The following is a 44924-nucleotide window of genomic DNA, read 5'->3' on the forward strand; positions in this document are numbered from 1 at the left end:
CGTCGCCTCGGCGGCCTCGAGCAGCGCGGGGCGCTGCGGCCCCGCCGCGGGGTGGGCGAGCGCCTCGGCGATCCACCATTGCAGCTCGTGTAGGGCCCGGGCGTTCGGCAGGGTGGCGTACAGGTCAGCGCGGGCTGCGCGCGCATCCGGTGCATCATCGACCGCCGACTGCGACAGCCGCTGGCCGGCGCCGAAGCAGTCGTAAACCGAGCACCCGCGGTAGCCGCGCGGACGCAGCTCGGCGTGGATCGTGCACGAGCGGTCAGCAGCGAGGTTGCGGCACGGCTCGCCCGCGGGCTTGTCGTGCGCGAAGTCGGCCGACCGGGTGAAGGCGAGCGCGACGCAGCACAGCGCCAGGCACTCGCCGCACGAGGGCACGAGCAGCTCGCGGCGGTCGCCGCGGGGCAGCGCCGAACGGGGGTTCGCCTCGGTCATCCGGCGATTCTGCCGGGTCTGCGCTGTCGCGCCAACCAGGTCGGGCTAGATCGGCGACTCGCCCCGCTCGAGCTGCTCGAGGTAGCCCGCGAGCTTGCGCGCCCGGGTCTCGGCGCGCACCACGCCGTCGAGACGAAAGACGATGCCGAACCGCGCGGTCGAACTGATCGCGGCGAAAGTCACCGCGGCCGCTGGCGAGGCGTCGAGCGCCGCCTGCAGGTCTGCGGGGACGACCATGCCCTTCTGGCTGTAGGCGGCATCCCATCGACCGTCGGCCTTCGCGCGCTCGACCTGCGCGATGCCCGGCGGTCGCATGCGCCCGGCTTCGGTCAGGCGTTCGATGATGCCGACGTTGCGCTGCGACCACACCGAGCGGGGGCGCCGCGGCGTGAAGACCTGCAGCGAGTAGTCGTCGTCGAACCCGTAGATCTGGCCGTCGATCCAGCCGAAGCACAGCGCCGACTCGAGGGCCTCGTCGTACGTGATGCCGGGTGCGGTCGAGCGCTTCTTGCGCATCTTCAGGCGCACACCAGGGTGCTCGGGATGTGCCTCGAGCCACTCCTCCCACAGCTCGACACGCTCGAAGAGCATGACGGGCTTCTCGGAGTTCGCGACCATGACGCCAGCGTAGGCGGGGCCGCCGACGGGTGCGCTACTGCGGCTTCGTCGCGACGCCGTCGAGCCAGAGTGTGTCGCTCGCGTCGCTGTGTGTGCCGCCTGAGTTCACGTGCTTCGCGTCGATCGTCGGCCCCTTCTTGATGACGTGCACCATCGCCATCGCGTGTCCGCGCCCCAGGCCGTATTCGTCGGCGAGCCACTGCACGATCACGCCGGCCTTGACCCCCGGATCGTCGTAGCCCCGGGCGATCGCCTCGTCGACGAGCGCGCGCGGGGTCTTGCCGGTCTTCGCCTCGACCGCGTCGAGATATGCCTGAAACGACATGATCGCCCTTCCTCCCCGGGGTTATGGAACCTCCTCAGCGTAGGCGCGACCGGCGACTCACGAGAGCGCGACGATCACCTTGCCGCGCGCGTGCCCGCCCTCACTGCGCGCGACCGCCTCGGCGATGCGGTCGATCGGGTACACCTCGTCGACGACGACACGCAGGGCGCCCGTGCCGAGCCAGTCGGCCAGCCGCTGCAGATCGTCGGTGTCGCGCTTCGCGAGGAACGACGCGAAGGTGCGGCGCGAGAACCTCGAGCGCACCGCGAGCGCCGCCGGCGCTGCCAGCGGGCCGAGCCACTGGCCGCGAGGAGCACCGCACGAGACGAGCGCGCCGGTTGGGGTCAGGATGCGCGCCAGATCGCGCACCCGGCGATTGCCGGCGAGCTCGAACACGAGGTCGAATCGCGGCAGCCCCTCGGTCACCTCGGTGGTCGTGTAATCGATGACGTCGTCGGCCCCGAGCCGCGCGACAAGCTCGACGTTGCGCGTGCTCGTCACGGCCGTCACGTGCGCACCGAGCAGTTTGGCGATCTGCACCGCGAAGGTGCCCACCCCGCCCGAAGCGCCGATGATGAGCACGCGCGGGCGCATCGGCTCGACCTCGCCCGGGCCCCACGCGAGCGGAGCGACCAGGCCGCCGCGCCGCAGCCCCTGCAGCGCCGTGATCGCCGCGATGCCGACCCCGCCCGCCTCTGGCATCGGCAGACCGTCGGGCACGTGCACGAGGCCCGCCTCGCCCACGACCATGAGCTCGCTCCAGGCGCCGAGACCGAAGCCGAGCACCGCGTCGCCCACCGCGAACCGCGAGACGCCGGCACCCACCGACTCGACGACACCCGCGACGTCCGACCCCATGGCCTGGCCGCTGGGCTTGGGCGCTCGCAGGCCCCGCATGATCCGAACCACGTAGGGCGTGCCGCGCAGCTCGTGCCAGTCGAGCGGGTTGACCGAGCTCGCGGCCACACGCACGAGCACCTGCCCGTCGGCGGCGACGGGAGGCGGAGCATCCACCGATCGCAGCACCTCGGGCCCACCGTAGGTGGTGGCGACGATCGACTTCATGGGGGCTCCTCGGGGTGCGACGGGGTGCTTACAGTGTATGCTTACGCCGTAAGTTATCGATGGACGCCCCGCCTGTCAAGGAGACCGCATGACCCCGCCTCGGGATGCCCTGAGCCACGACCGCGTACTGCGGGCCGCGCTCGCCCTCGCCGACGCGCACGGGCTCGAGGCGCTGACCATGCGACGCCTCGGCACAGAGCTGGGGGTGGAGGCGATGTCGCTGTACCGCCACGTCGCGAGCAAAGAGGCCCTGCTCGACGCGATGGTCGACGCGATCGTGCTCGGCTGGATCGACCCGCACGACGCGCAGATCGCCGACTGGCGGGCCCGCCTTGCGGCCGTCATGCACCGCGCGCACGACGCGCTCATGGCACGCCCCTGGGCCGTCGAGCTCGTGGCGAACCGCCCCCGGGTGGGCGGCGGCCGCCTGCGCTACGCCGAGACCATCACGTCGGCGCTGCTCGACGGCGGCTTCAGCCTGCAGCTCGCCCACCACGGCCTGCACATCGTCGACGGCACGATCATGGGGTTCACCGCCCAGCAGGCCCGACGCCCGTCGGCCGCCGCCCTCGGTGACCGGGTGCACGAGCTCTACGACGGTCTGCTCGCGAACCAGTACCCCGGCATCACACGCACGATCCGCGAACGCCACGATCATGACGAGGAGTACTCGCTCATGGTCGACCTCGTGATCGACGGCCTCAACCGGCTTCGCGACGGCCTTCTTCCGCCCCGCACGGGCGCGGGGGCCACCTACGTGATCGCTCCCGCCTGACCCGGCAGGGCGATCAGCGCGGGATGCGCTCGAGCGCGAAGTACGCAGACGCGCGCGGCGTCCAGAGCCACGACAGCACGATCACCGAGATCGTGAGGCTCACGAGGCCCGCGATGAGCGCCACGCCGCCCGAGGTGAGGGCCACGACCTGCCCCACGATCGAGATGCCGCGCACGACGGTGACGATCCAGCGCGCGAGGCCGCTGCCGCGCAGCAGCGCGCCCGCGACAGCGACCACGACGATGCCCGCGACGATGATCGAGATCGCCGTCACGAACCCACCGGGCACGGGGTTCGCGACGAGCGCGGCACCCGTCACGAGCACGAGCAGCATCGAGCCACCCACGATGTCGACGATGCCGCCGACGTAGGCGAAGACGCCGATGACGGTGACGCCGGTGGGGCGGCGCTGATCGACGGTGGATGACGAGGCCTGGGTCATGGGCTCAGCGTAACGAAACGGTGAACTCTGCGACACGCCCGGGATTCGCGCTTGCGCCGGGCGCTGCGCTGCGGGTAGGTTCATCGGGCGCCAGAAGACGAAAGGAGGCCGAGCGTGTTTATTCGATTCACCGAGGGGATGATCCCCACCACCGCCGGCTTCGTCGGCGTCCTCACCGCCTGATCGGGCTGCAGCGTCTCAGCCGCCCGCGCTCTGCCGGTGGCGATGCTCTCGAAGCCCGATTCGAGCCCGCTCGAATCCGCCACGGCTCTGCCTGCTGCGCCTGATCGAGGTCGCACCGTGCAGGGCTCTCGGACGACGTGCGCCGCGTGCGCGCATCGCCCTCCCCCGCCCCGCCACGAGCGGAGCATCCGGATACCGGAATCGCACGACCGTGCGCCCGGACGCAGTGAGGACCCCTTCTGATGAACACGACCATCTCGACGACCCGACCGGGTCGCCCGTACCAGCACCCCCCGAGTCCGACGCTCGAGACCCGCGCCCCGGCGCGGAATGTCGGACTCGTCGATCGCCTCGCGCTGCGCCTCGGTGTGGCGCTCGTGGCGTGGAGCCGTCGCCCGCGACTGCTCGACGACCGCGACGAGCGGGCCCGCCGCGTGCGGGCGGCCCAGGCGACCGAGCGGCGCGAGCGGTCGATGCAGCGCGCTGCGCTGCTGACCCTGCCGCCGCGCTGATGCCCGCGCAGAGCCGGGCGTCTGGGGCCTACCGGCCCCAGGCGCTCGGCGGCGCGCTGACCACCGGCACCGGAGCGTACGACCAGTGCTGGCCGTTGTTGTACATACCCGTCGCCCACCCCGAGAACCAGATGGCGCGCTCGACCTGCTCGGTCGGCGCCAAAGCTCGCAGCGTCGCGACGATCTCGCCGTAGCGGGGCAGCGTGTTGAGCGCTTCCGCGGCGTTGGCCGCGGCATCCACGAGGTCGACGTAGCGGCCGGTGCCGCCGCCGCCGCCCGAGCCCCAGCCGTTGTTCAAAGGATTGTTGCGGTTCCACCAGCTGTCGACGAAGTTCTCTTGGCGCATCCAGCGCGTCACGACCGTGACATTGCCCTCGGTGAGCGGAAACCCGCCCATGAGCAGCACAAGCTTCGCCCAGTCGTGGTTGGTGCCCCCCGCGATGAAAGTCTCGTACCCCGGCGTCGCGCTGAAGTCGTGCCGCTCGACGACCGGCACGATCTCGGGCGATGCGACAGCGACGAGCTCTTGGGCGTTCTCGTCGACGTAAGCGGCGAAGAGCTCAGCCCGCGTCGGCGTCGAGAAACCGAGCGATGCCATGATGACGAGCCCCGCGATGATCGAGGTGAAGACGGTGCGCGGGGTCGACCAGCCGTGCCGGCGATAGGCCGGCCGAGTGCTGCGGTGGCGGTGCTTCGGCATGCGTCTGGGTTCCCCTGGGTCAGACCTCGAGCACCGCGTGGCGCGTCGAGGCCGTCTTCCAGGCTACCAGGCGCCGCGATCAGCGACCCGGAACGGACCCCGGTGGTGGTGGCGGCGGGGTGTCGGGCGCCGCGTTGGCGGCGGCATGCCGGCGCAGTAGGCCCATGAGGCTGAGCGCGTTGATGACGCGTTGAGCGGCCTCGACATCGACCTTCGCGCGCTGGGCGATCTTCTCGACGACAGCGAACCCGGCTGCGCTCGCCTTCACGATGCGCTGCTGCTCGTCTGTCATCGGCAGCAGGCCGAAATCGGGCCAGCGGTACAGGCGGTAGCGATCGCCCGAGCGCAGCCACGACGCCCGCTCGCCACCGAACGCGCGGGTGCCGATGAGCCAGAGCACGGGCTCGAGCGAGGCCCCGGCGAAGGCGGGGGGATGGTCGACGAAGTCGTCTCCCGCAAACGCAGGCTCAGCATCCCGAATCGCACGTGTGCCGATGAGCACCGTGGCGGGGTCATCGGGAAACTGCTCGAGCGGCGTCGACCACTGGAACACGTAGCCGCGCATGTCGATGAGCATCGGCTCGAAGCCCTCGGGCTGCAGGCTGACGACCATCGGAGTTGGCATACGGCGCACGGCGTGGATCGCCATGGCGGCGCCTGTCCACCCCGGTGGGGCGGGCGGCGGCACAGTCGCCGTCGTGTGCTTCACATCGGTCACGGGCACTCACCCCCGGGTTCGTCGAGGGTAATGACGCTAGGCCCGGCGCGTTCCGGCCGGGTTATGCCCGTGTTCCGCTCGTGTTACGCGAGCCCCCGTAAACGGGGGGCGAGGTCGCGCTCGAACAACTCGAGGAACCGGCGCTGATCGTGCCCCGGCGCGTGGAAGACGAGGTGGTTCATGCCGTACTCGACGTACTTCGCGATCTCGGCCACGACGGCGTCGGGGTCGTTGCCGACGATCCAGCGCTTGGCGATCTGCTCGATCGGCAGGGCGTCGGCGGCCTGCTCCATCTCGATGGGGTCGGTGATGTCGTGCTTCTGCTCTTTGCTGAGCGAGAGCGGCGACCAGAAGCGCGTGTTCTCGAGCGCGGTGTCGAGATCGGTGTCGTACGAGAGCTTGATCTCGATCATGCGGTCGATCTGCTCGAACTCGCGGCCCACCTTCTCAGCGCCCTCTTTGACCGCCGGGATGAGCTCGTCGGTGTAGAGCTCGACGCCCTTACCCGAGGTGCAGATGAAGCCGTCGCCGGCGCGACCCGCGTAGCGCGCCACGAAGGGGCCGCCGGCGGCGATGTAGACGGGGATCGGCTGCTCGGGCCGGTCGTAGATCGACGCGTCGTGCGTCGAGTAGTACTCGCCGCGAAAGTTCACACGATCCTCGGTCCAGAGCTGGCGCATGAGATCGACGCTCTCTCGCAGCCGCGCGAAGCGCTCTTTGAACTCGGGCCATTCCTGCTCGCCCGCGCCCGCGAAGCCCGTGGCGATCTCGTTGAGCGCTTCACCCGTGCCGACGCCGAGGAAGATGCGGCCCGGGTACATGACACCCATCGACGCGAAGGCCTGGGCGAGCACCGCCGGGTTGTAGCGGAACGTCGGGGTCATCACCGAGGTGCCGATACGGATGCTCGAGGTGCGCTCGCCGACCGCGGCCATCCACGTCAGCGAGAAGGGGGCGTGGCCGCCGGTGTGGCGCCAGGGCTGAAAGTGGTCGCTCACGGCGACCGACTGCATGCCGTGGGCCTCGGCGGCGACGGCGATCTCGACGAGCTCGCGGGGGTCGAACTGCTCGGCAGAGGCCTTGTAACCCAGAGTGAGAGGAAGCGTCATAGGAGCATCCTCTCACCCGCTCACTCGGCGATCGCCGCGCGCAGCGCGTCGACCGACGAGACCGCGATGGTGCGCCACTCGGCGAGCTCGTCGTCGCCCGCTTCCTCCCACAGCTCGTAGAGCTCGGAACCGTCGGGCTGAACAACACGCTCGGCGGCCGCGAGGATCAGCTCGTAGGCGGCGTCGTCGAACTGCGTTGCGAGCAGGCGGATGTCGACCTCATCGAGCTCGGCGGCGGGATCGATGCGGCCGAGCGCCGCGAGTGCCACCTCGACGAGCGCGAGCGCAATCGAGCCCTCCGGAGCTTCGAGATAGTCACCGGCGACCGCGTCGCGCAGCTCGTCGAGCGTGAAGCTGCCGTCGACGAGCGCATCGACGGCGTCGAGCGCATCGTCGTTCTCGAACGGTCCTGATCCCCATGCACCCATGCCGGTCAGCCTAGCCACTGGCGGCCGCCGGGCCGCTGGTGTTCACTGTGAGGTGCTCGCACGTCGCGATCGCGCTTCGCCTTCGAAGGGACCCCCGTGCTCGACGTCATCGCAGAGATGCTCCCCCTCGCGGTCGCCCTCGCCCTCAGCCCCCTCGCGATCGCCTCGGTCGTGCTCATGCTGCTCTCGAGCCGCCCGCGTGCCGCCAGCATCGCGTTCCTGCTCGGATTCCTGATCGCTGTCGTCGTGATCTCCGGTGTCGGCTACCTGCTCGCCGCGGTACTGCCGCACGACGGGGAGACCTCGATCTCGGCACCGATCCTGCTGCTGGCATTGGGCATCGTCGCGATCGTGCTCGCCGTGCGTCAGTGGCGTGCCCGCCCCCGGCCGGGCGACGAACTCGAACTGCCGGGCTGGATCGCGAAGGTCGAGGGCATCACGGCGCCGTCGGCCTTCGTGATGGGCGCGTTCTTCGGCGGCCTCAAGCCCAAGAACCTGCTGCTGAGCATCGGCGTGGGGGTCACGCTCGAGGCCACCGCGCTCTCGACCGGCGAGGCGGCCACCGTCGTGCTCGTCGTCGCCGTGATCGCCGCGCTGCCGATCGTGGTTCCTGTCGTGCTGGCACTCGTCGCACTCGATCGACTGAGTGGCGCGCTCGACCGCCTGCGCTCGTGGCTCATGCAGCACAACGCGGCCATGGTGGGCACGATCTTGCTGTTGGTCGGCGTGCTGCTCGCGACCAAGGGCCTGGGTGGCCTCGGCGGCTAGCGCGGCACGCGGCCGGGCATCCAGGCGTCAGTCGCTGTTCTGGCTCAGCAGGTACTCGGCGACCGCGCGCGGCACGTAGGGGGCGACGTCGCCCCCGAGCGACGACACCTGGCGCACGAGCGAGCTCGAGACGTGCGCGTGGGCCGGGTCGGGCAGCAAGAAGACGGTCTCGACGCCCGCGAGGTTGCGGTTGACGATGGCCATCGGGGTCTCGTAGGCGACGTCGACCTGGCTGCGCACACCCTTGACGAGCACCTTCGCGCCCACGTCGGTGCAGTAGTCGACGAGCAGGCCGACGCTCCAGCTCGTGACGATGATGCTCGGCGGCAGCGCCCGGTCGGCCACGGCCTGCTCGATGAGGGTCACGCGCTGCGCGATCGGCAGCATCGCCTGCTTTGCGGGGTTGTGCACCACCACCACGTGCACCTCGTCGAAGATCGCCGCGGCCCGCTCGATGACGTCGAGGTGGCCCAGGGTCACGGGGTCGAACGACCCGGGAACGACGGCAACGGTGCTCATGCGCTCAGCCTAGCGAGCGCGGGTCACTGCGGAGCGTCGACCGACCCGGCGGGCTCGGCGTACTTGGCCGTGACGAGGATCGGCAGGTGATCGGACTGCCCCTGCGGCAGGGTCGTGACCTTCGTGATGGTCAACCCGATCGAGGTGGCGAAGTCGAAGTGGCCGCGAAAGAACTTGTAGCGCGTGTACGTGCGCGCATCGCTCAATGTGACCTCGTGCCCCGTCTCTTGCACGCTCGTCGAGAGGTGGTCTTTGAACACCGGGTAGTTGAAGTCGCCCACCATGAGCGTCGGCAGGGTCGGCCCGAAGCTGTCGAGCGCCACGTGCGCCGCGCGGATCTGCGTGCGCCGCAGCGAGTTGAGCGCCGTGAGCGGCGCGGCGTGAAAGCACCCGATGACCACTTCGCGGTCGTGCTCGCGATCGATCAGGTGGCTGCCCAGCAGGCGCTCGTGCGCGGGCTTGGCGATGATGTCGTGCAGCGAGCGCTTGAGTGCGAAGGCCTTGGTGCTGAGCGCCTCGAAGCGGTCGCGGTTGTAGAAGATCGCCAGGCCCAGGCGATTGAGCCGCGTCGCATCGGCGAGGTGCAGGGGCCCGAGCTCGCGCGGCAGGTCGTCGGTGTCGACCTCCTGCAGGCACAACAGGTTGGGCGTGTAGGTCTCGACGAGCTGCTCGAGCTCGCCGCGGGCGGCATGCTTGCGCAGGTTGTACGAGATGACTCTCATGCCCCCATCCTCCCCCGATGGGCGGCCGACGACGAATCGGGCGCGCTAGTTCTTGGCCAAGAAGTCGCGCTCTGACTCATCGAGTCGGCGATCGAGGGCCGCCTTGAGCGCGGGATGCTCGCGCAGCGCCGCATCCCCCTCGAGCACCCCGGCCGCCGCCTCGCGCGCCTCGAGGATGAGGTCGCCGTCGGTGGCGACGCGCAGCAGCCGCAGGCTCGAGCGCCCGCCGCTCTGGTTCGCGCCGAGCACGTCGCCCTCGCGCCGCAGCTCGAGGTCGACCTGCGCGAGCTCGAAGCCGTCGAGCGTGGCGGCGACCGCCTCGACCCGCTCGCGCGCAAGGCTGCCCTGCTGCGCGGCGGTCACGAACAAGCACAGCCCGGGCACGCCGCCGCGCCCCACGCGGCCGCGCAGCTGGTGCAACTGGCTCACGCCGAAGCGGTCGGCGTCGGCCACGACCATGGTCGAGGCGTTGGGCACATCGACGCCGACCTCGATGACCGTCGTTGCGACCAGCACGTCGATCTCGCCGCGCGCGAAGGCCTGCATCGTCGCGTCTTTCTCGTCGGTCGACATGCGGCCGTGCAGCGGCTCGACCCGGCGCCCCGCGAGCGCGGGGTGCGATCGCAGCAGGGGCGTCAGCTCGGCAACGGTCGCGGGCGGGCGGGCCACCGCATCCGCGTCGGCGGAGCCGTCAGCCGTCTCGCGGCGTTCGACAGAATCGGTGAGCGCGTCGAGGTCGTCTTCGGGCGTCGCGGCGTCGATCGCGGGCACGACCACGAAGCCCTGCCGCCCCTGCTCGAGCTCTTCGCCGAGGCGCGCCCAGACGCGGTTCCACCAGCCGGGCTTGTCGGCGAGGGGCACGACATGGCTGACGATGGGGATGCGGCCGCTCGGCAGCATCGCGATCGTCGACACGTCGAGGTCGCCGAACACCGTCATCGCGACCGTGCGGGGAATCGGCGTGGCGGTGAGCACGAGCACGTGCGGTGGCCGGGCGCCCTTGCGGCGCAGGCTCTCGCGCTGCTCGACCCCGAAGCGGTGCTGCTCGTCGACGACGACGAGGCCGAGGTCGGCGAACTGCACCTTCTCACCCAGAAGCGCGTGGGTGCCGATCACGATGCGGGATGCTCCGCTCGCGATCGCCAGCAGCGCCGTGCGCCGCTCGGCCTGGCTCAGCTGCCCGGTCAGCAGCACGGGGCGCAGGCGGGCCGCGCGGTCAGGGCCGAGCGTCTGCACGATCGAGCGCAGGTGCTGGGCGGCGAGCACCTCGGTGGGGGCGAGCAGGGCGCTCTGCCCGCCGCTCTCGGCCACCGCGAGCATCGCCCGCACCGCGACGAGGGTCTTGCCCGAGCCGACCTCACCCTGCACGAGGCGGTTCATCGGGGTAACGGCGGCGAGGTCGCGCGCGATCTCGTCGCCGACGAGCACCTGGTCGTCGGTGAGTGTGAACGGCAGTTCGGTGTCGAAACCCGCGAGCTCGGCGCCCGGCAGGCGCGGGGTCGCGGGCTGCTCGCGCAGCGCGGCCCTCCGTTGCAGCAGCGCGGCCTGCAGCAGGAAGGCCTCGTGAAAGCGCAGGGTGTCGCGCGCACGGCGCCACTGCGCGTCGTTCTCGGGCCGGTGGATCAACTGGTACGCCTGCCCCAGGTCGAGCAGCTCGCGGTCGACCCGCACGGCGTGCGGCACGGGGTCGTCGACCGGCGGCAGGGTGTCGAGCACGACACCGAGCGCCTTCGCGATCTGCCAGCTGGCGACGGTCGACGTCGCCGGGTAGATCGGGATGGGCTGCATCGCCCACTTCTTCGCCTCGGGCCCGCTGTCGCGCTCGTCGCCCACCTCGAAGAGCTCGTAGTCGGGGTGGGCGAGCTGGCGGATCCCCCGATACTCGCCGACCTTGCCCGCGAAGATGCCGCGCGCACCGGGCGTCAGCTCGTTCTTGCGCCACGCCTGGTTGAAGAAGGTGAGCACGAGGATGCCCTTGCCGTCGGTGATGCGCACCTCGAGGATCGTGCCCTTGCGCTCGCGCATCGTCCGCTCGACGACCTCGATGACCTCGGCCACGATCGTCACGCTCTCGCCGACGACAAGCTCGCTCAGCGCCGTGAGCTCACCCCGGCGGGCGTAGCGCCGGGGATAGTGGGTCAGCAGATCGCCGACGGTAAGCATCCCGAACGCCTTCTTCAGCGAGTTCGCGCTGCGGTCGCCCAGCGCGCTGCTGAGCTTGGCGTCGAGCGGGCTGCTGGTCACGCGCTCAACGGTACCCGCGCCGCCCGACCGCCCTCGCGCACTACCGTGGGAACGTGACACGCATCATCGCCGGGTTCGCGGGCTCGTTGACACTCAAGGTGCCGAGCGCCGGCACCCGCCCCACGAGCGACCGCGTGCGCGAGGCGATCTTCAGCGCACTCGAGGCCCGCGACGCGATCGCCGGGGCGCGCGTGCTCGACCTCTATGCCGGCTCGGGCGCCCTCGCGCTCGAGGCCATCAGCCGCGGCGCCGCCTCGGCCGTGCTCGTCGAGAAGTCGTACGCGGCGGTGCAGGTGTGCAAAGCCAACGCCGCGCTCGTGCAAGGTCGGGCGGGGCGCGGCGCGAGGCCGAGCATCCAGATCATCGGCAAGCCCGCCACCTCGTACCTCTCGTCGGCGCTCGACACCTTCGACCTCGTCTTCATCGACCCGCCGTACGAGGTGGGCGGGCTCGAGCTCGACCACGTGCTCGATGGCCTCGTGCCCCGATTGGCTGTGGATGCTGTCGTCGCGCTCGAGCGCTCGTCACGCACGCCGGTTCCCGCCTGGCCTGCGGGGCTCAGGCTCGACAAAGTGTCGCGGTACGGCGAGACCGCGGTGTACTGGCTGAACCCGGAACCCACTGATTAAGGGTCTGACTGGTCAGCGCTCGCAGACATCGCGGCGGTGGCCGAGCGTCACGACGACGATCAGCAGCACGCCGTCATCGACGGTGTAGATGATGCGATAGTCGCCGACGCGCACGCGCCAGGCTGGTCGCCCACGCAAAGGCTTCGCGGCGGGCGGCCTCGGGTCGTCGCCCAGCAGCGAGATTGCCCCGCGGATGCGCTCGCGGTCGCGGTGGTCGATCTGCTTGAGGGCGCGGATCGCCGCCGGTCGCAGCTCGATGCGATAGCTCACGCCCAGCCCAGGTCTGCCTTCACCTGAGCCCAGGGGATGTTCGGCCCTTCCTCTGCCATCGCCTCGTCGAACGCCGCGGCGTCGTCGGCCTCTTCGAGCGCGTCGAGCATGCGCTCGTACTGCTCAGGGCTGATCACGACAGCCGCGCGCCGCCCGCGGCGCTCGATGAAGACCGCTTCGGTTTGCGAGCGATCAATGACCTCGGAGAACTGCTTACGGGCGTCGGCGACGCTGAGAGGGTTCACGTGCTTATTGTACATCTGCACAATCCTGATGTACTTGTGACTGTACGCTCAATGAGTCACTACCGAGTCATCTCGGGCAAGAGCCAAATCGCAGTCATCACCCCATCTTCGATCGATAGAGCGGTGCCGGTCGTGATCACGAATGCACGTGATGCGGTTACGTCGCCAACACACAACCAGCCGGAACTCTCGTCGTATGTGGTGGGCCAGGTCTCCGAATCGAGGTAGCGGTAGCCGACGCCGCTCGAATAGTCGAAGCCCATGGGTTCGAAGCGGACCTCCGCTGGCGTGAGCTCGGGGATAGCAAGGGAGCCGAGACCCCATGACTGGTGCGGGCTGAAGCCGTCCACACTCATGGCCAAGTACGTCGCGATGTCGATCGCGATTTCAAGAGTGCCCATGCTCACCACCGCCACTCCCTCTCGATGCTCCCACCCCGGTGATTCCACGAAGTGAAACGAGTACTCCTGCCGGTTGTAGAACAGACGGCCCCTCGTCGGAGTTGCGTCCCGGACCGTCAAACTGAACTGTGCGGTTGACTCACCCACGCTGCCCGCTCCACTCCTCAAACGGATCCCACCCGCCGCGCTCGTCGAACACGCGACCGTCGACGAGCAACTCCGGCCCGTGGCGGTCGGCCGCCACGACCCGGCCGATGATGCGGAAGCCGCCGGGAAGAGCATCCACGGGCGGCGCGACATCGGGCGGGAAGGTCGCCAGCAGCGAGTGGTCTTCTCCCCCGGTGAGCGCGAGCGACGCGGGCGCAGCCGGGTCGAGCCCGTGCGCGAGCGCCACCTCGCGCACCAGCGCGCTCGAGAGGTCGAGGCTGACCCCGCTCGCGCGGGCGATGCGGCGCGCGTCGAGCGCGAGGCCGTCGCTGAGGTCGAGCATGGCGGAGGCTCCGCCGAGCGCGGCGGCGACGCCGTCCGCGATCGGCGGGTGCGGCGTGAGCTGGGCGGTGAGGGGCACGGGATGCTCGGCGCGCAGTCGAGCCGCGGCCGCAGCATCCGGAGCCCCCGCAGCATCGACCCCGTGCTCGAAGAGAATCCGCAGCCCCTCGGCCGCGAGCCCCAACGAGCCGGAGACCGCGACCCAGTCGCCCGGCCGCGCGCCCGAGCGCGTCACGGGCTCGCGGTCGTCGAGGTCGCCGAACGCCGTGACGGCGATCGTCAGCACTGACGACACGCTCAGGTCGCCGCCCACAACGCCGCAACCGGGCGCGAGCGCCTCGCACGCATCGCGCAGCCCCTCGGCGAGCGCCTCGAGCTCGGCGACCGGAGTCTCGGCGGGCGCTGCGAGCGCCACCACCAGCGCGGTCGGCCGCGCGCCCATCGCCGCGACGTCGCTGAGATTCGTCGCCGCGGCCTTGAACCCGAGGTCGTGCATGGTCGACCACGCGGTGCGGAAGTCGGGGCCGTGGATCATCATGTCGGTCGTGATGACCATGCGCGCGTCGGGCGCCGCAAGCACGGCGGCGTCGTCGCCGGGGCCGAGGATCGTCGACTCGCTCTGCGGCAGCAGCGGGATGATGCGCGCGAGCGCCGCGAGCTCGCCGACCGCACCGAGCGTGTCGCTGCCGTTCTGCTGATTGATCACGGCACAACGCTAGTCGTTCTCCTTACCGGTGGTACAGTGTACGAATGACTGATGCTCCGCGTCCCGACGAGGCTCCCGAACCACCGCCCACCTCGCCGTACGGTCCGGCCGACGGCGTCGACCAGCTCTTCGGCACCCCCTCTGATGCTCCCGCGCCCGACGCCGCCGTCGCCCCGGCTGCCGCTCCGGCGCCGCACGGCGACTCGCCAGCGGTCACGCGCGCCCGGCGCACGCTCAGGCTCCTCGCGATCGTGCTGCCGCTCGCGGGCCTGGCCCTCAGCATCGTGGCGCTCGTGATCTACACCGTCACCGGGGGCTTCGGCATCGACCCCCTGAGCGAGTTCGCCGGCCTGCTGCTGACGTTCATCGGCCCGACGCTGCTCGTGCTCGGCCTGCACATGATCGTCTGGCGCGCCATGGTGCGGCCGCTCTCGCGCATGACTCCCGGCAGCCGAATCGGCATGATCATCGGCATCGGCGGGGTGCTGTCGTTCCTCAGCGTGATCCTCGTCTTCATCCTGGTCTTCATCGGGTTCATGATTCTCTCGCTGCTGTTCTCGGCGACCGACCAGGCGATGTAGGCGGCGGGCTCGAAGCCGACGCCCACCCGCGCCGCGATAGCGTGGAGACGATGTCGACACGCACCGTTCCCGCTCGCGCCCGCCGGGCATCCGCCGCCCTGCTCGTGACGGGCGTGCTCGCGCTCGCCGGGTGCGCTGGCACCGTGCCGCTCGACCCCGGGCCCGAGTCGAACAATCCCGAGTGCGCCGCGATCTCGGTGCGCGTGCCCGACACGATCGGCGAGCTCGAGCGCCGCACGACCAACGCGCAGGCGACCGCCGCGTGGGGCGAGCCGGCCGCCGTCATCTACCGCTGCGGCCTGCCCGAGCAGGGCCCGAGCGACCTGCCCTGCTTCGACGTCGACGGCGTCGACTGGCTGCTCGACGAGACCGACGTCCCACGCTACGTCTTCACGACCTATGGCCGCACGCCGGTGACCGAGGTCATCGTCGACGTCACTTACATCGCCGGAGCCGACGCCGTGCGCGCCATCAGCCCCGCCGTCTCGATCGTGGATGCTGATGCCCGGTGCCTCGCCGCGACCGACGTGTTCGGCGGCGGGTCGGTGAGCCCGACGGCCGAGCCCACCCCGAACCCCTAGCCCGCGCACATTGGCCCAGATCTGGGCCATATGGGCGCTAGGCCCACCCGAAAGCGCCCGTTTGCCCCAGATCTGGGCCGAAGGCGCGCGGGCTCTAGGCGCGCGGGCCCGAGAGCCCGACGAGCTTGCCGGCGATGCCGCCCGCGGCCCGCAGCGCGGCCCCACCGCCGAAGCCCGCCTGGGGGAACACCACGCGGCGGTCGCGCGCCTCGGCGAGCGCGTCGAGCAGCACGGTCGCGGCCGACTGCTGCGGGGCCCACAGGTAGAGCGAGAGCGCGCCGGGGATCGAGTTGACCTCGTTCACGAAGAGCTCACCGCTCGCCTCGTCGAGCAGCAGGTCGACGCGCACGATGCTCGTGAGGCGCGTGACCTCGGCGACGCGCTCCGCGAGCTCTCGGGCCTTCGCGTGAACCGCGTCGGGCACATTGGCCGGGAACTCGCGCGGGGCGCTCGTGAGCCCCGCATCCGAGCCCGCGCCACCGGCAAGGTACTTCTCGGCGTACGAGTAGAGGGCGCTGCCGGCCTCACCGCGCAGCGGCTTCTCGAGTTGCGTGATCTCGAGGCTCGGGTACGTGCGGAAGGCGATGTTGAGGTCGACGAGCTCGGGGCGGTACGGCTCGAGCACCGCGCCCGTGCGCAGGTGAACGCTCGTGGCAGCGAGCGCGCGCGCAGCATCCACGTCGTCGGCGATCTCGATGCCGATCGACGAGCCGCCGAAGCGCGGCTTGACGATGTACGGGCCCGCAAAACTCGGCTCGACGATCGTCGAGACGGCCTCGCGCGGCAGGCTCGGGATGCCCGCGGCGGTCATGAGGCCGCCGAACGCGAGCTTGTCCATGCCGACCGCCCCCGCGAAGAGCGTCGAGCCCGTGGCGGGAATGCCCAGCAGCGAGAAGACCGCGGCCGCGCCGCCGCCCTCGCCGACGCCGCCGTGCAGGCACAGCAGGGCGGCCTCGATCTCGAGGCGCTCGGCGCCGAACTTCTTGCGGCGGTACAGCCCGGGCTCGCCCGAGACACGGGCTTCGAGCACGACCGAGTCGCGCGGGGCGCCCTCGAGGTAGTCCTTCGCCTCGGTCGCGTCGGGCACGCGGAACCACTCCCCCGTCGGCGACCAGTAGATCGGCACGACGCTGTGGCCCGCGGCGGTCAACACGCGCTCGGCCTGCAGGCCCGTGAGGATCGAGATCTCGTGCTCGGGGCTCGGGCCGCCGAAGACGACGGCCCAGGGGGCAGTACCAGCCATGATCACCTAACGTGCTCGTTCGCCGCGAGAGTCATACCCCTGCCCGGGCGGCCGATCAGGGGTAGTGGTCGGGCAGATCGTTCTCGTAGAGAATAACGCCCCGGTCGCCCGCCGCCTCGACCGCGCGCGCCACGGCGGCCTCGCGGCGGTCGACCGCGATCGCCCCGGGCGCCTCGCTCGTCGCCGTGCTGGCATAGCCCGCGAGCAGCGCGGCGCGGTTCGTGCGGGCCACCGCGAAGAGTAGCCCGTTGGCCGCGCCGATCGCCGCGCCGAACGCGCGGTTGCGCTCGACCTGCACCGGCCCGAGCTCGACCATGCCGGGCGTGACGACCACGAGCGGCCCGCTTCGTTCAGCGGCGAGGGATGCCGCGCCCTCGAGGGCGCGCAGCGAGCCCACGGGGTTCGCGTTGTAGGTGTCGTCGATCACAAGCGCGCCGGTCGGAGCCTGCTGCACCTCGGCGCGGTGCTGCGAGCCGGGCAGGTCTCCGAGCCTGGCCGCGATCGCCGCGACGGGCACCCCGGCCGCCAGGGCAATACCCGCGGCGACCGCCACGTTCACGGCATGACCCGTGCCGCTGATACTCACGGGCACGGGCTCGGCACCCGTGCCGAGGCGGATCGACCACGGCTCCGCATCCGGCGCCGCATCGCTCGGCGGCACGAGCGCGACGTCGGCGTCCGTCTCGACGCGGCACGTCGTCGTGATGACCGTCTTGCCGGCGGCGCGGCAGCGGTCGGCGAGCTCGGCGAGCCGCGGGTCGTCGATGGGCAGCACGACGACGGGAGCGAGGTCGGTGATGCTCGACTTCTCGCGCAGAATCGCGTCGGTCGTGCGCATGCGCTGCAGGTGCCCTTCGCCGACGACCGTGATCGCCGCGATCGACGGCGGGAACTGCCGGCAGAGCTCGGCGATCTGCCCGGGCGCGGCCATGCCCATCTCGGCCACGAACATCTCGGTGCCCGGCACGAGCTTGTCGTTGACGGCCCGTGAGAGCCCCAGGCGGTTGTTGAAGGATGCGGGGCTCGCGACAGTCGCGAACGCCGCGCTGAGCAGGTGGGCCACGTAGTTCTTGGTGCTCGTCTTGCCGTACGACCCGGTGATGGCGACGACGCGCGCGCCCGTCTGCTTCAGCCGTTGCTGCGCCTGCGTCACGAAGCGCTGCGAGGCGGCCTTCTCGATCGGAGCCATGATGGCGAGCCCCAGATCGGTCAGCAGGGCGCTGAACAGCAGCGTCAGCGCGGGGCCGGCCGGGCCGATGAGCAGAAGTGCGGCGAGACCCACGCCCACGTGCAGCGCGATCCAGACGACGAGAAGACGCTTCAGCCGACCGGTGAACGCAAGCTTCTTCGACCGCCCCCGGGCAGGCAGGCTCACGGGGAACACCGCGAGCAGCACGAGGGCCAGCACCGAGAACGACGTGGCGATGACCGCCATCGCCCCCGGGTCGTCGCCGACGAGCGCGGCCGGGACGACGATCGCCGCCACGATGCTCGCGGCCGCCGCGATGAACACCACGAGCGACGCGGTCTGGCGCTGCACCCACAACCGGGCCATCTGCCACACAGAACCAGGAACGTAGTGCTCGCGCTGCGCGACGCGCAGCCACCGCGCGGCGATCGGGATGGCCGCGAGGTCGCTCACGAGCGCGACGATCGCGTAGCCGAGCCAGGCATCAGATGGCGTCACGACGACTCCTCGGTCTCGGCCAGCATCGCCAGCAGCTCGGCGCGCACGGCCAGTTCGAGGTCGCCCTCGAGCAGGTGGCGGCCCCCCGCGACAACACGGAACGGGGCGCCCGCGCGCTCGGCCGCGACGCGACCGGCATCGGTGGGGGCCGCCGTGTCGTGCTCACCCCACACGAAGCTCATGGGCAGGGTGCTCGCCGCGAGAGCGGCGAGCTCGTCGTCGTAGGTCTCGTTGACGAGGCGCACGAGCACGCCGCGCATGACGCCCTGGGCGGCGCGGTAGTCGGAGGATCCGCGGCGGTCGCGCAGGGCATCCATGCGGGCGTCGCTCAGCAGGCCGCGACGGTTCGCCCAGCGGGCGAGACGGTAGCCGAGCGGCGGCGGCGCGGCGGCCGTGAGGCGCACAAGCGGCACCCCCGTGAGCACGAGGCCGCGGACGAGCTCGGGGCGCGAGGCCGCGAGGCGCACGGCGACGCGACCGCCGAAGGAGTGCGCGACGATCACCACGGGCGCGAAGGCCGCGATCGCCTCGGCGACGAGCTCGGCGTACTGCTCGCTGCCCCAGGCATCATCGGGCGCGGGCGCCGGGCCGTGGCCGGGCAGGTGGATGCTCACCGCATCGAGCCCGCTCAGCACCGTCGCGAAGTCGGTGCCGTCGCGGCCCCAGCCGTGCAGTGCGACAACCCGCGGTGGGGTGGCGCCGTGCTTCTCGGCCAGCACGCGGCCGCCGGCGAGGGAGGTGATCACGCCTGCAAGCCTACCGAGCCGGATGCGCCCGCCCTGCGGGGCCGGGTCACTCGGCCGGCGGCTCGACTGCGCCGATCACTCGGCCTGCGGCTCGACCGCGCCGATCACTCGGCCTGCGGCTCGTCGGAGTCGGTGGCGAGGTGGGGCGCGAGCTCGCGCGGGTCGAGCGTGCCCTCGAGCACCTGCGCCACCTGGGCCACGATCGGCATCGAGACACCGCGCGTCGCGGCGAGCTCGAGAATGGGCCCGACCGATGCGAGCCCCTCGGCCGTCTGGTTCATCTGCGCGATGACCTGCTCGAAGCCGTAGCCCTGGCCGAGCAGCCGGCCGGCGGTGTTGTTGCGCGACAGGGGCGACTCGCACGTGGCGATGAGGTCGCCCAGGCCCGCGAGCCCGATCATCGTCTCGGGCCGTGCGCCGAAGGCCACGGCGAAGGCGCTCAGCTCGACGAGGCCGCGCGTGATGATCGAGGCCTTGGTGTTCTCGCCGTAGCCGACGCCGTCGGCGATGCCGACCGCGACGGCGATGAGGTTCTTGAGCACGCCGCCGAACTCGGTTCCGATGACGTCGGTGTTGACGAACGAGCGAAAATAGTCGTTCGACGCGACCGTCGCGACGGCGACGGCGGTCTCGTGGCTCGCGCTCGCGACGACCGCGGCGGTGGGCTCGCGCTTGGCGATCTCGAGGGCGAGGTTGGGCCCGCTGACCGCGGCGATACGGTCGCGGTCGACGCCGAGCTCTTGCTCGATGACCTCGCTCATGCGCAGGCCGGTGCCGCGCTCGACGCCCTTCATGAGGCTCACGACGGGAACGTCGGGGGGCAGGATGTCGCGGATCGACGCGAGATTGCTGCGCAGGCTTTGGCTCGGCACCGAGAGGTACACCTGCTCGGCGCCGGCGAGCACGTGCTCGAGCGAGTCGTGCCCGCGCAGGTTGGGCGGCAGGTTGATGCCGGGCAGGTAGCCCGAGTTGCGGTGCGTCTCGGTGATCTCGTGGGCGACCTCGCGTCGGCGGGCCCAGATGAGCACGTCGGCACCGCCGTCGGCGAGCACCTTGGCGAACGTCGTGCCCCACGATCCGGCGCCCAGCACGGCGACCCGGGCGGCACCGTGCTCGACGGCGCTCGAGGGCAGGCGCACGGCCTCGGTCAGCGGTGGATGCTCGCTCACAGCCGCCCGGTCTCGCTCTGGCCGTGCTTCACCGGGTCCCAGCGCTCGGCGGGCGGCGCCTCGCCGCGCAGATCGCCGAGCAGCGCCGCGATCGCCGCCATGACGCGCTCGGTGCCCTCAGCGAGCGTCGCCTGATCGAGCGGCCGGCCGACGAGGTCGCTGAGGTCGACGGGGTCGCCGATCTTGCAGGTGACGGTCTTGCGCGGGAAGAAGCTGATCTTCTTCGAGTAGCGGGCCATGATCTGCTGGGTACCCCAGTGCGCCGCGGGAATGATGGGCACGCCCGCCTGCAGAGCCATGCGCACGGCGCCGCTCTTGCCGCGCATGGGCCACAGGTCGGGGTCGCGCGTGAGGCTGCCTTCGGGGTAGATGATGACGGCGAGTTCGTTATCGACGAGCTGCTGCGCGGCCTTGAGCGGAGCATCCGACCGCCCGCGCCCCTCGCGCTCGACCGGAATCTGCCCCGACCAGCGCAGCACCGCGCCGAGCACCGGCACGCGGAACACGCTCGCCTTGGCGAGGAACCGCGGCACCCGCCCGAGCTTCCACATGAAGCGGCCCATGATGACGGGGTCGATCTCGCTGTAGTGGTTGGGAGCGAGGATGAACGCGCCAGTCTTCGGCAGCTTCTCACCGTCGATCACGGGGTAGCGCGCCATGAGCGTCAGCAGCGGCAGGCAAAACGCGGCGATCGTGTGCCACAGCAGGGTCTTCTCGCGCCGCCGCGTGCGCGCGGGAGCGGGCGCCGCAGCTGCGGCGGGGGTGACGGCGTCGTCGGCAGGGGTGGCGTCTGGCACGCCCTCCAGGGTAGTGCGTGCCCCGCTCGGCGGCGGATCAGACCAGTTCGAAGTCGGCGCCGAGCGCCGTGAGCTTGTCGATGAACAGCTCGTACCCGCGGCTGATGATGCCGACGTTGCTGATGGTCGACGTGCCCGTCGCCGCGAGCCCGGCGATGAGGTGGCTGAAACCACCGCGCAGGTCGGGCACGCGAACGGAAGCGCCGTGCAGCGGGGTCGGCCCCGTGATGACGGCGGCCTGCTCGAGCGGGCGGCGCGGCACGCGGCGCGTGATCGAGGCGAGCCCCGACTGGTGCACGACGATGTTCGCGCCCATCTCGTTGAGGGCCTCGGTGAATCCGAAGCGGTTCTCGTACACCGTCTCGTGCACGACCGATTCACCCTCGGCCTGCGTGAGCGCGACGATCAGCGGTTGCTGCCAGTCGGTCATGAACCCGGGGTGCACGTCGGTCTCGATCATGACGGGCTTGAGCGGCGTGCCGGGGTGCCAGAACCGGATGCCGTCGTCGAGCACCTCGAACTCGCCGCCGACCTTGCGGTAGACGTTGAGGAACGTCATGAGCTCTTGCTGCTTCGCCCCGCCGACGGTGATGTCGCCCTTCGTGGCGAGCGCCGCCGCGGCCCAGCTCGCGGCCTCATTGCGGTCGCCGATCGCCGTGTGGGTGTAGCCGCGCAGAGACTCGACGCCTTCGATGACGATGACGCGATTGGGTTCGACCGAGATGATCGCGCCCATCTTCTGCAGAATCGCGATGAGGTCCATGATCTCGGGCTCGATCGCGGCATTCTTGAGCTCGGTCGTGCCCTCGGCGCGCACGGCCGTGAGCAGCACCTGCTCGGTCGCCCCGACGCTCGGGAACGGCAGCTCGATGAGCGCACCCTTGAGCTTCTTCGGCGCGGTGAGGTGGATGCCCTGGTGCGACTTCTCGACGATCGCCCCGAAGGCGCGCAGCGCGTTGAGGTGGAAGTCGATGGGGCGGTCGCCGATGCGGCAGCCGCCCAGGTCGGGAATGAAGGCCTCGCCGAGCTGATGCAGCAGCGGACCGCAGAACAGAATCGGAATGCGGCTCGACCCGGCGTGCGCGTCGATCTCGGCGAAGTGCGCACCGACGACGTTGCTCGTGTCGAGCGTCAGCTCGCCCGGCGCCGTCGAGGTGATCTCGACGCCGTGCGCCTTGAGCAGCCCGCTCACGACGTGCACGTCGCTGATCTCGGGCACGCCACGCAGCACGCTCGGAGTGTCGGCGAGCAGCGCCGCGACCATCGCCTTGGTGACGAGGTTCTTCGCCCCGCGCACCTCGATGCGCCCGTGCAGCGGCTTGCCGCCGTGGATGACGATGGTGTCAGAGGTGAGGCCGACGCGAGCGGCGGCCTTCTGCGAGTCTTTCGTGAGCGAGTTCATACGACCTCAGGTGGTGGTGTCGGTCTGCCCTCAGCGGGCGGGAAGGGTGGTGGGCCGCCAGCTCTCGCGACGGGCCTCGAAATCGGTGATGGCCTGCTCGTCGCGCAGGGTCAGACCGATGTCATCGAGCCCCTCGAGCAGGCGCCAGCGCGTGTAGTCGTCAATCTCGAACGGCACGGTGATATTCCCCGCTGTAACGGTGCGCTCGACGAGGTCGACCGTGGCCTCCATGCCCGGGCTCGCCTCGAGCTCAGCCCAGAGGCGCTCGACGGTGGGCTCGTCGACCACTCCCACGAGCAAGCCTTGCTTGCCGGCGTTGCCGCGGAAGATGTCGGCGAACTTGGGGCTGATGACGGCCGCGAAGCCGAAGTCGCGCAGCGCCCAGACGGCGTGCTCGCGGCTCGAGCCGGTGCCGAAGTCGGGACCGGCGATGAGGATGCGCGGGTGGGCGTACTCGGGACGGTTGAGGATGAAGTCGGGGTCTTGCCGCCACGCCGAGAACAGCGCGTCGTCGTAGCCCGTCTTCGTCACGCGCTTGAGGAACACCGCCGGGATGATCTGGTCGGTGTCGACGTTGCTGCGGCGAAACGGCACCGCGACGCCCGTGATCGTGCTGACCTTCTCCATGGCTAGACCTGTGCCCCTTCGATCGTCGCGAACCGGCGATCGACCGGGATTCCATCGGCGATGAGGTCGCTCACGCTCGAGAGCGTGCCGCGAATCGCGGTCGAGGCGGCGACGAGCGGGCTCACCAGGTGCGTGCGCCCGCCCTTGCCCTGGCGGCCCTCGAAGTTGCGATTGCTCGTCGAGGCGCAGCGCTGGCCGGGCTCGAGCTGGTCGGGGTTCATGCCCAAGCACATCGAGCATCCCGCGAAGCGCCATTCGGCACCGAAGGCCTCGACGATCTTGTCGATCCCCTCGGCCTCGGCCTCGAGGCGCACGCGCGCCGAACCGGGAACCACGATGACGTCGACGCCCTCGGCCTTCTTCTGCCCCTTGATGATCGAGGCGAAGGCGCGCAGGTCGTCGAGCCGGCTGTTCGTGCACGAGCCCATGAAGACGACATCGACGGGGATCTGCTTCATGGGCGTGCCGGGCGTCAGATCCATGTATTCGAGCGCGCGCTCGGCGGCGGCTCGCTCGTTCGCGTCGATGATCGTCGAGGGGTCGGGCACCGACTGGCTGAGCGAGACGCCCTGGCCGGGGTTGGTGCCCCACGTCACGAAGGGCTCGAGCTCGTTCGCGTCGAGGAACACCTCGGCGTCGAAGACGGCATCGTCGTCGGTCGCCAGCGTGTTCCAGTAGGCCACTGCGGCATCCCAGTCGGCGCCCTGAGGCGCGTGCGGCCGGCCCTGCAGATAGGCGTAGGTCGTCTCGTCGGGGGCGACCATACCGGCCCGCGCTCCCGCCTCGATCGACATGTTGCAGATCGTCATACGGCCGTCCATCGACAGCGACCGGATGGCCGAGCCACGGTACTCGAGCACGTAGCCCTGACCGCCGCCCGTGCCGATCTTCGCGATGACGGCGAGGATGATGTCTTTCGCCGTGACGCCCGGCTTGAGCTCGCCCTCGACCGTGATGGCCATGGTCTTGAACGGCTGCAACGGCAGGGTCTGTGTCGCGAGCACGTGCTCGACCTCGCTCGTGCCGATACCGAAGGCCATGGCGCCGAACGCGCCGTGCGTGCTCGTGTGCGAGTCGCCGCAGACGACCGTGATGCCCGGCATCGTCAGACCCAGCTGCGGGCCGACGACGTGCACGATGCCCTGCTCGATGTCGCCGAGCGAGTGCAGGCGGATTCCGAACTCTTTCGCGTTCGCGCGCAGCGTCTCGATCTGCTTGCGGCTCGTCGGCTCGGCGATCGGTTTGTCGATCGCGAGCGTCGGCGTGTTGTGGTCTTCGGTCGCGATCGTGAGGTCGGGGCGGCGCACGGGGCGGCCCGCCATCCGCAGCCCGTCGAAGGCCTGCGGGCTCGTGACCTCGTGCACGAGGTGCAGGTCGATGTAGAGCAGATCGGGCTCGCCGTTCTCGCCCTTGGCCACGAGGTGGGCATCCCACACCTTCTCGGCCAGCGTGCGGGGGCGGTGGTGCTCAGCGGTTTCGTCAGTCATGGGAGATCACCCTTCTTGCGTTCAAAGCGATGCGGCCGCGTCAGAACTCCGCGACGAGGATGCGACCTGGGGTGATCAGGACTCGTCGCGGCGACGAAGAAGGAGCCGCTCGCACTGCATGGTCATCAGGCTATCACCGCGGCGTCGGCGACTCCGGGGCCGCGGAGGTCGCGCCCTCGGGGGCGTCGGCCGAGGCATCCGTAGCGGCATCGTCGTCATCATCGGCCGGCGTCGCGAGAGCGGTCGGCAGGTAGCGGTGCTCGATGCGTAGCTTGATGAGGCTCGCGGCGACCGCGAGGGCCATCGCGCCGACGATGACCCCGAGCGAGGTCCAGGTGTCGATGTCGGGAACCCACTCGATCGGCATACCGCCGTTGATGAAGGGCAGCTCGTTCTCGTGCATCGCGTGGAAGACGAGCTTGACGCCGATGAAGGCGAGGATGAAGGCGATGCCGTACTTCAGGTACTCGAGCTTGTCGACGAGGTGGCCGAGCAAGAAGTACAGCTGGCGCAGGCCCATGAGGGCGAAGACGTTCGCCGTGAAGACGATGAACGGGCTCTGCGTGATGCCGAAGATCGCCGGGATCGAGTCGAGGGCGAAGATCAGGTCGGTCGTGCCGATGGCGATGAGCACGATCAGCAGCGGGGTCCAGACCTTCTTGCCGTCGACGACGGTGCGCATCTTCATGCCGTGGTAGTCGTCGGTGATCGCGATGCGCTTGCGCAAGAACCGGATGAGGGCGTTCTCGCGCGCCTCGTCGTCTTCGCGACCCGAGAAGGCCTGCTGCGCCGCCGTGATGAGCAGGAAGAGGCCGAAGATGTAGAAGATCCAGCTGAAGTTCTCGATGAGCGTCGCGCCCAGGAGGATGAAGATGCCGCGGAACAGCAGCGCCAGGATGATGCCGATCATGAGCACCTCTTGCTGCATCTTCTTGGGCACCGCGAACTGGGCCATGATGATGACGAACACGAAGAGGTTGTCGATCGAGAGGCTGTACTCGGTCAGCCAGCCCGCGATGAACTCGCCGCCCGCGTCAGGGCCGGCGACGACGAACATGAGGCCGGCGAAGATGAGCGCGAGCGCCACGTAGAAGCCCACCCAGAGCGCCGACTCTTTCGGGCTCGGCACGTGCGGGCGGCGCACGACGAGAAGCAGGTCGACGATCAGGATCAGGCTCACAACGATGAGCGAAGTGATCTCGAACCAGGCGGGGATGACGAAGTCGCTCACAGCGGCCTTTCGATGGAGGGTTCAGCGGGCCAGCTTACCGCCCGCCGGCCGCCGCCCTCTCGGGATCAATCCTTCTCGAGCGTGAGCGTCCAGGTCGCGTCACCCTGCTCGCCCTCGAGCTCGATGGTCGTGGCATCGCGCGTGTAGGCGCCGGTGAGGCTCGCGGCGCCCGTCTCGAATGCGATCGCGATGGCGATCTGGCCGTTCTCGACCGTCCAACGGTCGGTGTCGTCGTCGTACACACCGTCGTTGAAGGTCAGGCCCACGCCGCCGCCCTGCTGGAACTCGATGCCCCACTCATCGCCATCGGAGTCGGTGCCCGACCAGGTGGTGCCCACGAGCTCTTCGCCGGTCGAGGGGTTCAGCACCTCGCTGACCTGCGCGCACGCGGTCGTGCCGACGAGCAGGGTGACGGCGAGGGCGGCGGTGGCGAGGATGCGCAGGCGGGTCATGCGCCCAGCGTAGCGTCGCGGTCATGCGCCGTATCGCGCGTTAACCAACGAAACCGCCCGGAAGAATCCGGGCGGTTTCGGTTGTGACCCCAGCGGGATTCGAACCCGCGTTACCGCCGTGAGAGGGCGGCGTACTAGGCCGCTATACGATGGGGCCGCGTTCGCAACCCCACGAGTATGCCACAGCGGGCACACCCCGGCAAAACCGGCTCCGCACGCGCGTGCGGGGGCGGCGGAGCGCGCCCGGTCGGCTCAGGCGAGCACCCGCAGACCGCCCGCATCCATGCCGATATTGACGGGCAGGGGTGCGATGCGCTCGCCGTCGGCGTACGCGACGACGCCCTCGGCCTCGACCCGCACAGCGGCGGCGCGGTGCACGACGACCCGCGGATCGGTGATGTGCGTGCCAGCGAATACCCGGGGGTAGATGCGCAAGAAGGCCAGCCGACCGAGCGGCCGCACGAGCACGACGTCGAAGAGCCCGTCGTCGAGACGGGCGTCGGGCGCGACCTTCATACCGCCGCCGAACGAGAGGTTGTTGGCGACCGCGACGAGCAGCGCGCGCTCGCGGTGCACGACGCCGTCGAGCGTGAGCGTGTACTCGATCGGCCGCAGCTTGGCGAGCTCGACGAGCAGGGCGATCGTGTACCGGCTGCGCCCTCGAGGCCGGGTCATGCGATTGGCGCGCTCGTTGACGAGCGCGTCGAAGCCGGCAGACAGGATGCACGCGAAGCGCGACCGACCGCCCTCGAAGGCGATCGAGCCGGCGTCGATGATGCGGGGCGGATTCTGCAGCGCGGTCGCGAGCGCCGTGATCGCCGCCTCGGTGTCGCCGACGGGGATGCCCAGCCCGCGGGCCATGTCATTGCCAGTGCCGCTCGGCACGATGCCGAGCGGCACCCGCGACCCGTCGAGCGCCTGCACGCCGAGGTTGATCATGCCGTCGCCCCCGACCACCACGAGGGCGTCGGGCTTCTCGGCGACGGCGGCACGGGTGGCGTCGAGCAGCTGGGCGAAGTCGGGCTCGATGAGGCTCGTCACCTCATGACCGAGGCCGCGCAGGGTCGTGACGACGGCGGGGCCGACCTCGCGCCCGCGGCCGAACGAGGCGTTGGGGTTGATGGCCACGACGATGCGCTTCGACGACGATGTCATGCGCTGATTATCGCGCCCCGCGCCGGTGCGAGCGCACGCCTCAGCTGCCGCGGTTCTGCTGCAGCTCGTAGACGGCGAGCAGTTCGGCCATGGCCTTCTCGCGCTCGTCGCCGCCGGCGTCGAACATGTCGCTCACGTGGGTGCGCAGGTGGTTCTCGACGAGCAGCTTGTTGAGGCTGCGCAGGCTCTTCTGCACGGCGAGCGATTGCGTGATGATGTCGACGCAGTACTCGTCGTTCTCGATCATCTTCTCGATGCCCCGAAGCTGCCCCTGCAGGATGCGCGACCGGTGCAGGGCCCGCTTCTTGATGTCGTCGATCATGCGCCTAAAATACCCCCCGGGGGTATTTTCGTCAAGACCGGCTCGCACGCGTGCTGAGTACAGTGTGCCCATGATCATCACGAAGCGCGAGCACGCCTGCCTCGTCGTCGAGCACTCCGGCGCGACGCTCGTCATCGATCCCGGAAGCTTCACCGCCCCGTTCGCGACCGAGAACCTCGCCGCGATCGTGGTCACCCACGAGCACGGGGACCACGTGACGCGCGAGCACCTCGACCGGCTGCTGTCTGACGCCGCGGGGCCGGTCGAGCTCTTCGCGCCCGCGGGGGTCGCGGCCGCGCACCCCGACTACGCGTGGCAGATCGTCGACGGCGGCGACGTGCGCGCCGCCGGACCCTTCGCGCTCGCCTTCTCGGGCGGGCACCACGCCACGATCCACCGCTCCATCCCGATCGTCGACAATGTGGGCGTCTTCGTCAACGAGACCCTGTACTACCCGGGCGACTCGTTCACGGTTCCTCCGGGGGCCGTGGATGTGCTCGCCGTTCCGGCGAGCGCCCCGTGGCTGAAGATCGGCGAGGTCATGGACTACCTCGACGCCGTGCGGCCCCGCCGTGCGTTCCCGACGCACGAGCGAATCAACTCGGATGCCGGCAACGCGATGGCGAACGCGCGCATCACCGCGGTCGTCGAGGCCCACGGCGGCAGCGTGACGGTGCTGCAGCCGGGCGAGGCGCTCGAGCTCGACTAGCTGCCGGCTGCGGCCGAGCGGCGGCGGGGGGCGGCGCCCGGGCGCCGCGCTCCCGCGGCGACGACCGCGAGCACCGCGGCGAGGGATGCCGCGGCGAGGGCGAGGGCGATCGACAGCGTGAGGGCATCCGGGGCCACGATCGACTGCCCGCGCAGGGCCTGCATCGTCACGAGGCCGACGACGGCGAGGTACGCGCCCGCGCCCGTGAGCACGAGCCCGCGGCGCACGAGGGCGTCGCGCAGCATCGGCACCCTGCGCGCGCCGAGCTCGAGCAGCAGCGCGAGCAGCGGCAGGGCCTGCAGCGCGTGCATGCCGATGAAGTGGGGGATGCGCAGGTCGCCCGCGACCGTGCTCCAGCCGAGCAGGGGCAGGCCCGGGCCGCCGTCGGCCGTGCCGACCGCGTGGGCGCCCGCGATGCCCTGAAAGTCGTTGAGCTGCTCGGCGGTGGGGCCCGTCATGAGGAATGCGAGGCCCATGCCGAGCAGCGAGATCGCGACGCCCGTGCGGATGGCGGCCTGGCGCGCGGCGTCGGCGCCGGGGTTGCGCCAGAGCGCCACCGCCGCGACGAAGGTCGCGACCCACAGCGTCGTGATCGCCGCGGCCATGATCGACCACAGCGTCGTGGCGAGCGGAGTCGAGACGTTGAAGTGGCTCGTGATGCCCGCCGCGGCCGCGCCGACGATGACGACGAGCTCGATCGCGAGGGTCACCGCGATGACCGTGCCCGCCCACCACGCGGCACGGCGCCAGCGGGTGAAATGGCCGATGAGCCACGCCCACGTGACGGCGTAGAGCACGCCCGAGATCGCGAACTTCAGCGGCTTCTCCCACAGGTTCACGCCGAGCAGTTCGCGGTCGTCGACGAGGTAGCCGACGAACGTCGCCACCGTCAGGGCGGCGAGCAGGATGCCGAGCACGAGCAGCGGACGATGCCAGCGGCTCGGCGGCAGGTCGAGGCGCCAGTCTGCGGCGGTCGGGGCGGGGGCGGTGGTGGTCATCAGCAGTCCTCGTCGGTGGTCGTGGTGGAGCCGGGGGCGGGAACGCCCTCGGGAAGGGGAAAGCGGAGGAAGGACTCGGCCTCTTGGGCGATGCGGCGCAGGCCTGCGAAGAGCGCGTCGCCGAGCACGGTGCCGACGACGACGACGTTGGTCATCTCGGTATCGTCGGGCGCAGCGGCGACCGCGGCGAGATCGGCGCCGGCGACCAGGTCGGCGGCTTCGGCGTAGGGCACGAGCACGGCGTGCAGGCGCTGCTGCCCGAGCGCGGCGTAGGTGTCGAGCACGCGCGCGGCGAGCGCGAGTCCCGGGTTGTTCGGGTAGACGTGCCAGCCACGGGCGGCGCAGAGGTCGGCGACCAGCCGGTCGCCCTCGCTGGGCGCGGGCGACTCGTCGGCGAGCGGGGCCGGCACGGTGACGGCGCGCTGGGCGATGCCGAACACCGAGCTGAGCGGCAGCGTGCCGGCGTCGACCGCGCCCACGACGTCGCGCGCTCGCGCCACACTGAGCCCCCCGACCTCGAGCAGCGCGCGCACGAGGCGAACCCGAGCGACGTGGCTCTCGTCGTACTGGGACTGGTTGGGGCTCGTGCGCTCCCCCGCGTGCAGCAGCTGCTCGCGCAGGTAGAACTTGAGCGTGGGCACCGTGGCACCGGTCGTCGAGCTCAGTTCGGACATCCTCATGCTCAGATAGTAGCACTATCGATAGTGCCACTGTCTATACTTGGGTCGATGTCGGCGCTGCCCGGCACACTCAGGGAATGCCCCGCACCCGCCCCCGCTGCCCCCAGTGCGCGTCGACGGCGGTCGTGCCCATCGTCTACGGAATGCCGCTTGAGGAGGACTTCGTGCAGGCGCAGGCTGGGCGCATCGTGCTCGGGGGATGCATCGTCGGATTGCGCCAGCCCGATCCGACGCACTACTGCACCACCTGCCAGGGCGATTTCCACCGCGCGCGGGGCGCGTACTACGCCGAGGGCTCCTCCGAGGCCCAGTACCCGCTCGACGGCGTCGGCGGCTGACCGCGCCTCATCGACCACGCCGTGACCGGCGCACGGACCGCCTCGCCCGCCGTGCTGCGCAGCCTGCACCGAGCCCGGCGCCCTGCCATCATCGGGTCATGCGCCGCCGCATCGTCATCGCGCCCGACTCGTTCAAGGGCACGCTCTCCGCACGGGATGCCGCGCGCGCGCTCGCGGCCGGCTGGCACGACGTACGCGCCGACGACGCGCTGCTGCTCGTACCGCAGGCCGACGGCGGGGAGGGCACGCTCGACGCGATCGCGCAGGCGGTGCCCGCCGCGCAGTGGCGTCACGCGAGGGTCGCCGGGCCGACGGGCGAGCCGCACGACGCCCGCTGGCTGCTGCTGCCCGACCAGCACGCGGTGATCGAGCTCGCCGAGTGCTGCGGCATCACCCTGCTGCCCCGAGGCGACGACGGCCAGCCGGCCCTCGCCCCGCTCACGGCCTCGAGCCGCGGCGTCGGCGAAGCCATCGTCGCGGCGCTCGAGGCGGGCGCGCAGCGCATCACCCTCGCGCTCGGCGGCTCGGCGTCGACCGACGGCGGGCTCGGTGCGCTCAGCGCCCTCGGGCTGCGGCTGCTCGACGCCGAGAGCCAGGCGCTGGCCGACGGCGGCGGTGCGCTTGAGCGGCTCGCCGCGATCAACCCCGTGCTGCTGCGCGCCGCGCCGCCCGGCGGCATGACGCTGCTCACCGACACGACCGCCGAGCTCATCGGCCCGCGTGGCGCGGCGGCGGTGTTCGGGCCGCAGAAGGGCGCGAGCGCCGAGCAGGTCGCACGGCTCGAATCCGGTCTCGCGCGCGCGGCCGCGATCGCCGGCGGCGACGAGCACCTGCGGCCGGGGTCGGGGGCCGCGGGTGGCACGGCCTGGGGGTTCGCGCGGTACTGGGGCGCGAGCATCCGGTCGGGGGCCGACGCGATCGCCGGGCTGACCGGCCTCGATGCAGCCCTCGAGGGCGCCGACCTGGTCGTCACGGGCGAGGGTCGGTTCGACGCGACGAGCCGCGCGGGCAAGGTGGTGGGAGGAATCGTCGAGCGCGCATCCATCTCGGGGGTGCCCGTCGCGATCGTGGCGGGTCAGGCCGACGACGAGATCGCTCGGGATGCCGAGGCCGCGGGCCTCGGGCGCGTGCTCACGCTCGCCCGGCTGGCCGGGTCGACCGAGGCCGCCGTGCACGAGCCGGAGCGCTGGCTGCGCGCCGCCGGAGCGGCGCTCGCGCGCGAGCAGAAGCGGTGAAGAGCTGGGGTGCCTGGACTCGAACCAAGAACAACTGAACCAGAATCAGCCGTGTTGCCAATTACACCACACCCCATCAGCGCGGCCGGGGCCGGGCTGGGCGACCCGCGAGCGGGCCGAGTAGCGAGTTTACCCTACGGCCGGGGTGACGACGTACGACACCTGGCAGAAGCCGGCCCCGAAGCACGTGGCCTCGGCCGTCACCCCCATGCCCGTGCTGAGGCTGCGGTTCGACCGCACCACGGCGGGCTCGCCCGACTCGCGCGCCTCTGTGACGGCGGCGGCCAGCCGGGCCGGCTCCGGCGGGGTGTAGCCGAGATCGGCCGAGCGGTCGGCGAGCAGCAGGTAGGTCTCGCGAAAGTCGAAGGCCCCGCGCTCTTCGACCCGCACCGACTGCAGCCGGCCACCGCTCGTGCTCACCGTGAACTGCGGCGTCGTGAAGAGCGCGCCGTTGGGCTGCTCGTCCGTCGCGATGAGCACCAGCCGGTAGTCGAGCCCCGTCTCGTGCGGCCCCACGGTGGTGGCCCCGTCGGCCGGGAGTCCGAGGCCGACGGCGTCGACGGGAGGCGAGCTGAGGTCGATGCGCGGCGTTCGCGCGGCCTCGATGTAGGCGAGGCCGTCGTCGGTGAACACCGACCAGTTGAGGTCGGTGACCTCGTCGGTCTCGGCCGGGCCCGGGTCGGCCGTCAGGCGCGGAACCGCGACGACGCCGAAGATCGCCATGCCCGTCATGATCACCACGAGGATCACGGCGGGAATCCAGCGCACCCATTCGGGCCGGTGCGGATTCAGGTCGCTCACGGTGCCCTCCCCTCCCCGGTGCTGCAACTAGCCTAGGGGGGTGCCCGAGGCGAGCCCGACCCCCCGCGAGCGATCGCGTGTTCGCCGGGCGGTCGCGCTCGCCGTGATCGGCCTGGTCGGCCTCGTCGTCGCGGTGATGATCGCTCGCTGGTGGCGCGAGACCGACGCGGGCGGCGTGTTCCTCGCGCAGTATCCCGGCTCGGTCGCTCCCCCGGCCGGCACGCCCACGGGCTTCCCCGCCTGGCTCAGCTGGACCCACGCGCTCAACGCCTTCTTCCTGCTCTTCATCGTCAGCTCGGCCCTGCACCTGCGCGCGGGCACGCGCCCGCCCGCCTTCGTGACCCGCCGAAACCGATGGCCGCGCACCGCGGGCGCGCCGAAGCGCCTCGGCCTGCACACCTGGTGGCACCTCGTGGTCGTGACGCTGTGGGTCGCGACGGGCCTCGTCTACGTGACGCTGCTGCTCGTGAGCGGGCACTGGGCCCGCATCGTGCCGACCGAGTGGTCGGTCATCCCGAATGCGATCTCGGCCGGCGTGCAGTACCTCTCGCTCGACTGGCCCGCGCACACGAGCTGGGCGTACTACAACGCCCTGCAGGTGCTGTTCTACGGGGCCACGGTCTTCCTCGCCGCGCCCGTCGCGCTCGTCACCGGGCTGCGGCTGTCTCCCGTGTGGCCCGATCGATGGATGCGCAACCACGGCCCCCTCTCTGACGCCTGGGCGCGGCGCACCCACTCGCTCGTGCTCTGGTTCTACCTGGCCTTCACGGTCGTGCACGTCGGGCTCGTGCTGCTGACGGGGGCGCGGCGCAACCTCAACGCGATGTACCTCGGTATCGACGACGGCGAGAGCTGGCTCGGTGCAATCGTGTTCGCCGTCTCGGTCGTGGTCATGGCCGCGGCCTGGGTGCTGCTGCGGCCGCCCGCGCAGATCACGATCGCCGAGCGCGTCGCCGACGTGCGGCGCATGCCGGTCGCGCCGCGCTGACGGCGCCGCGCTGACGGCACCGCGCTGACGGCGCCAGATTCACCCCACAACGGCGGAACCACGGTGCTCGACCGCCCTTTTGCCCCAGATCTGGGGAGAAAGGGCGCTAGAGGGTCGCGCGCAGCGCGCGCAGACGCGCGAGCGTCGAGTCGCGGCCGAGCAGTTGCATCGACTCGAAGAGCGGCGGGCTGACCCGACGACCCGACACGGCCACGCGCAAGGCGCCGAACGCCACGCGGGGCTTGAGGCCGAGCCCGTCGACGAGGGCGACGCGCAGGGCCTCTTCGATCGCGGCGGGCTCGAACTCGGCGAGCGGCTCGAGCGCGGCGAGGCCCGCGTCGAGCACAGCGGCCGCGTCGTCGCCGAGCGAGGCACGAGCATCCGCCTCGATCTCGAGGTCGTCGTCGGCCGTGAACAGGAACGCGACCATGCCGGGCACGTCGCCGAGCAGCGTCACGCGCTCGTGCACGAGGGGCGCCGCGGCCGCGAGCAGCGCGCGCTCGGCCGGGCGGGGCACGTCGTTGAACAGGCCGGCACCCGAGCAATACGGGATGCTGCGCTCGACGAACTCGTCGAGCGAGAGCCGCCGCACGTGGTCGCCGTTGATCGACTCGGCCTTCTTTACGTCGAAGCGCGCGGGGTTCGGGTTGACGTTCGCGACGTCGAAGGCCGCCGTCATCTCGTCCATCGTGAAGACGTCGCGGTCGGGCGCGAGCGACCAGCCGAGCAGCGAGAGGTAGTTGAGCAGGCCCTCGGGGATGAACCCGCGGTCGCGGTGATGAAAGAGGTTCGACTCGGGGTCGCGCTTGCTGAGCTTCTTGTTGCCCTCGCCCATGACATAGGGCAGGTGGCCGAACTGCGGAATCGCCGTGGCCACGCCGATCTCGATGAGTGCGTGGTAGAGCGCGATCTGCCGCGGAGTCGACGACAGCAGATCCTCGCCGCGCAGCACGTGCGTGATGCCCATGAGGGCATCGTCGACGGGGTTGACGAAGGTGTACAGCGGCTGACCGTTGGGCCGCACGACGACGAAATCGACGAAGCTGCCGGCCGGGAAGGTGATCTCGCCGCGCACGAGGTCGGTGAAGCTCAGGTCGCTGTCGGGCACGCGCAGGCGCAGGGCGGGCTCGCGGCCCTCGGCGCGGTACGCGGCCTTCTGCGCGTCGCTGAGGTCGCGCTCCCAGTTGTCGTAGCCCTGCTTGGGGTCGCGGCCGAGCTCGAGGTTCTTCGCCTCGATCTCGTCCGCCGTCAGGAAGCTCTCGTAGAGGTGCCCGCCGGCCCGCAGCCGCTCGATGACGCCCGCGTAGATCTCGCCGCGCTGCGACTGCCGGTAGGGCTCGTGCGGCCCGCCCGTCTCGACCCCTTCATCCCACGTGATGCCGAGCCAGCGCAGCGCGTCGAGCAGCTGGTGGTAGCTCTCTTCGCTGTCGCGCGCCTGGTCGGTGTCTTCGATGCGGAAGACCATCGTGCCGCCCGTGTGCTTCGCGTAGGCCCAGTTGAACAGGGCTGTGCGGATGAGGCCGACGTGCGGCGTGCCGGTAGGCGAGGGGCAGAAGCGAACGCGCACATCGGCGCCGGTCGCGGTCGAGAAGGCGGGGCTGGTCACACGCTCGAGTCTACGGCGGCCCGGCGCGGCGTGATCGCGAGGGCCACGACCACGATCGCGACGAGCGCCATGGTCACGAACGAGAGACCGTTGTAGCCGAGCATCGCCAGCACTACCCCGGCGAGCGCGCCTCCCACGGCTCCGCTGCCGCTCATGACGAGGTCGCTGCGGCCCTGCACGATCGTGCGGCGATCGGGGGCGGCCGACTCGGTGAGCAGGGCCGACCCGGCAACCGTGCTCGCGCTCCACCCGAGGCCCAAGAAGATGAGCCCCGCCACGACCCACCCCTCGCTCTCGGAGCCGAGACCCGTCATGAGCAGGCTCGCGGCGAGCATCCCCTGCCCCATCAGCACCGTCGCGCGACGACCGACCCGGTCGGCGAGGATGCCGAAGACGGGCGACAGGGCGTACATGCCGGCGATGTGCAGGCTGATGGTGAAGCCCACGATCACGAGGCTCGCGCCGTGCGCGGTCAGGTGCACGGGCGTCATCGCCATGACCGCGACCATCGTCGCGTGGCTCAGGGCGATCGAGAGCATGGCGAGGCGGATGCCCGGCCGATCGTCGACCGCATCGGCCACGACCGGCGCCGCCACGCCCGAGCGCTGCTCGTGCTCGCGCGCGGCGCGCGCCTGCTCGTCGCGCCAGGCCTCGGCGATGCGCAGCGGGTCGGGACGCAGACCCACGAGGTACAGCACGGCCGCGAGCGACTGCGCGATCACCGTGAAGAGGAACGGACCGCTGAGATCGGGCAGCCCCAGGTACGCCCCGAGCGTCTCGCCGGGGCCGATGAGGTTCGGGCCCGAGACGGCGCCGACGGTGGTCGCCCAGACCACGAGCGAGAGGTCGCGACCGCGCGTCGCGGGTGCGGCGAGGTCGACGGCGGCGAAGCGCGACTGCAGGTTCACGGCCGTGCCGCTGCCGATGAGCAGGATGCCGAGCAGCAGTAGCGGGAAGTTCTGGATGCCGGCCGCCGTCATCGAGACGATGGCTCCGACGGCGGCCGTGAGCGCTCCCGTGGCGAGCGCGGGAGCGCGCCCAGCGCGTCGGGCGAGCCGCGCGAGGGGGATGGCCGCGAGCGCGGCCCCGAGCGTCACCGCCGTGGCGGCCATGCCGCTGAAGGCGGGCGAGCCCGAGATCTCGGCGGCGAGAATAGCGCCGATCGACAGTGTGGCGCCCATGCCGAGGCCGGCGAGCACCTGGCCCGCCATGAGCACACCGCGCGTGCGGCGCTGTGCGGCCGCGACGGCCTCGGCCGTGAGCGCGGGAACGAGGGTGGAGGGCGAACTCATGGCTCCATCATCCACCCGCTGGTGCTCAGGCGCGCTCGACGCGGTCGTCGCGGTTCTTCGCGGGGTTGCGCAGCACGCCCAGCCCCTCGATACGGATCTCGACCAGCTGGCCGTCGTGAAAACCGCCGAGGCCGTCGGGCGTGCCCGTCATGATGATGTCGCCGGGCAACAGGGTCCAGGCGTCGCTCACGAACTCGATGATCTCGGGCACGCCGTGGATCATGTCGCGCGTGTTGCCGCTGCGGCGCGGCTCACCGTCGACGAAGGTCGTGATCTCGAGCTCGGTGGGGTCGAGCTCGGTCTCGATGTACGGACCGATCGGCGCGAAGGTGTCGTAGCCCTTCGCGCGGGCCCATTGGCCGTCGGCGAACATGACGTCGCGCGCCGAGACGTCGTTGCCGATCGTGTAGCCGAACACCACGTCGCGCCAATCTTCTTTCTTCACGCGCTTGGCGACCTTGCCGATCACGATGACGAGCTCGCCCTCGTGGGTGATGCGGCCCTCGACGGGCGGGATGATGATGGGCTCGTCGGGCCCGATGACGGCGGTGTTGGGCTTCAAGAAGATGAGCGGGTTCTCGGGCACCTCGTACTGCATGGTCGCCACGTGCGCCGCATAGTTCATGCCGATGCAGACGACCTTCGAGCGCGGGATGACCGGCGCGAGCAGGCGCGCATCGGCGAGCTTCACGCGCTCGCCCGTCGTCTCGTAGCCGTGGAACATCGGGTCGCCCGAGAGCACCACGAGCTCATCGTCGTCGATGATGCCGAACTGGGGGTCGGCCCCCGTGCTGAAGCGTGCGATCTTCACCCGTTCAGCCTAACTGCACTGACTCGGGTCGGAACCGTCTCAGCGCGGGGTGACGACATAGGTCGCGGTCACGACGCCCTCGCCGTCGGTCGCGACCGACAGGTCGACCCGGTAGGCCGTGGCGGTGTAGGCCCCGTACCCGCTCGCGGCGTCGCTCGACACCCCCGACGCGGCGAAACCCGCGCCCTCGAGCGCCGCGGCGGCGTCGGCGAAGCCGAGGCCCCCGTCGAGCTGCGTGCGCACGACCCAGCCCGAGCCCTCTGGCCCCGCCCCGCCGCCGAGCACCGAGCCCGTGAGCGGCACGTCGGCGGGAAAGCTCGCCGGCACCTGGCCGTCGCCCGTGATCTCGACCCCGCCGAGCACCTCGTCGACGAGCCCGCGAATCTGCTCGTCGATGCCGCCCACGAGCTGATCGACACCCTGCTGCACGAGCCCCTCGACGATGTTGTCGAGCGGCGTGCCCGTGCTGCACGCGGTCGTGCCGCCCACCAGGGCCAGCGCGAGCGCGGCCGCGGCGAGGCGACGAGAACGAGGTGCGGTCATGGATGCTCCAGCCGGGTCGGGCCAGGTGCGGGTCAGGCGCCTAGGCGTTCTGCTTCTTGAGGCGCGAGGTGGCCCGCGCGCGCAGCGTCTGGTCGAGCTCGACCTTGCGGATGCGCACGATCTCGGGCGTCACCTCGACGCACTCGTCCTCGCGGGCGAACTCGAGGCACTCCTCGAGGGTGAGCTGCCGAGGCGGCGTGAGGCGCTCGAGCTCTTCCGCCGTGGAGGAGCGGATGTTGTTGAGCTTCTTCTCTTTCGTGATGTTGACGTCCATGTCGTCGGCGCGCGAGTTCTCGCCCACGACCATGCCCTCGTAGACCTCGTCGGTCGGCTTCACGAAGAACGACATGCGCTCTTGCAGCGCCATCATGGCGTTGCTCGTGACGACGCCCGAGCGGTCGGCCACGATCGAGCCGTTGTTGCGCGAGACGATCGACCCGGCCCACGGCTCGTAGCCGTGCGCGATGGCATTGGCGATGCCGGTGCCGCGCGTCGTGGTGAGGAACTCGGTGCGGAAGCCGATGAGACCGCGGCTCGGCACGATGAACTCCATGCGCACCCAGCCGGTGCCGTGGTTCGTCATGCCCTCCATGCGACCGCGGCGCGCCGCGAGAAGCTGGGTGATGGCGCCGAGGTATTCCTCCGGCGCGTCGATCGTGAGGTGCTCGAACGGCTCGTTCAGCTTGCCGTCAATCGTCTTCGTGACCACCTGCGGCTTGCCGACCGTGAGCTCGAAGCCCTCGCGGCGCATGTTCTCGACGAGGATGGCGAGCGCGAGCTCGCCGCGGCCCTGCACCTCCCACGCGTCGGGGCGCCCGATGTCGACGACGCGGATCGAGACGTTACCGATGAGCTCACGGTCGAGGCGGTCTTTCACCATGCGCGCCGTGAGCTTGTGGCCCTTGACCTTGCCGACGAGCGGCGAGGTGTTCGTGCCGATCGTCATCGAGATGGCCGGCTCGTCGACCGTGATGGCCGGCAGCGGGCGGATGTCGTCGAGGTCGGCGATCGTCTCGCCGATCGTGATGTCTTCGATGCCCGCGATCGCGACGATGTCGCCCGCCATGGCCGACTCGGCCGGGTAGCGCTCGAGGGCGCGCGTCTTGAGCAGCTCAGTGATGCGCATCGAGCTGTGCGTGCCGTCGTGGCGCACCCAGGCGACCTGCTGGCCCTTCTTGAGCGTGCCGTTGAAGATGCGCAGCAGGGCGATGCGGCCGAGGAACGGGCTCGCGTCGAGGTTGGTGACGTGCGCCTGCAGCGGGTGCTCGTCGTCGTAGCTCGGGGCGGGGATGTGCTGCAGGATCGCCTCGAACAGCGGCTCGAGGTCGTCGTTGTCGGGCAGGCTGCCGTCGGCGGGCCGGGTGCGGCTCGCCGCGCCCGCGCGGCCCGAGGCGTAGATGACCGGCAGGTCGAGGATCGCGTCGACATCGAGGTCGGGCACCTCGTCTTGCAGGTCGCTCGCGAGGCCCAGCAGCAGATCGTGGGTCTCCTCCTCGACGGCCTCGATGCGGGCATCCGGACGGTCGGTCTTGTTCACGAGCAGGATGACCGGCAGCTTGGCCGCGAGCGCCTTGCGCAGCACGAACCGGGTCTGGGGCAGCGGGCCCTCGCTCGCGTCGACGAGCAGCACGACGCCGTCGACCATGCTCAGGCCGCGCTCGACCTCGCCGCCGAAGTCGGCGTGGCCGGGGGTGTCGATCACGTTGATCGTGATCTCTTGCCCCGCAGCGTGCTTACCCTTGTACGTCACCGCCGTGTTCTTGGCGAGGATCGTGATGCCCTTCTCACGCTCGAGGTCGTTCGAGTCCATCGCCCGGTCTTCGAGGTGGGCGTGGGCGGCGAACGAGTCGGTCTGACGCAGCATGGCGTCGACGAGGGTGGTCTTGCCGTGGTCGACGTGGGCGACGATCGCCACGTTGCGCAGGTCGGTGCGGGTGGCGAGTGCCATGGTGAATCAGTCCTTGCTGGCTGCGCGCTGCTCTCGACGCTCCCGCTGCGCCACAGGATCGGGCAGGGGAACAGCGGCGATGAGGCGCTGAGTGTAGGGGTCTTGGGGGTTGCGCAGAATCTGATCGCGCGAACCCTGCTCGACCAGTCTACCCCGGTGCATCACCGCGATCCGGTGCGCGAGGATATCGACGACCGCGAGGTCGTGGCTGATGAAGAGGCAGGCGAACTGCAGGCGCTGCTGCAGCTCTTGCAGCAGGTCGAGGAACCGGGCCTGAACCGAGACGTCGAGCGCGCTCGTCGGCTCGTCCGCCACGAGCAGCTGCGGCGTGAGGGCGAGGGCGCGGGCGATGCCCACGCGCTGACGCTGACCGCCGCTGAGCTCGTGCGGGTAGCGGTTGCGGTAGCTCGACGGCAGCTCGACCTGGCTCAGCAGCTCCTCCACGCGCTTGTCGAGGTCTTTGCCGCTCGCCTCGCCGGCGAGCAGCAGCGGTTCGCCGATGCTCTCGCCGATCGGCATGCGCGGGTTGAGGCTCGACCCCGGGTCTTGAAAGACGATGCCGGCCTTGCGGCGCAGCGGGCGAAGCTCCTTCAGCGAAGCGTTCGAGATGTCGATGCCCGCCGAGACGAGGCGACCGTACTTGATCGGCAGCAGGCCGACCGCGGCGCGGCCAAGTGTCGTCTTGCCCGATCCGGACTCGCCGACGAGGCCCACGATCTCACCCGGGAACACGTCGAGCGTGATGTCATCGGCGGCGAGGAAGGCCGGCACGCGACCGCGCTTGGGGTACTCGATCGAGACATCCTGAAACGACAGCACGGGCTCGACGCCCGCGCGGTCGGCCGAGCGCGAGCCCGCGTCGGTCATGTCGATGCCGAGGTGCGGCACGGCCGCGAGCAGCGACTGCGTGTAGGGGTGCTTCGGCGATTGGAAGATCTCGAGGGTCGTGCCCTGCTCGACGGCGACGCCGTCTTTCATGACCATGATCTTGTCTGCCAGGTCGGCGACGACGCCCATGTCGTGGGTGATGAGCACGATCGCGCTGTCGAGGCGCGTGCGCAGGCTGCGAAGCAGCTCGAGGATCTCGGCCTGCACGGTGACGTCGAGGGCCGTGGTCGGCTCGTCGGCGATGAGCAGCACGGGGTCGCACGAGATCGCCTGCGCGATCATGGCGCGCTGGCGCTGGCCGCCCGAGAGCTGGTGCGGGAACTTGTTGAAGGCCGTGGCCGGGTCGGGCATCTCGACCTTGGTGAGCAGCTCGATCGCCCGCTCTTTGGCTTGAGCCGGCGTCATGTCGAAGTGCGTACGCAGCGTCTCGACGATCTGGAACCCGACCGTGTAGACGGGGTTGAGGGCCGTCATGGGCTCCTGGAAGATCACGGCGATCTGCTGGCCGCGCACCGCGCGCAGCTCGCGCTTGTCGAGCTGCGAGATCTCGCGGCCGAGCAGCCTGATCGATCCGCTCACGCGCGCCGTCGGCGGCAGCAGTCCGAGCAGGGCCATCGAGCTCGACGACTTGCCCGAGCCCGACTCGCCCACGATCGCGAGCACCTCGCCGCGCTTGACGGTGTAGTCGAGATCGACGGCGGCCGGGTAGAACTCGCCGTCGACCCAGAAGTCGACGCCAAGGCCCGAGACCTCGAGAACGGTCTCGACGGCGGTGCTGGTGGTGCTGCTCACGGGTGGTCCTTCCGTGCGGTCATGATGCGAGGGTCTGAGAAGCTGAGCGCATGCGATTCCAGCCCGCGAGCTTCCGCCCCGCCTTCGGTCGAGTTCTGACGATCACCATGGCGCTCATCGCGATCGGAGCGCTCATCGGCTTCGTGGTCGCGGGCGATGTCGCCGGGCTGCTGCGCTACGGCTGGTGGCTGGTGCTGCTGGCGGCGCTCACCTGGGCCCTGTACTGGATGCCCGCGGTCGAGGTGCTCGAGCACGAGGTCACCATCCGCAACCCGCTGAGCACCTGGCACGTGCCCTGGCCCGCCATCCAGCGCATCGACACCAAGTGGGCGCTGACCCTGTACACCCCGCGCGCCAAGATCGAGGCCTGGGCGGCCCCCGCGTCGGGTCGCTACACGGTCTTCACGCTCGGCCCGGAGGACACGCGCGTGAGCGAGAGCGCGCGACTGGCCGGCTCGATCCGCCCCGGCGACACGCTCTCGAGCGAGAGCGGCGCCGCCGCGAACCAGATCCGCCGTCACTGGGAGCAGCTGCGCGACGACGGCCTGCTCGACGGCCCGCTCGAGCCGGGCACCCTGCGCCGCACGCCGCACGTGCGCACGATCGTGCTGCTGAGCGCGCTGCTCGTGCTGAGCGTGCTGGGCCTGCTGCTCTAGCGCTCGAGCTTTCACCGCGGTCGTCACGGCGTGGGCCCACCGCGGTCGGTGTCACGGGCATCAGGCGCATCGGCGTCAAAGCCGCGCATGCCGACACCGCCCGAAACACCCTGCATGCCTGCTCCGCGACCCGTCACGACGACCGTCGCGCGGTCAAGGCCCCCGCTCTGTCCCTTGGCGAGAGCGCGGGCGTTCGGCAAGCGCTTCTGGCGCGGGTCGAACGCGTCGCGCAGACCGTCGCCGATGAAGTTGATGCACAGCGCGATCACGATGATGAACACGCCGGGCCACCAGAACAACCACGGACGCGTGGCGAAGGCCGACTGGTTCTCGCTGATGATCTTGCCGAGCGAGGTGTCGGGCGATTGCACGCCGTAGCCGAGGAAGCTCAGAGCGGTCTCGAGCAGGATCGCCGCCGCCATGAGCAGCGTCGTGTTGACGATGATCACGCCGATCGCGTTGGGCAGAATGTGCTTGAAGATGATGCGCCGGTCGCTCGCGCCCGCCACACGGGCAGCGTCGACGAACTCTCGCTCACGCAGGCTCAGCACTTCGCCGCGCACCAGGCGAGCGAGGCCGGTCCAGGTGAACAAGCCGATGATGACCGCGAGGAAGAAGGCTCCGAGCTTTCCGAATGCGAGACCGAGCACTGCTCCGATGACGATGAGGGGAATCGTGATGATGATGTCGGTGAAGCGCATGAGCACCGAGTCGACCCAGCCCCGGTAGTAGCCGGCGACGGCGCCGATGACGGTTCCGATGGTCGTGGCGATGAGGCCCACGATGACCATGATCACGACCGACTGCTGGGTGCCGCGCATGACGACGGCGAAGATGTCGCGCCCGATCTCGTCTTGACCGAAGGGGTGATCGCCGAATCGGATTCCCTCGCCGCCCATCCACTCGGGAACCAGGCTGAGGGTGGGGCGACCGCCGTTCTGCGCGGTCGGAATCTCGGTCCAGGTCCACTGCCACCAGCCGGGCGTCTTAACTTGCAGCCCGAAGAGCGAGAAGTCGAAGCCGACCGCGGTGAAGGCCAGCACGATCACGAAGGCGAGCGTGATCATCGAGATCACGGCGCCCTTGTGGCGGAAGAACCGTCGACGGACGATCTGACCCTGGCTGAGGCCTTCAACCTCTTTGTTCTCGATGTTGTTCTCGGCGTCGGTGACGCCGCTGGAGGGGACGGGTGCAGAGAGATTGCTCATCAGTTGACTCGGATTCGTGGGTCGAGTGCGGCGTACACGAGGTCGGCGATCAGGTTGAACAGGATCGCGAGCCCGCCGACGACGAGGAAGAAGGCCATGACGGGGTTCGGATCGGTGCCGTCGAGGCCGTTCTGGAACAGAGCTCCCATGCCCGTCCAGCCGAAGACGCGCTCGGTGATGACCGCGCCGCCGACGATGCCGCCGATGTCGAAGGCAACGATCGTCGCGATCGGGATGAGGGCATTGCGGAACGCGTGCCGCACGACGACCGTGCGCTCGGCGAGGCCCTTCGCGCGAGCCGTGCGGATGTAGTCCTGGTTCATGACCTCGAGCAGGCTCGCTCGCGAGTACCGGGTGTACGTGGCGAACGAGATGAGGATGAGCGCGATGGTCGGCAGCAGCAGGTGCGTGTAGATGTCGACGCCCTGCACCCAGAGCGAGCCCTCGAGGTTGGGGGTCGACGAGCCGATCGTGGCGATCGGGCGGCCACGGATGCGACCCGACGACGCGTAGTCGTCCCACACCATCATGAAGCGGTCGAGCGCGATCGCCCCGGCCGTGAGGAAGCCGGTGAAGCCGGCGACGCGCATGACGGGGCCGCGGTCGACCCCGCCCATGAACCAGCCGATGCCGACGCTCACGCCGACGGCGAGCACCGCGAGCACCGCGAGCATCCACCATTCGGTGATGGAGTACGAGATGCCGAACTGGAAGGGGAAGTAGAGGGCGAGGCCGAGAGCCGCCACCGTGAGGGAGGCGTAGAGGGCTCGACGGTTCTTGAGGCCCGTGATGAGCGCCGTGAGGCCGACCGCCGAGCCGAGCCCGATGATGGCGACGCCCGCGATGCTGAGCCCCGGGTAGGTGAACCAGTTGATGAGGTTCATGATCACGAGCATGCTCGCCGTGGCACCCGCCGCGATCGCGAAGGTCAGCACCTTGCGGCGCAGCGTGCCCGGAATGATCGATGCCCACAGCAGGCCCGCGAGGACCGTCGCGATGACGATGAGCCACGCCGGCAGCTGCGGGTCGTCCTCGAGGAAGTCGTTGAAACCGATGGCCACGAACTGCTTGAGCAGCACGGCGACCCAGAAGATCGGCAGCGAGAAGAAGAGGAACGAGATGAAGGTGACGGTGTAGTCGTATCCCGAGTACTGGCGCAGGGCGGTCGTGATGCCGACCGTCAGACCGAGGATGATGGCGACGACAGTGGCGATCGTCACGAGCTGCAGTGTCGAACCGAGGGCCTGCTCGAGCAGGGCGTTCACGCTGCGACCCTGCACAGTGACGCCGAAGTCGCCTTGGAACAGGCCGCCGAGCCACAGGAAGTACCGCAGCGGCGGGATGACGTCGAGGCGCAGCAGCTTGATGCGCGACTCGATCAGCTGCTCTTTGTTGGGGGCGTTGCTCGCCCGCAGGTCTTCGAGCGGATCGCCCGAAAGCGCGACCAGGTTGTACATGAGGAACGTGGCCGCGAGAAGTACGAAGACGGAGGCGATGAGCCGCCGGATGACGAATGCTGCCATGGGAATGGCACCCTACCTATCTGTGAACGGGGGGCTCTCAGCGGGGGGGGGGGGGGGGGGGGGGGGGGGGGGGGGGGGCCGCGGGCGGGGGGGGGGGGGGGGGGGGGGAGGGGGGGAGAGGGGGG

49 protein-coding genes, 2 tRNA genes and 1 pseudogene are annotated in these 44924 nt (G+C 70.4%); 11 read left to right on the forward strand and 41 right to left on the reverse strand.

Features of this window, described 5'->3' with window-relative positions; genetic code table 11:
* The 4 genes and pseudogenes from ACK4HH_RS08175 to ACK4HH_RS08190 form a co-directional block, all read right to left on the reverse strand.
* A pseudogene (locus ACK4HH_RS08175) lies at positions 1–435 on the reverse strand (pentapeptide repeat-containing protein); the annotation flags it as partial.
* Between the two features lie 45 nt (positions 436–480).
* Positions 481–1053 carry a YdeI/OmpD-associated family protein gene (locus ACK4HH_RS08180; RefSeq protein ID WP_409650583.1) on the reverse strand — a complete coding sequence of 191 codons (573 nt, stop codon included), beginning with the start codon at positions 1051–1053 and terminating at the stop codon, positions 481–483.
* Positions 1054–1087: 34 nt separating this feature from the next.
* Positions 1088–1378, reverse strand: coding sequence for a DUF4287 domain-containing protein (locus ACK4HH_RS08185; RefSeq protein ID WP_409650585.1), 291 nt, complete (start codon positions 1376–1378; stop codon positions 1088–1090).
* Positions 1379–1435: 57 nt separating this feature from the next.
* Entirely contained in the window at positions 1436–2443 is a 1008-nt protein-coding gene (locus ACK4HH_RS08190) for an NAD(P)-dependent alcohol dehydrogenase (RefSeq protein WP_409650587.1), read from the reverse strand.
* An 88-nt stretch (positions 2444–2531) separates the two neighbouring features.
* Between ACK4HH_RS08190 and ACK4HH_RS08195 the strand changes: the two genes are divergently transcribed.
* Positions 2532–3218 (forward strand): TetR/AcrR family transcriptional regulator, encoded by a 687-nt coding sequence (locus ACK4HH_RS08195; RefSeq protein ID WP_409650589.1) that lies wholly within the window; start codon positions 2532–2534, stop codon positions 3216–3218.
* Between the two features lie 13 nt (positions 3219–3231).
* Here ACK4HH_RS08195 and ACK4HH_RS08200 read toward each other — a convergent pair whose 3' ends face one another.
* The gene (locus ACK4HH_RS08200; protein ID WP_409650592.1) at positions 3232–3660 is read right to left on the reverse strand and encodes a hypothetical protein; all 429 of its coding nucleotides are present in this window, start codon (positions 3658–3660) and stop codon (positions 3232–3234) included.
* A gap of 425 nt (positions 3661–4085) precedes the next feature.
* On the opposite strand from ACK4HH_RS08200, the gene ACK4HH_RS08205 reads away from it, so the two are divergent.
* Positions 4086–4355 (forward strand): hypothetical protein, encoded by a 270-nt coding sequence (locus tag ACK4HH_RS08205; protein WP_409650594.1) that lies wholly within the window; start codon positions 4086–4088, stop codon positions 4353–4355.
* Positions 4356–4383: 28 nt separating this feature from the next.
* Here ACK4HH_RS08205 and ACK4HH_RS08210 read toward each other — a convergent pair whose 3' ends face one another.
* The 4 genes from ACK4HH_RS08210 to ACK4HH_RS08225 form a co-directional block, all read right to left on the reverse strand.
* Complete coding sequence (locus ACK4HH_RS08210; protein WP_409650596.1) at positions 4384–5055, reverse strand: hypothetical protein; 672 nt, start codon at positions 5053–5055, stop codon at positions 4384–4386.
* Positions 5056–5134: 79 nt separating this feature from the next.
* On the reverse strand, positions 5135–5773 hold the full coding sequence (locus ACK4HH_RS08215; RefSeq protein WP_409650598.1) for a hypothetical protein: 639 nt from the start codon (positions 5771–5773) through the stop codon (positions 5135–5137).
* 83 nt (positions 5774–5856) lie between these two features.
* Positions 5857–6882 carry a glucose-6-phosphate dehydrogenase (coenzyme-F420) gene (fgd, locus tag ACK4HH_RS08220; protein ID WP_409650600.1) on the reverse strand — a complete coding sequence of 342 codons (1026 nt, stop codon included), beginning with the start codon at positions 6880–6882 and terminating at the stop codon, positions 5857–5859.
* Between the two features lie 20 nt (positions 6883–6902).
* The gene (locus ACK4HH_RS08225) at positions 6903–7310 is read right to left on the reverse strand and encodes a DUF4259 domain-containing protein (protein WP_409650602.1); all 408 of its coding nucleotides are present in this window, start codon (positions 7308–7310) and stop codon (positions 6903–6905) included.
* 96 nt (positions 7311–7406) lie between these two features.
* On the opposite strand from ACK4HH_RS08225, the gene ACK4HH_RS08230 reads away from it, so the two are divergent.
* On the forward strand, positions 7407–8078 hold the full coding sequence (locus tag ACK4HH_RS08230; RefSeq protein WP_409650604.1) for a GAP family protein: 672 nt from the start codon (positions 7407–7409) through the stop codon (positions 8076–8078).
* Between the two features lie 27 nt (positions 8079–8105).
* Here the strand turns inward: ACK4HH_RS08230 and coaD are convergent, their stop codons facing one another.
* From coaD to ACK4HH_RS08245, 3 genes are read right to left on the reverse strand one after another with little or no spacing between them, the layout of a single operon-like run.
* Complete coding sequence (gene coaD / locus ACK4HH_RS08235; protein ID WP_409650606.1) at positions 8106–8597, reverse strand: pantetheine-phosphate adenylyltransferase; 492 nt, start codon at positions 8595–8597, stop codon at positions 8106–8108.
* 23 nt (positions 8598–8620) lie between these two features.
* Complete coding sequence (locus ACK4HH_RS08240; protein ID WP_409650608.1) at positions 8621–9319, reverse strand: endonuclease/exonuclease/phosphatase family protein; 699 nt, start codon at positions 9317–9319, stop codon at positions 8621–8623.
* A 45-nt stretch (positions 9320–9364) separates the two neighbouring features.
* Entirely contained in the window at positions 9365–11563 is a 2199-nt protein-coding gene (locus ACK4HH_RS08245; protein ID WP_409650610.1) for an ATP-dependent DNA helicase RecG, read from the reverse strand.
* A gap of 53 nt (positions 11564–11616) precedes the next feature.
* Between ACK4HH_RS08245 and ACK4HH_RS08250 the strand changes: the two genes are divergently transcribed.
* On the forward strand, positions 11617–12192 hold the full coding sequence (locus ACK4HH_RS08250) for an RsmD family RNA methyltransferase (RefSeq protein ID WP_409650612.1): 576 nt from the start codon (positions 11617–11619) through the stop codon (positions 12190–12192).
* A 12-nt stretch (positions 12193–12204) separates the two neighbouring features.
* Here the strand turns inward: ACK4HH_RS08250 and ACK4HH_RS08255 are convergent, their stop codons facing one another.
* From ACK4HH_RS08255 to thiL, 4 genes are all read right to left on the reverse strand, one after another.
* Positions 12205–12462: a type II toxin-antitoxin system RelE family toxin gene (locus ACK4HH_RS08255; protein WP_409650614.1), complete on the reverse strand. Its 258-nt coding sequence runs from the start codon at positions 12460–12462 to the stop codon at positions 12205–12207.
* A complete protein-coding gene (locus ACK4HH_RS08260; RefSeq protein WP_409650616.1) occupies positions 12459–12707 on the reverse strand; it encodes a type II toxin-antitoxin system Phd/YefM family antitoxin in 249 nt (82 codons plus the stop codon). Before ACK4HH_RS08260 ends, ACK4HH_RS08255 begins: the two co-directional genes overlap by 4 nt.
* A 59-nt stretch (positions 12708–12766) precedes the next feature.
* On the reverse strand, positions 12767–13123 hold the full coding sequence (locus ACK4HH_RS08265; protein WP_409650618.1) for a hypothetical protein: 357 nt from the start codon (positions 13121–13123) through the stop codon (positions 12767–12769).
* Between the two features lie 124 nt (positions 13124–13247).
* Positions 13248–14303 carry a thiamine-phosphate kinase gene (gene thiL, locus ACK4HH_RS08270; RefSeq protein WP_409650620.1) on the reverse strand — a complete coding sequence of 352 codons (1056 nt, stop codon included), beginning with the start codon at positions 14301–14303 and terminating at the stop codon, positions 13248–13250.
* Positions 14304–14347: 44 nt separating this feature from the next.
* Between thiL and ACK4HH_RS08275 the strand changes: the two genes are divergently transcribed.
* Entirely contained in the window at positions 14348–14884 is a 537-nt protein-coding gene (locus ACK4HH_RS08275) for a hypothetical protein (RefSeq protein WP_409650622.1), read from the forward strand.
* A gap of 50 nt (positions 14885–14934) precedes the next feature.
* Positions 14935–15465 carry a DUF3515 family protein gene (locus ACK4HH_RS08280; RefSeq protein WP_409650624.1) on the forward strand — a complete coding sequence of 177 codons (531 nt, stop codon included), beginning with the start codon at positions 14935–14937 and terminating at the stop codon, positions 15463–15465.
* Between the two features lie 94 nt (positions 15466–15559).
* Here the strand turns inward: ACK4HH_RS08280 and ACK4HH_RS08285 are convergent, their stop codons facing one another.
* From ACK4HH_RS08285 to ACK4HH_RS08345, 13 genes are all read right to left on the reverse strand, one after another.
* A complete protein-coding gene (locus tag ACK4HH_RS08285) occupies positions 15560–16708 on the reverse strand; it encodes a hypothetical protein (RefSeq protein ID WP_409650626.1) in 1149 nt (382 codons plus the stop codon).
* Positions 16709–16763: 55 nt separating this feature from the next.
* The gene (locus tag ACK4HH_RS08290; protein ID WP_409650628.1) at positions 16764–18395 is read right to left on the reverse strand and encodes a Mur ligase family protein; all 1632 of its coding nucleotides are present in this window, start codon (positions 18393–18395) and stop codon (positions 16764–16766) included.
* Positions 18392–19141, reverse strand: coding sequence for an alpha/beta fold hydrolase (locus ACK4HH_RS08295; RefSeq protein ID WP_409650630.1), 750 nt, complete (start codon positions 19139–19141; stop codon positions 18392–18394). The genes ACK4HH_RS08290 and ACK4HH_RS08295 overlap by 4 nt, the downstream gene beginning before the upstream one ends.
* Positions 19142–19245: 104 nt before the next feature.
* Positions 19246–20292, reverse strand: a complete 1047-nt coding sequence (locus tag ACK4HH_RS08300; protein ID WP_409650750.1) for an NAD(P)H-dependent glycerol-3-phosphate dehydrogenase — start codon at positions 20290–20292, stop codon at positions 19246–19248.
* Between the two features lie 14 nt (positions 20293–20306).
* Positions 20307–21107: a lysophospholipid acyltransferase family protein gene (locus tag ACK4HH_RS08305; RefSeq protein WP_409650632.1), complete on the reverse strand. Its 801-nt coding sequence runs from the start codon at positions 21105–21107 to the stop codon at positions 20307–20309.
* Positions 21108–21144: 37 nt separating this feature from the next.
* Complete coding sequence (murA, locus tag ACK4HH_RS08310; RefSeq protein ID WP_409650634.1) at positions 21145–22509, reverse strand: UDP-N-acetylglucosamine 1-carboxyvinyltransferase; 1365 nt, start codon at positions 22507–22509, stop codon at positions 21145–21147.
* Positions 22510–22539: 30 nt separating this feature from the next.
* Positions 22540–23136 carry a 3-isopropylmalate dehydratase small subunit gene (gene leuD / locus ACK4HH_RS08315; protein WP_409650636.1) on the reverse strand — a complete coding sequence of 199 codons (597 nt, stop codon included), beginning with the start codon at positions 23134–23136 and terminating at the stop codon, positions 22540–22542.
* Between the two features lie 2 nt (positions 23137–23138).
* Entirely contained in the window at positions 23139–24623 is a 1485-nt protein-coding gene (leuC, locus tag ACK4HH_RS08320) for a 3-isopropylmalate dehydratase large subunit (RefSeq protein ID WP_409650638.1), read from the reverse strand.
* A 133-nt stretch (positions 24624–24756) separates the two neighbouring features.
* On the reverse strand, positions 24757–25854 hold the full coding sequence (locus ACK4HH_RS08325; protein WP_409650640.1) for a TerC family protein: 1098 nt from the start codon (positions 25852–25854) through the stop codon (positions 24757–24759).
* 65 nt (positions 25855–25919) lie between these two features.
* Positions 25920–26306 carry a hypothetical protein gene (locus ACK4HH_RS08330; RefSeq protein WP_409650642.1) on the reverse strand — a complete coding sequence of 129 codons (387 nt, stop codon included), beginning with the start codon at positions 26304–26306 and terminating at the stop codon, positions 25920–25922.
* 84 nt (positions 26307–26390) lie between these two features.
* Positions 26391–26463, reverse strand: a tRNA-Glu gene (locus ACK4HH_RS08335).
* 95 nt (positions 26464–26558) lie between these two features.
* Positions 26559–27461 carry a diacylglycerol/lipid kinase family protein gene (locus ACK4HH_RS08340; RefSeq protein ID WP_409650644.1) on the reverse strand — a complete coding sequence of 301 codons (903 nt, stop codon included), beginning with the start codon at positions 27459–27461 and terminating at the stop codon, positions 26559–26561.
* 40 nt (positions 27462–27501) lie between these two features.
* Complete coding sequence (locus ACK4HH_RS08345) at positions 27502–27783, reverse strand: metal-sensitive transcriptional regulator (protein WP_409650646.1); 282 nt, start codon at positions 27781–27783, stop codon at positions 27502–27504.
* Positions 27784–27853: 70 nt separating this feature from the next.
* Here ACK4HH_RS08345 and ACK4HH_RS08350 point away from each other — a divergent pair, with 70 nt between their 5' ends.
* The gene (locus tag ACK4HH_RS08350) at positions 27854–28492 is read left to right on the forward strand and encodes an MBL fold metallo-hydrolase (RefSeq protein WP_409650648.1); all 639 of its coding nucleotides are present in this window, start codon (positions 27854–27856) and stop codon (positions 28490–28492) included.
* On the opposite strand, the gene ACK4HH_RS08355 is transcribed toward ACK4HH_RS08350, so the two are convergent.
* Both ACK4HH_RS08355 and ACK4HH_RS08360 read right to left on the reverse strand, forming a co-directional pair.
* Positions 28489–29490 (reverse strand): hypothetical protein, encoded by a 1002-nt coding sequence (locus ACK4HH_RS08355; protein ID WP_409650650.1) that lies wholly within the window; start codon positions 29488–29490, stop codon positions 28489–28491. The two genes, ACK4HH_RS08350 and ACK4HH_RS08355, sit on opposite strands and share 4 nt — an antisense overlap.
* Entirely contained in the window at positions 29490–30170 is a 681-nt protein-coding gene (locus tag ACK4HH_RS08360) for a MerR family transcriptional regulator (RefSeq protein ID WP_409650652.1), read from the reverse strand. Before ACK4HH_RS08360 ends, ACK4HH_RS08355 begins: the two co-directional genes overlap by 1 nt.
* Before the next feature lie 77 nt (positions 30171–30247).
* On the opposite strand from ACK4HH_RS08360, the gene ACK4HH_RS08365 reads away from it, so the two are divergent.
* Positions 30248–30508 carry a hypothetical protein gene (locus tag ACK4HH_RS08365; protein WP_409650654.1) on the forward strand — a complete coding sequence of 87 codons (261 nt, stop codon included), beginning with the start codon at positions 30248–30250 and terminating at the stop codon, positions 30506–30508.
* Between the two features lie 98 nt (positions 30509–30606).
* Positions 30607–31743, forward strand: coding sequence for a glycerate kinase (locus ACK4HH_RS08370; RefSeq protein WP_409650656.1), 1137 nt, complete (start codon positions 30607–30609; stop codon positions 31741–31743).
* 4 nt (positions 31744–31747) lie between these two features.
* On the opposite strand, the gene ACK4HH_RS08375 is transcribed toward ACK4HH_RS08370, so the two are convergent.
* Positions 31748–31819 (reverse strand) — tRNA-Gln (locus tag ACK4HH_RS08375).
* 53 nt (positions 31820–31872) lie between these two features.
* Complete coding sequence (locus ACK4HH_RS08380; protein WP_409650658.1) at positions 31873–32544, reverse strand: hypothetical protein; 672 nt, start codon at positions 32542–32544, stop codon at positions 31873–31875.
* 40 nt (positions 32545–32584) lie between these two features.
* Here ACK4HH_RS08380 and ACK4HH_RS08385 point away from each other — a divergent pair, with 40 nt between their 5' ends.
* Positions 32585–33532, forward strand: coding sequence for a cytochrome b/b6 domain-containing protein (locus ACK4HH_RS08385; protein ID WP_409650660.1), 948 nt, complete (start codon positions 32585–32587; stop codon positions 33530–33532).
* 106 nt (positions 33533–33638) lie between these two features.
* Here ACK4HH_RS08385 and gltX read toward each other — a convergent pair whose 3' ends face one another.
* The 6 genes from gltX to ACK4HH_RS08415 are packed head-to-tail and all read right to left on the reverse strand — an operon-like array spanning position 33639 to position 41412.
* Complete coding sequence (gltX, locus tag ACK4HH_RS08390; RefSeq protein WP_409650662.1) at positions 33639–35138, reverse strand: glutamate--tRNA ligase; 1500 nt, start codon at positions 35136–35138, stop codon at positions 33639–33641.
* Positions 35135–36430 (reverse strand): MFS transporter, encoded by a 1296-nt coding sequence (locus tag ACK4HH_RS08395; protein WP_409650664.1) that lies wholly within the window; start codon positions 36428–36430, stop codon positions 35135–35137. Before ACK4HH_RS08395 ends, gltX begins: the two co-directional genes overlap by 4 nt.
* Positions 36431–36455: 25 nt before the next feature.
* Positions 36456–37241: a fumarylacetoacetate hydrolase family protein gene (locus ACK4HH_RS08400; RefSeq protein ID WP_409650666.1), complete on the reverse strand. Its 786-nt coding sequence runs from the start codon at positions 37239–37241 to the stop codon at positions 36456–36458.
* A 39-nt stretch (positions 37242–37280) separates the two neighbouring features.
* The gene (locus tag ACK4HH_RS08405) at positions 37281–37784 is read right to left on the reverse strand and encodes a hypothetical protein (RefSeq protein WP_409650668.1); all 504 of its coding nucleotides are present in this window, start codon (positions 37782–37784) and stop codon (positions 37281–37283) included.
* Between the two features lie 40 nt (positions 37785–37824).
* A complete protein-coding gene (gene typA / locus ACK4HH_RS08410) occupies positions 37825–39732 on the reverse strand; it encodes a translational GTPase TypA (protein WP_409650670.1) in 1908 nt (635 codons plus the stop codon).
* 6 nt (positions 39733–39738) lie between these two features.
* The gene (locus ACK4HH_RS08415; protein ID WP_409650672.1) at positions 39739–41412 is read right to left on the reverse strand and encodes a dipeptide ABC transporter ATP-binding protein; all 1674 of its coding nucleotides are present in this window, start codon (positions 41410–41412) and stop codon (positions 39739–39741) included.
* Positions 41413–41462: 50 nt separating this feature from the next.
* Here ACK4HH_RS08415 and ACK4HH_RS08420 point away from each other — a divergent pair, with 50 nt between their 5' ends.
* The gene (locus ACK4HH_RS08420) at positions 41463–42068 is read left to right on the forward strand and encodes a PH domain-containing protein (protein ID WP_409650674.1); all 606 of its coding nucleotides are present in this window, start codon (positions 41463–41465) and stop codon (positions 42066–42068) included.
* 23 nt (positions 42069–42091) lie between these two features.
* Here ACK4HH_RS08420 and ACK4HH_RS08425 read toward each other — a convergent pair whose 3' ends face one another.
* Together ACK4HH_RS08425 and ACK4HH_RS08430 are read right to left on the reverse strand one after the other, a co-directional pair.
* Entirely contained in the window at positions 42092–43276 is a 1185-nt protein-coding gene (locus ACK4HH_RS08425; protein ID WP_409650676.1) for an ABC transporter permease, read from the reverse strand.
* On the reverse strand, positions 43276–44799 hold the full coding sequence (locus ACK4HH_RS08430) for an ABC transporter permease (protein ID WP_409650678.1): 1524 nt from the start codon (positions 44797–44799) through the stop codon (positions 43276–43278). Before ACK4HH_RS08430 ends, ACK4HH_RS08425 begins: the two co-directional genes overlap by 1 nt.
* Positions 44800–44924: the final 125 nt, after the last annotated feature.

The sequence above is a fragment of the Microcella sp. genome (genome assembly GCF_046296455.1).
In the GTDB taxonomy this organism is placed as follows: Bacteria; Actinomycetota; Actinomycetes; order Actinomycetales; family Microbacteriaceae; genus Microcella.

Coding starts and splice junctions, on each gene's coding strand:
- ACK4HH_RS08180 (WP_409650583.1), bottom strand. CDS start 1,053: ATGGTCGCGAACTCCGAGAAGCCCGTCATGCTCTTCGAGCGTGTCGAG.
- ACK4HH_RS08185 (WP_409650585.1), bottom strand. CDS start 1,378: ATGTCGTTTCAGGCATATCTCGACGCGGTCGAGGCGAAGACCGGCAAG.
- ACK4HH_RS08190 (WP_409650587.1), bottom strand. CDS start 2,443: ATGAAGTCGATCGTCGCCACCACCTACGGTGGGCCCGAGGTGCTGCGA.
- ACK4HH_RS08195 (WP_409650589.1), top strand. CDS start 2,532: ATGACCCCGCCTCGGGATGCCCTGAGCCACGACCGCGTACTGCGGGCC.
- ACK4HH_RS08200 (WP_409650592.1), bottom strand. CDS start 3,660: ATGACCCAGGCCTCGTCATCCACCGTCGATCAGCGCCGCCCCACCGGC.
- ACK4HH_RS08205 (WP_409650594.1), top strand. CDS start 4,086: ATGAACACGACCATCTCGACGACCCGACCGGGTCGCCCGTACCAGCAC.
- ACK4HH_RS08210 (WP_409650596.1), bottom strand. CDS start 5,055: ATGCCGAAGCACCGCCACCGCAGCACTCGGCCGGCCTATCGCCGGCAC.
- fgd (WP_409650600.1), bottom strand. CDS start 6,882: ATGACGCTTCCTCTCACTCTGGGTTACAAGGCCTCTGCCGAGCAGTTC.
- ACK4HH_RS08225 (WP_409650602.1), bottom strand. CDS start 7,310: ATGGGTGCATGGGGATCAGGACCGTTCGAGAACGACGATGCGCTCGAC.
- coaD (WP_409650606.1), bottom strand. CDS start 8,597: ATGAGCACCGTTGCCGTCGTTCCCGGGTCGTTCGACCCCGTGACCCTG.
- ACK4HH_RS08240 (WP_409650608.1), bottom strand. CDS start 9,319: ATGAGAGTCATCTCGTACAACCTGCGCAAGCATGCCGCCCGCGGCGAG.
- ACK4HH_RS08275 (WP_409650622.1), top strand. CDS start 14,348: ATGACTGATGCTCCGCGTCCCGACGAGGCTCCCGAACCACCGCCCACC.
- ACK4HH_RS08280 (WP_409650624.1), top strand. CDS start 14,935: ATGTCGACACGCACCGTTCCCGCTCGCGCCCGCCGGGCATCCGCCGCC.
- ACK4HH_RS08285 (WP_409650626.1), bottom strand. CDS start 16,708: ATGGCTGGTACTGCCCCCTGGGCCGTCGTCTTCGGCGGCCCGAGCCCC.
- murA (WP_409650634.1), bottom strand. CDS start 22,509: ATGAACTCGCTCACGAAAGACTCGCAGAAGGCCGCCGCTCGCGTCGGC.
- leuD (WP_409650636.1), bottom strand. CDS start 23,136: ATGGAGAAGGTCAGCACGATCACGGGCGTCGCGGTGCCGTTTCGCCGC.
- leuC (WP_409650638.1), bottom strand. CDS start 24,623: ATGACTGACGAAACCGCTGAGCACCACCGCCCCCGCACGCTGGCCGAG.
- ACK4HH_RS08330 (WP_409650642.1), bottom strand. CDS start 26,306: ATGACCCGCCTGCGCATCCTCGCCACCGCCGCCCTCGCCGTCACCCTG.
- ACK4HH_RS08340 (WP_409650644.1), bottom strand. CDS start 27,461: ATGACATCGTCGTCGAAGCGCATCGTCGTGGCCATCAACCCCAACGCC.
- ACK4HH_RS08345 (WP_409650646.1), bottom strand. CDS start 27,783: ATGATCGACGACATCAAGAAGCGGGCCCTGCACCGGTCGCGCATCCTG.
- ACK4HH_RS08350 (WP_409650648.1), top strand. CDS start 27,854: ATGATCATCACGAAGCGCGAGCACGCCTGCCTCGTCGTCGAGCACTCC.
- ACK4HH_RS08355 (WP_409650650.1), bottom strand. CDS start 29,490: ATGACCACCACCGCCCCCGCCCCGACCGCCGCAGACTGGCGCCTCGAC.
- ACK4HH_RS08360 (WP_409650652.1), bottom strand. CDS start 30,170: ATGAGGATGTCCGAACTGAGCTCGACGACCGGTGCCACGGTGCCCACG.
- ACK4HH_RS08365 (WP_409650654.1), top strand. CDS start 30,248: ATGCCCCGCACCCGCCCCCGCTGCCCCCAGTGCGCGTCGACGGCGGTC.
- ACK4HH_RS08370 (WP_409650656.1), top strand. CDS start 30,607: ATGCGCCGCCGCATCGTCATCGCGCCCGACTCGTTCAAGGGCACGCTC.
- ACK4HH_RS08395 (WP_409650664.1), bottom strand. CDS start 36,430: ATGAGTTCGCCCTCCACCCTCGTTCCCGCGCTCACGGCCGAGGCCGTC.
- ACK4HH_RS08405 (WP_409650668.1), bottom strand. CDS start 37,784: ATGACCGCACCTCGTTCTCGTCGCCTCGCCGCGGCCGCGCTCGCGCTG.
- typA (WP_409650670.1), bottom strand. CDS start 39,732: ATGGCACTCGCCACCCGCACCGACCTGCGCAACGTGGCGATCGTCGCC.
- ACK4HH_RS08420 (WP_409650674.1), top strand. CDS start 41,463: ATGCGATTCCAGCCCGCGAGCTTCCGCCCCGCCTTCGGTCGAGTTCTG.
- ACK4HH_RS08425 (WP_409650676.1), bottom strand. CDS start 43,276: ATGAGCAATCTCTCTGCACCCGTCCCCTCCAGCGGCGTCACCGACGCC.
- ACK4HH_RS08430 (WP_409650678.1), bottom strand. CDS start 44,799: ATGGCAGCATTCGTCATCCGGCGGCTCATCGCCTCCGTCTTCGTACTT.